The organism is Providencia sp. M-27, from assembly GCF_011077905.1.
Taxonomy (GTDB): Bacteria; Pseudomonadota; Gammaproteobacteria; order Enterobacterales; family Enterobacteriaceae; genus Providencia; species Providencia huaxiensis.
The window spans coordinates 173014-230684 of record NZ_JAALBT010000007.1; the positions used below are offsets into that span (position 1 = coordinate 173014).

Here is a 57671-nt window from a genome sequence, read left to right on the forward strand (position 1 = left end):
TGAACATGCAGCTATTATGAAGTTTATCATTAAGTTATTCCCAGAAATTACCATTAAAAGCCAAACTGTTAGGCTACGTTTCATTAAAATTTTGACCAGTAATATCCGTAACGTGCTTAAACCACTTGGCGAAGAAATTTCGGTTGTCCGTAATTGGGATAACATTGAAGTGCGTGTGAAGGGGGAAACAAAACACGACGAAATTTGTGACATGCTAGGGCGTATCCCAGGTATTCACCATATTCTCGAAGTGGAAGAAAAACCATTTACCAGTCTACATCATATTTACGAAATGACACACGAAGCCTATGGTGAGTCATTAGAAAATAAAACATTCTGTGTGCGGGTAAAACGTCGCGGTAAACATGAGTTTTCATCCATCGATGCCGAACGCTATATTGGTGGTGGGCTGAACCAGCACATTGCGTCTGCAAAAGTTAAGCTTAAGGATCCTGATACCACGATCCACTTAGAAATCGAAGATGATAAACTTATCTTAGTTAAAGCACGTATTGAAGGTATCGGTGGTTTCCCTATCGGGACCCAAGAGGATGTGTTATCACTCATTTCTGGTGGTTTTGATTCAGGTGTCTCGAGCTATATGTTGATGCGTCGTGGTTGTCGTGTTCACTATTGCTTCTTTAATTTAGGCGGCGCTGCACATGAAATTGGTGTGAAACAAATTGCACATTATCTGTGGAACCGTTTTGGTAGCTCCCATAAAGTTCGTTTTATTGCTGTCAACTTTGAGCCAGTTGTGGCTGAAATTTTAGAAAAAGTGGATGATGGCCAAATGGGTGTTGTGCTCAAACGTATGATGGTAAGAGCCGCATCTAAAGTTGCAGAACGTTATGGCGTTCAGGCGATTGTTACGGGTGAAGCACTGGGGCAGGTATCAAGCCAGACTCTAACAAACCTGCGCTTAATTGATAATGCTTCTGATACCCTCGTATTAAGGCCGCTAATTTCTCATGATAAAGAACACATTATCAAGCTAGCTCGCCAAATTGGTACTGAAGATTTTGCTAAAACCATGCCTGAATATTGTGGTGTGATTTCAAAAAGCCCAACAGTGAAAGCGGTGAAAGCGCGTATTGAAGCGGAAGAGGGCAACTTTGATTTCGGTATTTTAGAGTCTGTTGTTGAACAAGCGCAAAATATTGATATTCGCCAAATTGCACAAGAAAGCCTTGAAAAAGTCCCTGAAATTGAAATGGTGAGTGAGATTTCAATTGAAAATGAAGTGATTTTAGATATTCGTTCAATTGATGAATTTGAAGATAAACCATTAAACGTGGATGGAATGGAAGTTAAGCATATTCCATTCTATAAGTTGAGCACGCAATTTGGTGACTTACCAAAAGATAAAACCTACTTATTATATTGTGACCGTGGGGTAATGAGCCGCTTGCAAGCGCTATACCTAAAGGAACAAGGTTATGAAAATATAAAGGTTTATCGGCCGTAGCTTAAAACAGGGTGCTTGCATCACCAACTCATCATCAGAGAGAAATGTGGGGGAAAACTCCCCCACAAGACTAGTTATCGCAGGATAACGTAGCTTGAACCAGCGTGCTTCCACTGCTGATACTGAAAGAGCATAGTCTTTCTTGCATCAATAACGAAAAACACAATACCGTAAGGCACACGGTAACTAGCCCCAGAAGGGCAATTTTGGCCATTCCTCTTGACTCCTTTTTTAAAAGGAGACAGAATCCAATTGTGAGTTTGGAGACTGCCTCGGATTAAGATTAACATCTAATTCGGGGCTTTCGTCTTTTTGGCTCTCACAATGCTTGAACCAAAATGATCCAAGCACCCACCGCAATAGTAGCAAAAATTCACTCTAAACAAATCTTTTTGTCGTTCATTTTGTGAATAAAAATATTTAAATTCAGTTGGTTATGATTATTTTGATATCATTGATATTAATATGATTGCTGGTGCAATCGAAATAGAAATGGCAAAGTGAGCTGAATAAAAATAAGTAGAGAATAAAAACAGGTGCTTGTATCACCAACTCATCATCAGAGAGAAATGTGGGGGAAAACTCCCCCACAAGACTAGTTATCGCAGGATAACGTAGCTTGAACCAGCGTGCTTTCACTGCTGATACTGAAAGAGCATAGTCTTTCTTGCATCAACAACGAAAAACACAATACCGTAAGGCACACGGTAACTAGCCCCAGAAGGGCAATTTTGGCCATTCCTCTTGACTCCTTTTCTAAAAGGAGACAGAATCAAATTGTTGAGTGTTTGAGACTGCCTCGGATTAAGATTAACATCTAATTCGGGGCTTTCGTCTTTTTGGCTCTCGCAAGGCTTGAACCAAAATGATCCAAGCACCCGCCGCAATAGTAGCAAAAAAGTACTCTAAACACAGATTTTTTTGCTACTTAATTTTTATTATTCAATTGGTTAACTTGTTTTCTAATTCATTTCTTATAATGAGTTTTATGTCTAATCTTCTAAATAATCATTAATACCATTAGGTAAAACGAGTTGAGCGGCAACTTGGGCTGCAGTCTTCCTGCCTACCAATAATTCAATTAACTTTAATGCAAAGTCAAAAGAAGTGGCGGGCCCTTGGCTAGTTAATAGATTGACACGTTCATCAAAGTAAACTCGGCGATCGACCCATTTATGGGCTGGGATTTTATCTTTCATTGATGGAAAACAGGTCATATTACCTAGCTGAAACAATTGGTGGTATTCAAGTACAAGCGCTGGTGCAGCACAAATAGCGGCTACAATTTTACCATCTAGATGCATACGGCGAACTTTTTCAACAACCAGTGGGCTATCGCGGAATGTTTCTGCGCCAGTCATACCACCGGGTAGCACAATAGCATCAAAAGGCTCATCAGCGACTTGAATCAACGGGGTATCGGCAATAATTTTTAGACCTCGTGAAGCGGTAATGGTTAAAGAGCCATCTTCAGTCACACTCGCTAAGGTCACATTAATGCCTGCTCTAACTAATAAATCAGCGGTAATGGTAAATTCGATTTCTTCACTACCATGAGCGATGCAGATTAGAACGGAAGTCGTCATATTGTTGTTCTCTATTTTTGACTAAATGGTATAGGCGATCGTTTTCAGGTGTACTAATCCCATGAGCTCGTGCTTGTTTAATTAAAAAACCGGTTATGTAGTCAATTTCAGTGCGGCGATTATTGCGGATATCTTGTAACATCGATGAATAGTTATCTGCAGTATTATTGATAATGCTATAGATATATTCTGTTAGTTCAGTTTTATCTGTATGTAACCCTTCAGCTGCCATAACATGGCATATTTCATCAATGATCCGAGATATTTGGGTGGAATGTTGAATTAATTCACCATTCTTACAATTATACTCGACGGTGAGGGGGTTAATGACACAGTTGACGATCAATTTACGCCAACAGGTAGTTAGAATTTGATTATGCCAAGCCACATCAGGTAGAGCTTCATGCAAAATATCCGCAATAGGGTAATAAGCCTGTGCTTGGGAATTAATCGCGCCAATATGTGTGATACCATTGGCAACATGAAAGACTTGGTTATTTTCTTGCCACGCCGCATGTGTTGTCACGCCAGCTAAAATAGGATGACGCAACGGAGTAAGTTCCTCAACCGTACCCATGCCATTATGCAGTAATAAAATGGGGGTATTTTCTGGGATAGTTTTAATCAGAGGCAATAAAGCATCAGAAACTTGCCATGCTTTTAAACAGACAATGATTAACTCGCTACTTTGCAAGTGATTAATATTATTACAAGGAACGAGTTCTCGGAAAGTACGTCCATCGGGTTCATTAACATCGACGAATAAATCAGACTGTGCAACACGTAGCCAACCTTGTACGTCATGCCCTTGCATTGCAAGTGAAGCAAGCCACAGTTTACCTATCGCACCACAACCAATCAGAGTTATTTTCATTGTTTCCCCTTTGAAAATGGGAGTTTAACGTCTTATAAGGTAAGGCGGAAGTGATCTCTTGCCAGTATAACCTTTTACTATACTAAGTTGTAGTTAACGAAACATCATAGGCCCTGATAACTTGAAGTGATGTGAGTAAAAACGTTATCATGCGCACAATCTAAAAATTATCAGTGAGGTTCTGGCTATGCCATCATTTGACATTGTATCTGAAGTGGAAATGAATGAAGTACGTAATGCGGTGGAAAATGCACAGCGTGAGTTAACTAGCCGTTGGGATTTTAAAAATGTCGAAGCCAGTTTTGAGCTAAATGACAAAAATGAATCAGTTAAAATTACTAGCGAATCTGATTTCCAAGTGCTTCAGTTAGTTGATATTTTAAGAGAAAAAATGGCAAAGCGCGGTATTGATGGTGCGGTATTGAATGTGCCTGAAGATATCGTTCATAGTGGAAAAACCTATAGTGTTGAAGTTACGTTCAAGCAAGGTATTGATGCTGCGATTGCTAAAAAAATCGTTAAATTAATCAAAGACAGTAAACTGAAAGTTCAAGCACAAGTTCAAGGCGACCAAGTGCGTGTGACTGGTAAAGCCCGCGATGACTTACAATCGGTTATGGCGCTGGTGCGCGGTGGGAATTTAGGCCAACCTTTCCAATTTAACAACTTCCGCGATTAGTTGTTTATCAAGTAAGCCCGCAATGGCGGGCTAATTTTTACTGATTTATTAATGCTTCGAGTTGATCTCGATTGATGATTTTTCTATCAACTTTAACATAAGCGCTAAATTCCTCATCAACGACAAGCGCTTCCATCACCCCTTCTTGAGCTTGTAATTTTTTCTCAAGAGCTCTTGTATCTCCAATATGGTTGGGTAATTCAATACGAATACTGCTGACATAAGGAGGCTGCTGCATGGTCAGGCTAATGACAAACCAGATAATGGTTAAAATTAAACCGCCAATAAAAACGGTACCAGCCCCTTCAAAACTGTACAACCACCCACCGACAATACCACCAATGGCAACACCTAAAAACTGGCTGGTGGAGTAAACTCCCATGGCCGTTCCTTTATAGCCCGCAGGTGCCTCTTTACTGATTAGTGACGGTAAAATGGCTTCCATAATATTGAAAGCGATAAAAAAGAGTTGAATACCGAGGAAAATCACCCATAAGTGACTACCAGAAAGCCATAAGGTAATTTCAGCTAATGCTAAAACGATAATGCAAAATAAGAAAACCTGTTTCATCTTGCGGTATTTTTCCGCATAAATAATAAAGGGAAGTACTGTTACAAAGGCGATTAACATCGTAACCAAATAGGCTTTCCAATGGTCTTTCGCTAAAAATCCCGAATCGGTCATGATAAGAGGTAGAGCAACAAAACTGGACATCAGTAGGGTATGTAAGCTGAGGATCCCTATATTTAATTTGAGTAACTGTGGGTGCATTAAAACGGCTTTTAAATTACTTTGCACAAATGCAGACTCACGATTTAAGACATGAGTATTAGTATTAGGAACAACAAAAACAGTCACTGCAATAGCACCTACTGCAAGCAGTGCTATTCCCCAAAATAGACCACTTAAACCAATCAAGTTGGTGAGAATTGGACCCAGTACTAGCGCTATAGCAAAAGTTAAACCGAAACTAATACCTAGAAATGCCATGGCTTTAGTCCGATTTTGCTCTCGAGTTAGATCAGAAAGTAGTGCCATGACGGCAGCTGAAATGGCGCCGGCACCTTGTAAAGCACGCCCAATAATAATTCCCCAAATTGAATCGCTTAATGCCGCGACGATACTTCCGATAATGAAAATGAATAACCCAATAATAATTAAAGGCTTTCTACCAATTTTGTCTGACATCAAACCAAAAGGAATTTGGAAAATAGCTTGGCTAAGACCATAGATACCAATAGCGACACCCACTAAGAACTCGCTAGCTCCCTGTAAATGCATTCCATAGCTGGTCAAAATAGGTAATACCATAAACATTCCAAGCATTCGCAAGGAGAAAACAGAACCTAATCCCCAAGTGGATTTAAGCTCTGCGGATGTCATTTTGTTATCATTCATTTTTATTCTTCATATTTCGTGCTGTCGTGGTGTTAGCTCTCTCGGCTACTTAGGTCGCATACGGGTAGCACAACAAATTTGAGTTACGTCGTGGTGACATGTTTGTACTATCAATCTATTAGCATTTTTAATAGTGCATTCAATATCTAGCTTATAAATAGCAAGGGGCTATTTAACCATAAAATAGATTCATAAGGATAGGCAGAATAAGTAAAAGTGAGTTGTAAAAGCAGTTAGAGACAAATAAAAACGGCGGGGAAGACCCGCCGTTTAGACATTGTCATCATCAGTGAACAGATAAGTTATCTGACGAGAGCTATAACAGTATCGCTTGAAACGATAGGATCAACTGACATCATTACACTCAATGAAGTAATCGCTACGATTGAGAAAATGAACAGTTTTCTAGCCCAGACTCGGTCGTCATTTTCGGTTTTGAAACCCGAAATTGCCATACCTAGCCACCATAAGCTGACTGCTGCACCTACGATGAGGTACTTATAGCCCGCGTATCCACTGATAGCTAACATCAATGTTGCAACCATAAACGCTAGGATATACAGGAAGATATGTGTCTTCGCGACTGAAATTCCTTTAATAACCGGTAACACTGGAATGTTTGCGGCTTTATAATCCTTAAAACGGAAGATAGCAATGGCATAAGAATGAGGCATCTGCCACAAACTGAATATCAACAATAGGATAAGTGCACCCATATCGAATTCATTTGTAACAGCGCAGTAACCGATAACCGGTGGTGCTGCGCCTGAAAGGCTGCCAATCAGCGTGCCATAAACGGATTTACGTTTCATATATAGGCTATAAATACCTACATAAACAATGAAACCGATAACTGCAAGCAGCATTGCCAGCGCATTGGCTGCTACAAGTAGCAGCACCATACCAGCAATACCTAATGCAGCAGCGTAAATCAGGCTAACTTTCGGATCAATCAGCCCTTTAACTAAAGGGCGATTCTTCGTTCTTTCCATGATACGGTCGATATCACGGTCGATGTAGTTGTTAAAAACACAACCAGAAGCCACGACCAGTGATACACCTAGCAAAGTCGCAACGAACAGTGGGTAATCAATTGACCCTTTTGAAGCCAATAAAAAACCACCGATCACAGAAATCAAGTTTCCGAATATAATTCCTGGTTTGGTCACTTGCAGGTATTGCTTAAACATATCGGCAACTCTTTAGTCGAGCATCATATTGATGTTCAGGTTGTACATAATCCACAGTGAGCCTACGACCACAATGCCAACAATAAGCATGGTGAACAGGAAGGCAACTAAATTCCAACGCTCATCTGATGATGTATTCATATGTAAGAAACAAACCAAATGAACCAGAATTTGCACAACCGCCATGCCCACAACAGTCCAAAGGATTGCTGAAGTTGACGCTGTACCTTCCATCACCATCCAGAAAGGGATCACTGTCAGGATAACTGATAGGATAAAGCCAATCAGGTATGTTTTAACGCTACCGTGGCTTGCTCCAGTGTGAGCATCTTTTGCATGACTCATTTAAATAGCCCCCAGAAGATAAACAACGGTAAATACACAAATCCACACAACGTCTAAGAAGTGCCAGAACAAACTTAGGCAGTTTAAACGCGTTTTGTTGACATCAGTCAGGCCACGGCGAGTGACTTGGATCATCATGATAATAATCCAGATCAGGCCCGCAGTTACGTGTAGACCGTGAGTCGCAACGAGTGCGAAGAAGCCAGATAAGAAACCGCTACGGTCAGGACCAAAGCCTTCTGCAATCAATTCATGGAACTCATAGATTTCCATGATGACGAAGCCAAGGCCTAACAGGAACGTTGCAAACAGCCATAAGTTAACAGCAGCTATCTTACCTTTGTGCATCGCTATCATTGCGAAGCCGTAGGTGATACTACTCACTAACAGTAAGAAGGTTTCGCCTAATACGAACTTCAGACTGAAGATATCTTTACCAGCAGGACCGCCGGCAGTTCCATCGGCCAAAACAACATAGGTAGCAAACAAACAAGCAAACAGAATCAAGTCGCTCATAATATAGAGCCAGAAACCGAATACTTTTGTTCCACCTGCATCGTGGTGCCCATGCTCAGCATGGGCGATATTTTGGTTAGTCATTGTATTAGTTGACATCGTTCACACCTGCCTTACGCAATTCTTCAAAGTGCTTATTCTCGATTTCTTCGATTTCAGCCACAGGTACGTAGTAATCAACATCTTCGTCGAAGCTTTTTGCAATCCAAGTTACGATCATTCCACCGAAACCAATGATTGCGAGCCACCAGATGTGCCAGATCATTGCGAAACCTAAAACTAAGCTAAATGCAGCGATAATAACGCCTGCGCCTGTGTTTTTCGGCATATGAATTTCTTCATATGAAGTTGGTTTCTTATGAGCAAGGCCTTTCTCTTTCAGATCCCACCATGCATCGCGGGTTTGAACGTGTGGTTCAATCGCAAAGTTATAGAAAGGTGGTGGAGAAGATGTCGCCCACTCAAGTGTACGTCCACCCCATGGGTCACCGGTTAAATCACGGTTTTCATGACGGTCACGGATACTTACAATGATTTGGATAACTTGGCATGCAATACCGATGGCGATTAACGCAGCACCGCCTGCAGCAACAACTAACATTGTGTGGTAAGTCGGGTCAATATTCTGACTTAAACGACGGGTCATACCCATAAAGCCAAGAATATACAGTGGCATAAAGGCTAAGAAGAAACCGATGATCCAGAACCAGAAGGCACGAACACCCCATTTCTCATTTAGCGTGAAGCCATATGCTTTCGGGAACCAGTAAGTCATACCCGCGAAGCACCCGAATACAACACCACCAATGATAACGTTATGGAAGTGAGCAATCAGGAATAGACTGTTATGCAGAACGAAGTTTGCACCTGGAACAGCAAGCAGAACACCAGTCATACCACCAACAGAGAAGGTGATGATGAAACCGATAGTCCACAGCATAGGTGATTTAAACTCGATACGGCCTTGGTACATGGTAAACAACCAGTTGAAGATCTTAACCCCTGTAGGGATTGCGATAATCATTGTGGCGATACCAAAGAAGGCGTTAACGTTCGCGCCTGAACCCATCGTAAAGAAGTGGTGCAACCAAACGATGAAGGACATAACGGTAATAACGATTGTCGCCCAAACTAATGAGGTATAACCGAATAAACGTTTTTTCGAGAAGGTTGCTGCAACTTCAGAGAACACACCGAATACTGGGAGAACAAGGATATACACCTCAGGGTGACCCCAAGCCCAAATCAGGTTGATGTACATCATCATGTTGCCGCCCATATCATTAGTAAAGAAATGGGTGCCTAAATAACGGTCTAACGTCAGAAGTGTTAATGTGACGGTTAAGATAGGGAAAGCAGCAACAATCAATACGTTAGTACATAACGCAGCCCAGCTGAATACAGGCATTTTCATCATCGACATACCCGGTGTACGCATACGGATAATAGTCGCGATGAAGTTAACCCCTGTTAATAGAGTACCGATACCGGATATCTGGAGACTCCAGAGCCAGTAATCGACCCCGACCCCAGGGTTGTACTCCAAGCCGGATAATGGCGGATAAGCCAACCAACCGGTCTGTGCGAATTCACCTACCCCTAGAGAGATGTTGATTAACACAACACCCACAACAAAGAACCAGAAGCTCAATGAGTTAAGGAATGGGAACGCAACATCACGTGCACCAATTTGCAGAGGTACAACGAGGTTCATCAGACCAACAACGAATGGAGTTGCCATGAAGAAAATCATGATAACGCCGTGCGCAGTAAAGATTTGGTCATAGTGATGAGGATTTAAGAAACCCTCTTGGCCAGCAGATGCAAGAACTTGCTGCCCACGCATCATGATAGCATCAGCGAAGCCACGGAATAACATGACCATCGCTACAATGATGTACATGACACCAATTTTTTTATGGTCAACAGAGGTTAACCATTCTTTCCACAACCACTTCCATTTACCAAAGTAAGAAATCACACCAACTAAGCCAAGTCCACCTAGGACAATAGCAATCAGGGTGACTACGATAATTGGCTCATGGAGCGGAATTGCATCTAGTGTTAATTTTCCGAACATGCCCTTATTCCTCAGCGCCAGCTGCATGAGCGCTATGGCTCATTTGCATTGAATTACCTGTAGCATCGTTATGGTCAGTCATTGAATGACTTTGATTTTCTACAGGAGCGTGACCTTTATGGTGCTCATGACCAAACTTCAGAACGATATCTTCATAAAGTTTAGGCTTCACGCTAGAGAAGTAGGTAACAGGAACGTTCATGCTTGGCTTAGCGACTTCGTCAAATGCCTGCATGGTGTCCATTGTTTTAGGAGAAGCTTTTACCTTTTGTACCCACTCATCAAAACCTTGACGGTCAGGAGTTGCAATAGCATTGAACTTCATATCAGAGAAGCCGTGGCCACTGTAGCTTGCAGAGAAGCCCTTATAAGTGCCTGGTTCGTTAGCGATTAAGTGAAGTTTTGTTTGCATACCCGCCATCGCGTAGATTTGGCCACCTAAAGATGGAATGAAGAATGAATTCATCACCGAGTCTGACGTGATTTTGAAGTTAACTGGCACACCGGTAGGGAATGCGATTTCATTAACTGTTGCAATGCCTTGCTCTGGATAAATAAATATCCATTTCCAGTCAGCAGAAATAACTTCAATCGTGACGGGTTCCTGATCACTCACTAATGGCTGATACGGGTCCAGCTCATGTGTCGTCTTCCAAGTGATAGCACCCAGAATAATGATAATGATGATAGGAACAGTCCAGCAGACTAACTCAATTTTATTTGAGTGAGCCCAATGAGGACGGTAGGTTGCTGACGTGTTGGATTCACGGTATTTTCTTGCGAAGATAATCGTCATGAAAATAACAGGAATAACAACAAGTAGCATTAAGCCAATTGCAATAAGAATTAGCTCTTTTTGTTTAACGCCAACGGCGCCTTTTGGATCCATCAACACCATATCGCAACCACCTAATAGTAAGGTAGCTACAACGAGTGAGATTGCTCCGATGCTTTTTTTGTAGTTCATAAGTCTCATCCACGACCCCAAATGACAAGAATCTAATTGTCGTTTCATCAGTGCGGGCATTTTACGGTAAGGTTATGCGAGTGTAAATGATTGTAAGGCAAAGAAACGGAATTGTTAGCTCTTTATGTTAATATGATCACATGTAAAGAACTTATAAAGAAAACGTTAAAATTGATGCGATTTATAAGTATGCATTGATAAAACTCAATTAATAGTAAATTATCTTAGTAATTTTTCAAAGAAAAATATATACAAAAGAAATGAAAAAAGAGTGAAACTGATATAAATGATTAGCAATTTGCTAAGGGAAATTACAGTTTTTATTGCCGATAAAGCTATTTTGGTTGCTTTATCGGCTAAATCATAAAGAAAAATTCTTATTTTACTGAAAAAAATAAGAAAATAGTTAACTCCTGATACAATATTCTATAGTGCGCTAAAAGGTATACTTTAATGTGTAAATGATTGCATCTTGATAGAAGGTATCTCCTAATTTATTGTCGGCATAGCGGTATTGTACCCCTGCAGAAACATGGTTTGTCGCATTCCACCAAAAAGCGAGAGCGCCATTTATGCCATTACTCTTGCCGCCGTTATAGCGTTTGTTCCTGGCAAACTCCATTTCATGCCAGTTTGTTATCATGAAATTTTCTTCGAATGCGCTGAAATTATAACCAGCTACCCAACCTGCTACATATCCATTATTACCTGAATAGAATGTCTGGTCGGTGTAATTTAGAGCAATAAAAGGTTTAAACCATAAATCACCGAATGCAGTGTTATAACCAATACCATATAAAGTATTCACATCGTGGAAATTACCACCATACTTGGCTCCCGGTAATGACCAAGTGCCATAAACGTGGCCATATAGATTGAAACCAGTATCACCTAAATAAAAGCGGCCTGTTGTTTTAATGGTATAGCGTTTATTTCGTCCTGAATCGGTGTGTTGGCTATGGAATGGGTTTTCGAGATCAAAAAAGCCATATAACTCACCCCAATTAAAATTGGCACCGCCTTCAAGCTCAATATAGGCAAAATCTTTCTTACGTGTCGTATTTTCTGTTTTGGTTTCAGTACGATGTGACCAATCTAAATAGTTTACATTGACATCAGCAAAGCCATTTTTATAGCCAATAATATCGTCAGAGTATGCCGTACCCGCTAGAGAAATTAAGGTAGCCATGTAAATGATTTTTTTCATAGATAGATTATCTTCGCTTAATAATTGATGAGGTTTAGCAGTTTGCTAGTTATTAACACTTTAATTAACTGATTTGCAACATGTGACATATTAGGCTTATAAATTGCAATTAAGAAATATTTTACACAGGTAAAGTGATCTAAGTCACGATATTTTGACGATATTAATTCGTTTTGCTATTTAGGTCTGGTTTATAGAAAAGATCAAATCCCCTAAACAAATAAACTTTGCTTAGGGAATTATGAAATGAATAAGAAAGAGTATTGAGAGGGTTATTGCTGTACTGTTTTGCGAACGGCGAGGAAATCTAAACTACCACCAATAACTAAGCTGATAGCACCAATGCTAATACCAGTATTAAAAATAAGGTTTTGGTAGTGGGGTAAACTTAGCCAAAATTCAATTTGTGTCGTAAATAGATAAACTTTCATATCACTAAATGAAAATACAAGTAATGAAAGTAACCAAATAGCAAGGCAGCTTACGGCAGTAATAAGTGCATATACGGCAATACGGTAGCCTCTAGCATATAGTTGACGTCGTTGGAATAGCCCTGTTGTTTGAGTGTAAATTAAGGATGTTCGGCAAGCTAATAAAAGTAAAACGCCAGGAACTGCAACCGCGATTGAAATTAGGTAGAAAAGTGGCCAGCCATAGTTACTGACAAAAATACTTGCGACTGGGCCAATGTAAACACGCCCAACAGCAGAAAGAGCAGAAAGAAGGGCAAATTGCGTTGCAGATAACGACTTATTACATAATGTCATTAAGAGGGCGACAAAAGCAGCAGTTCCCATGCCAGAGAAGATATTTTCTAGAAATATAATCGACCCCATGGTTAAGATATTAGGGGGGGTTATCGCTAAGAACCAATATCCGATATTAGAGCCGCCTTGTAGAAGTCCAAAAATAAATAGAGCTTTAAATAAGCTCATGTTTTTCATTAGGTAACCACCAAGTAATGCCCCAACTATGGTTGCCGCCATACCGACAGTTTTATTGACGGTACCCACTTCACTTAAACTAAAACCAAGCGCGTTTAACAGAAAGTTGGTATTGAGCGCCATGACAAAGGCGTCACCGAGTTTGTAAAAAACTAACAGGAGTAAGATTAGCCATGCATTGTTCCTGCTAAAGAATTCAGCGAGTGGCTCGTAAATTGCTTTTTTTAATGAGGTTGGCGCAGCACCGCTTTCTTCAGGTTCTTTGGCGAGTAATGTCGCGATAACACCGATAACCATCAGCCCAGCCATGACTAAGTACAGTTGTTTCCAGGTTAAAAACTTGTCTGCTAACCAAAGTGCAAGGCCACCTGAAACTAGCATGCTGATCCGGTACCCCATAACGGAGGTTGCCGCTCCAATTCCGCGTTCTTCAGCACTCAGTAAATCGGTTTTATAAGCATCAAAAACAATATCTTGTGAGGCTGAACAAAATGCAACAGTAACGGCTAGCGCAGCCAGATACCACAAATGTTCTGAGGGGTTCACAAAGCCCATCGCGGCAATACTGATAATCAACAGAATTTGCGTGGTTAATAGCCATCCTCTTCGGCGGCCAAGAAAGGGCGGGGTGTAGCGATCCATCATTGGGGACCAAAGAAATTTCAGCACATAAGCCTGTCCGACTAATGAAAAGAAACCAATGGTTTTAATATCGACATTTTCAACAGTTAGCCAAGCTTGTAATGTACCTGCAGTCAAAGCTAAAGGTAGACCAGAAACAAAGCCTAAAAGGATTAAAGTAATGTTATTTGGTAGAGTAAAACGAGGCATTATTCCCTCTAAGCCAGTGTGATATTGCTGCAATACATTGCGCCGCAGAGGTATTGGCTGCGCTATGCTACCCAAGCTCAATCAATGAGAGCTTAGGTAGCTTAATACTTAATGATAATGATTGCTCAGTTAATAGCGTGAATTTTGTCTGATAAAATCGGTGATTTCTTGGTCTGTTGCCATATCTGCAATTAAATCAGTGAGTGCGCTATTGATAGCTGTTGCTATCTTGTCATTATTGGCAGCTAATAACTCTTGTGTATTAAAATTGCGGGTAAATGAGCGTGTTTTTGTTGAACCATTTGGAGCCGTTGCAATAATGCTCACACTAGAGTTGACGGTAATATTATGGCGTAGACTGCCTTCACTTACTTTGGTATCGAGCTTATTCAATTGAACAACTAGATTCACGTTTGCCGGTGATGTCACCATAAACCCACGTGCAGCCATCTGTTTTTCGACAGCTTCTTGCATTAGATAGCGAGGATCGCGAGAAGGGTTTAGTACGACTAGACTACTATTACGATTGACCTCTGCTAAGGATTTGTTCGCACGATTATCTACACTGCTAACACTGATTGAAGTCGCATTCAATGTCGGGTTTTTTGCAGGTAAAGCTATCTTAGGCTCAAGTGATAGTGTATTGCTGCTGGTTGCACAGCCCGCAAGAAGAAATAGCCCTAAAAGTGGAAAACACAGTTTTCTTAACATAATTTTTTCCAGTTCATCTTTCCTAATTGAAAATGTTTCGTTATGGTGCGGGTAGCCGTCGTTCAATATAAAGCTTAGCGGCTTATTTATCCTAAACTGTTAGACAACAATTTTTGAAAAAATTCGCATCAACGTGCCGCTATCATAACATTGGCAAGTTATTATCGGATATAGAAGATAGCAATAATCAACGCGTACAATAAAAGATAATTGCCTCTGAGCATAATTTTTAATTAAGGAGCATTTTATGGGCGCTAATGCAGCTCAAAGTATGCAATCTCTTGTGATCCAAAAATTACAAGCTGCTTTTGAACCTACACATTTGGAGGTGATTAATGAAAGCCATCAACACAATGTGTTACCTGGGTCTGAAAGCCATTTCAAAGTTATTTTAGTGAGTGATAAATTTGAAAATAAACGAATGCTTGCCCGTCATCGTGAAATTTATGCTATTTTAGCGGACGAATTATCAGGAGGGATCCATGCCCTTGCTTTGCATACATATACACAACAAGAGTGGAATGAGCTTGCTGATACAGCATTAAAATCACCAGCTTGTCGTGGTGTAGGTGGTGTTAATCGATAATTCTTCGTTTCAGGTAATGCACTGAGACTATTCTTTACATAATCAGCCATGCTTAATAATGAGTTTGGTGAATGTTTTTTCTTCAATTTAGGTGAAAAAACAAAAAATTTAGTCAGAAAAGTCACAAATAAAGAGGAAAAAACGCTTCTTTTCTCAGCTTTTCTCGACTCAGGGCGCATGCATCGGTATAATGCTGCGTCTAATTTTCAGTAAGGTTTCGGGACGCTTCTGATATCAGGGATTGACCGTTACGAAAGTAACGCCCCCGGTTCTGGAAGGGAGACAGCCGTTATGATTTAATGGCATAACTCTGGAGTAGACCGATCACTAAGATTTATTTTGAGGTAAGAAGATGCAAGTTTCTGTTGAAACGACTCAAGGCCTTGGGCGTCGTGTAACAATCACCGTTCCTGCCACTGATATTGAAAAAGCAGTTAATAGCGAATTAGTTAGTGTTGCTAAAAAAGTACGTGTTGATGGTTTCCGTAAAGGAAAAGTACCAATGAACATCGTTAAACAGCGTTACGGTGCGTCTGTTATGCAAGACGTTCTGGGCGATGTAATGCAACGTAACTTCATCAATGCAATTATTGAGCAAAAAATCAATCCAGCGGGTGCACCTAGCTACAAGCCAGAGCAACTCGAAGATGGTAAAGATTTTGTGTATTCAGTTGAATTCGAAGTTTACCCAGAAATCGAATTAGCAGGTTTAGAAACTATCGAAGTTGAAAAACCAGCAGTTTCTGTAAAAGACGAAGATCTGGAAAACATGTTAGAAACTCTGCGTAAGCAACAAGCGCAGTGGAAAGAAGTTGAAGCGGCAGCAGAAGCTGACTCTCGCATCACTATCAACTTTACCGGTTCTATCGATGGTGAAGAATTCGAAGGCGGCAAAGCAGAAGATTTCGCTCTGGTTATGGGCGAAGGTCGTATGATCCCAGGTTTCGAAGAAGGTGTTGTGGGTCATAAAGCGGGTGAAGAATTCGATATCGAAGTTAACTTCCCAGAAGACTACCATGCTGAAAACCTGAAAGGTAAAGCAGCGAAATTTGCTATCGTTCTGAAGAAAGTAGAACAGCGTGAACTGCCTGAGTTCACTGAAGAATTCATCAAGCGTTTTGGTATCGCTGATGGCTCTTTAGATGGCCTGCGTGCAGAAGTACGTAAAAACATGGAGCGTGAGCTGAAAAATGCTGTGCGTAACCGTGTTAAAGCCCAAGTTCTGGATGGCTTAATCAAAGCTAACGACATCGAAGTACCAGCAGCAGTTGTTGATGGTGAAATTGATGTTCTGCGTCGTCAAGCGGCACAACGCTTTGGTGGTGACGAAAAACAAGCGATGGAATTACCTCGTGAATTGTTTGAAGAACAAGCAAAACGTCGCGTAGTGATCGGTCTGCTGTTAGGTGAAGTGATCAACAAAAACGAACTGAAAGCTGATGAAGATCGTGTTAAAGCACTGATCGAAGAAATGGCTTCTGCGTATGAAGATCCATCTGAAGTTATCGAATACTACAGCAAAAACGAAGAGCTGATGAACAGTGTTCGTAACTTAGCTTTAGAAGAACAAGCTGTTGAAACAGTATTAGCTGTTGCTAAAGTGACAGAAAAAGAAACTAACTTCACTGAACTGATGAACCAAGTTCAAGCAGGTTAATTTTTTCTTGCTGTGCAAAATAATGAAACCCGTGGTGTGCTACTACGGGTTTTTTGTCAATTAAAGCCTTTAAATTATCACTTTAGCGAATTTAATTAGGAAACCCTTGAAAAACACATTTAAACCCTAATTATATTATCTATACTTCAGTAGTCTAAGTGGGGCCTTAATTGCGATTCAAACTATTTTGAATAGCTTAATATTGTCTTTTTACCGCTTAATATTGCCGAAAACGATGATATTAACCAATTGAGTTATTTCGTCACCCTTGAAAATCAAGTATGGTTTTCTAATGGTATAATTCCGTGTAACCCAATAGACTTGTGTTAAACTCTTTTAAAGAGCGTCTTGTTTACTGCAGCATACTTAGCTGCATTTTCTTCTTATTTTGTCAGTAATTTGGTTAAATATTAGCTAAACTAGAAAAATAAGAGGATTGAAAGAGCTTGCAGACACAGGAATTTTTTAAAACCGTTGTTTGTGGCATGAACTCGGCTCAAAATAGCAGGCAGACAGCAAATTAGGCGCAAGCACCAGAACGTTTTAATAGGAGATTTCGATGTCACATTTTGGCAGTCAGGAACAATTAGCATCTCAAATGGCCCTTGTGCCTATGGTCATAGAGCAGACTTCTCGTGGTGAGCGCTCGTATGATATTTACTCACGTCTATTAAAAGAACGTATTATCTTCCTGACAGGTCAAGTGGAAGACCATATGGCGAATTTAATCGTCGCTCAGATGTTATTTCTTGAAGCAGAAAACCCTGAAAAAGATATTCATTTGTATATTAATTCACCGGGTGGTGTAATTACCGCAGGTATGTCAATTTACGATACGATGCAGTTTATCAAGCCTGATGTAAGTACTATTTGTATGGGACAAGCTTGTTCCATGGGGGCTTTTTTATTGACAGCGGGTACAAAAGGTAAACGTTTCTGCTTACCAAATTCACGCGTGATGATCCACCAACCGTTAGGGGGTTATCAAGGCCAAGCGTCAGATATCGAAATCCACGCCCAAGAAATTCTTAAAGTGAAATCTCGAATGAACGAGTTAATGGCTCTGCATACTGGTAAATCCATTGAAGAAATTACCCGAGACACAGAGCGTGACCGTTTCTTATCTGCAAATGAAGCAAAAGAATATGGTTTAGTCGACCAAATTTATAGTAGCCGTTAATGGGTTAACTTTTGGTATAATTAGTTCATACCATAAACTATTTTAAAGAAAATCGTTGTTTTGTTTTTAAATGAACGAAAACAAAACAATATGGATAAAAGTGAGGTCAACTGATGACAGATAAACGCAAAGAGGGGACAGGAAAACTGCTTTACTGCTCTTTCTGCGGAAAAAGTCAGCATGAAGTGCGCAAGCTGATTGCCGGTCCGTCAGTCTATATTTGTGATGAATGTGTAGATTTATGTCTCGATATCATCCGCGAAGAAATAAAAGAACTTACGCCGCATCGTGAGCGTAGTGAACTGCCTACGCCACATGAAATTCGACAGCATCTTGACGACTATGTTATCGGTCAGGAAAAAGCGAAGAAAGTTTTAGCTGTTGCGGTATATAACCACTACAAACGCTTACGTAATGGTGATAAAACCAGTGATGGTGTTGAATTAGGTAAAAGTAATATTTTGCTAATTGGCCCAACAGGTAGTGGTAAAACGCTTTTAGCTGAAACGCTAGCGCGTTATTTGGATGTGCCATTTACAATGGCTGATGCAACGACATTAACTGAAGCAGGTTATGTCGGTGAAGACGTTGAAAATATCATTCAAAAATTACTACAAAAATGCGATTATGATGTTGAAAAAGCTCAACGTGGTATCGTATATATTGATGAAATCGATAAAATTTCACGTAAATCAGATAACCCATCAATTACCCGTGACGTTTCTGGGGAAGGTGTGCAACAAGCACTTCTTAAACTTATTGAAGGAACTGTTGCGGCAGTGCCACCACAAGGAGGGCGTAAGCACCCTCAGCAAGAATTTTTGCAGGTTGATACCTCAAAGATCCTCTTCATTTGTGGCGGGGCATTTGCAGGGCTAGACAAAGTTATCGGTCAGCGTTTGAATACCCGCTCAGGTATTGGTTTTGCTGCAGAAGTGAAAGGTGAGTCAGATAAAGCAACAGAAGGCGAATTATTAACTCAGGCGGAGCCAGAAGATCTAATCAAATTTGGTTTAATTCCTGAATTTATTGGCCGTTTACCTGTTGTTGCAACATTAACTGAACTAAGTGAAGAAGCTCTGATTCAGATTCTGCAAGAACCTAAAAATGCATTAACGAAACAATATCAAGCTTTATTTAGTCTTGAAAACACTGAGCTTGAATTCCGTGAGGAAGCATTAAAAGCCATCGCTAAGAAAGCAATGGCACGTAAAACTGGAGCTCGTGGTTTACGTTCTATCGTTGAAGCTGCATTGTTGAATACGATGTATGATCTCCCTTCAATGAGTGATGTTGAAAAAGTTGTCGTTGATGAAAACGTCATTAATGAACAATCAGAACCGCTTTTAATCTATAGCAAACCTGATGCTCAAGCTTCTGGCGATAACTAATCCCATATAAAATGTTCAATAATTAATCAAACGAAATGAGGGGTTTCCCTCATTTTGTTTTTTATGTTCAACTAACCATTGAATGCTAAAATCTTGTCCCCATATAGTTTATATTCTGAGGTGTGGTTTCCTTGTTTTAGACAGCAATTTTAGAACAAGAGAGAGAAACCCTTAAACTAGCGTGAGCTAAACGAAGAGAGAGCTTTATGAATCCTGAGCGTTCCGAACGCATTGAAATACCAGTATTGCCTCTGCGTGATGTAGTGGTATACCCACATATGGTGATCCCACTGTTTGTTGGACGTGAAAAATCCATTCACAGTCTGGAAGCAGCGATGGATCATGACAAGCAGGTAATGCTGGTTGCGCAAAAAGAAGCCTCGACTGATGAGCCAGGGGTGAATGATTTATTTGCTGTCGGTACAGTCGCGTCTGTTATTCAGATGTTAAAACTGCCTGATGGCACCGTTAAAGTCCTTGTTGAAGGTCTACGACGCGCACGTATTACCAGTTTGACAGATAATGGCGAATATTTCTTAGCGCAAGCGGAATATTTGGCAACAGAACAAAATAATGAGTCTGAACACGCTGCGTATGATGAAGCGACAGCGGGTTCTCAATCATCAGACGCACTTGATGAAAAAGAAAACGAAGTATTGTATCGCACTATCGTTAGTCAGTTTGAAAGCTATATAAAGCTGAATAAAAAGATCCCACCTGAAGTATTAACCGCATTACATGCAATAGAGCAAGATCAGCTAGATAAACTGGCGGATACCATTGCTTCTCATATGCCACTAAAATTAGCGGATAAACAACGCGTTTTAGAAATGGCGAATATCGCTGAGCGTGTTGAGTTTTTGATGGCCATGATGGAGTCAGAAACTGAGTTGCTGCAAGTCGAAAAACGCATCCGTAATCGTGTTAAAAAACAGATGGAAAAAAGCCAGCGCGAGTATTATCTGAATGAGCAAATGAAAGCTATTCAGAAAGAGCTAGGCGAAATGGATGATGCGCCAGATGAATATGAATCGCTAAAACGTAAAATCGAAGAAGCGAAAATGCCAAAAGAGGCACAAGAAAAAGCAGAAGCAGAATTGCAGAAGCTGAAAATGATGTCTCCAATGTCAGCGGAAGCTACCGTAGTCCGTAGTTATATCGATTGGATGGTGCAGGTTCCATGGCATAAACGTAGCAAAGTCAAAAAAGACTTAGTGAAAGCCCAAGAAGTGTTAGATACCGATCACTACGGTTTAGAGCGTGTGAAAGACCGTATTTTAGAGTATCTGGCAGTGCAAAGCCGTGTAAGTAAAATTAAAGGGCCGATTCTTTGTTTAGTTGGGCCTCCTGGTGTGGGTAAAACCTCTTTGGGGCAATCTATTGCTAAGGCTACGGGTCGCCAATATACCCGTATGGCATTAGGTGGGGTACGTGATGAAGCTGAAATTCGCGGTCACCGTCGTACCTATATTGGCTCAATGCCTGGTAAGTTGATCCAGAAAATGGCAAAAGTAGGGGTCAAAAACCCACTATTTTTACTGGATGAAATTGACAAAATGTCATCTGACATGCGTGGTGATCCTGCCTCTGCACTATTAGAAGTACTTGATCCAGAACAAAATATTGCATTTAACGATCACTACTTAGAAGTGGATTATGATTTGTCTGATGTGATGTTTGTTGCAACATCGAACTCGATGAACATTCCTGCGCCATTGTTAGATCGTATGGAAGTTATCCGTCTTTCTGGTTATACAGAAGATGAAAAACTGAATATTGCGAAGAAACATTTGTTATCTAAGCAGATTGAACGTAATGCGTTGAAAAAGAATGAGTTAACTATCGACGATAGTGCTCTAATGAGCATCATTCGTTATTACACTCGCGAGGCTGGCGTCCGTGGTTTAGAGCGTGAAATCTCTAAATTGTGCCGTAAAGCAGTTAAAGCGCTACTGATGGACAAAAAGCTTAAGCACATTGAAATCAACGCTGATAACCTGAAAGATTATCTGGGTGTTCGCCGTTTTGATTATGGCCAAGCAGATACAGAAAACCGTGTTGGGCAAGTTACAGGCCTAGCTTGGACAGAAGTTGGTGGTGACTTACTTACTATTGAAACTGCATGTGTACCTGGTAAAGGTAAACTAACTTACACCGGTTCTTTAGGTGAAGTCATGCAGGAGTCTATCCAAACGGCATTAACGGTTGTTAGAGCTCGAGCAGAAAAACTGGGTATCAATAGCGATTTCTATGAAAAGCGTGATATTCACGTTCACGTGCCGGAAGGGGCGACGCCAAAAGATGGCCCGAGTGCGGGTATTGCGATGTCAACTGCTTTAGTTTCTTGCTTAACCGGTAACCCAGTTAGAGCCGACGTGGCAATGACAGGTGAAATTACGTTAAGAGGTTTAGTTTTCCCGATAGGCGGTCTGAAAGAGAAATTATTAGCTGCACATCGTGGTGGGATTAAAACAGTATTAATCCCTAAAGAAAACGAACGTGATTTAGAGGAAATTCCTCAAAATGTGATCGCGGATCTCGAAATTCATCCGGTGAAAACAATTGAAGAAGTTCTTTCTTTGGCTTTAGTTAACCCTCCTTTTGGCGCTGAAGTAGTTAAAAAGAAAGCTAAAAGAGTGAGCTGAATCAAGAAGTTTGTATAAAATTAAGGCTGACAGCTAATTTAGAGCTTGTCAGCCTTTTTTTTCATCGCTAATTTAACGATGATTCTGATAATTGTTTGTATGCAATCTGTTCTCTTGCCATTGGTAATCAGGATTGATATAACGGCTGCATATTAATTAACTATACTAATAACTGCTATAGTTAATTATAGTTAATTAAGAGATTTATAGTCCAACTAATATGGGGATGATAAGAGTGAATAAAGCTCAACTGATTGATCAAATCGCTTCTGATGCGAATATTTCTAAAGCTGCAGCAGGTCGTGTTGTTGACGCGTTCGTTGCTACTGTAACGGGTTCTTTGAGTAAAGGGGACGATGTTGCTCTAGTTGGCTTTGGGACTTTCTCTGTTCGTGAGCGTGCAGCACGTACAGGCCGTAACCCTCAAACGGGTAAAGAAATTAAAATAGCTGCGGCGAAAGTTCCTGCTTTCCGTCCAGGCAAGGGTCTTAAAGACGCTGTAAATAGCTAATTAGGTATTTAAGTTTGTCTTTCTCGTATTTTTGCGAAAACTCAAACTGACGGAATGTCTTTAATCAGCTAATATATAAGCGCACCATTGAAATGGTGCGCTTTTTTTTCTTTCTGAGTTAAGATTAGCGTATTATCAGGAAATTGAATTCAACAAAGCGGAGTTAAGCCTTTTTATGATGGAAAATTTACGCACAAAGGCGAATAGTCCTTTGCTCAAAATAATACTGGCGCTGATTATCCTTTCATTCGTGTTGGGTGGCGTTATGATGGGTGGCCTTGGTGGCAACAGTGCAAATAATGCAGCTGAAGTTAACGGGCAGTCAATAAGCCGAGAACAGCTACAGCAGGCTTTTCAACAAGAGCGCCAATCATTACAAGAGTATCTGGGAGATAAATTTTCAGAAGTCGCTAGTAATGAAGAAAGTATGAATTTACTGCGCCGCCAAGCTCTCGATAACTTGATTAACAATGAACTGATTAATCAGTATGCTAATGAACTACAACTTTCAGCAAGTGATCAGCAAATTGAGCAATATATTTTCTCAATGCCTGTTTTCCAGACAGATGGCCGGTTTGATAGCGAAAAATATCGTGAGATTTTAAGCCGCAACAACATTAACGCGGATAGCCTCGCAGCTCAAATTCGCCAAGACCTTACACGAGCTCAGTTAGGAAAAACCTTTACTGGAACGGATTTCGCTTTACCATCAGAAGTTAAAGCATATGCTGAATTATTTATGCAAGAACGTGAAATTCGTACTGCAATCTTAGATTTAGCAGAAGTTCAAGCGAAGCAAACAGCTTCTGAAGAAGAATTAAAAGCCTACTATGATGCTAACCAAAATAGCTTTATCTCACCTGAGAAAGTACAAGTAAGCTATGTTGAGATGGATGCTGCATCAATGCCTCCAGCCACAGTGTCTGATGAAGAAGTAAAAGCGTATTATGAGCAAAACCTGAAAAATTATACTCAGGCAGAGCAAAAACAGTACAGTATGATTCAGGCGGATTCTGAAAAGGATGCGAATGATATCCTGAATGAATTAAAACAAGGCGCGGACTTTGCAACATTAGCAACTGAAAAATCAACGGATAAATTCAGTGCAGGGCAAAAGGGCCTGATTGGTTGGATGGAAGCTGCATCAACGCCAATCGAAATTGTAGATGCAAAATTAACAGAAAAAGGGCAACTTTCAGCACCTGTTAAATCACAAAATAGCTATGTTATCTTCCGTTTAGATGATATTAAACCTGAATCTATTAAACCGTTTGAGCAAGTTGAAGAAAGTATTAAAACTAGCTTACTTCAAGATAAAAACATTAAACAATTCTATGATTTACAGCAAAAAGTCAGTGAAGCGGCTACGAGTGATATGGAATCATTAGTATCAGTTGAATCTGTATCTGGTTTGAAAGCGGTGACAACGGATTGGTTTGATAGAACAAATCCACCTGCTGCACTTAATTTCCCTAAAGTGGTCAGTGAAGTGTTTAGCGACCGTTTAGTGGATAAAAATGGTTCTAAAGGGATTAACTCTGACGTGATTAACGTGGAAGGTGACCGTGCATTTGTTGTACGTGTAACAGAGTATAAACCTGAAAGTGTTGAACCTTTTGAACAGGTTAAGTCAGAAATTGAAACACTGGTTAAACGTCAAAAAGCCGATGCAGAGTTGAAAACGACGGGCGATAAACTACTTGCTGAGTTAAAAGCAGGTAAAGGGGCTGAAGCTTTAAATGCTGCTGGTGTTAAACTTTCTGAAGTTCAGACTGTTTCTCGATTAATGCCACAAACAGCGGTTATCAATGCGACAATGGAAATGTCACAACCTGTTGATGGTAAACCAAGTTATGCACTTGCGCGTGATGAGTCCGATAACTATGTGGTTATTCAGTTAGATAAAGTCACATTAGGCCAACCAACGGATGAAGAGTTAAAACAACTGACCCGTGAATACCAAGGTGCAATGAGTTCTGCAGTTAACGAAGCTCTGATGCTTAACTTGCGTGAGAATGCAAAAATTGAAGTGCTGAATATTGAATAATTGCGAACAGCTTCGCAAATAAAATTGTAACTTCATGATTAGAAGGCCACCTTTGGGTGGCCTTTCGTATTTTTAATATTATTGAAAAGTGTTCCGTATTTTTCTATGGCATCGTTGTATCTCAACATACACAGGAGAACAAATATGTTATGGAATTCAGTCAATAAATGCAGATTAGGTATTGTTCTGCTCCTTTCTTTATTATGCTCATTCTCTTTTTTTTCTTTGGCTAAGAAAATTGAGCCAGAAAAAGCCACTGCGGCTGTCATTCAAGAGAAACAAGTAAGTAATAACTCACCATCGACGAGCCATGGCCAGTCTGACAAAGTCAATATCAACTTAGCGGGTGAAGAAGAACTCGCAGAAAAATTGACGGGTATCGGTAGGCAAAAAGCGAAAGCAATTGTTGAATATAGGCAAAAATATGGTGCTTTTAATTCCATTGAAAACATTTTAGAGGTTCAGGGGATTGGTCCTGCATTTTTAGAAAAGAATAAAGGTAAGTTAACTTTGTAACTAAAATCCCCCATACAAAGTATGGGGGGAATATAGTATGGGTGAATTATATTAAAGGTTAATAATTGAGCAGAAAACTAAACCTCTTATAAATAATTTGAGAGCTAAGTCTTATTATTGATAATCATTCAGCATATTTTCCGTACATTTGTTATTTTTATGTTATCGGAAAATAAACTGGTCGGAGTAGTTATGACAACACATATTAAAGTTCATGGTTATCATATAGATGTTTTTCAACATGTTAATAATGCACGATATTTAGAATTTTACGAAGCGGACCGATGGGAATGGATGAATAAACGTAATTTCATTAACTGGGCTATAAAAAATAATTTAACAATGGCTGCAGTGAACATTAATGTAAATTATATCCAAGGCGTATTACTTGGTGATGAGCTGACGGTAGTGACTCGTATGGATAAAATAGGAAGTAAAAGCGCAGTATGTTATCAACAAATTATTCGTAATAAAGCAGGCGTTCAAGAGGTTGTTTCAGATGCCTATGTGACGTTTGTTTTTATCGATAATATAGAGAATAAAGCGATTGTTATCGATGAACAGCTGCGTGAGAAGTTAGAGTCATTCAAGGTGGGTTCTGAAGATTTCATTCAAAATTAGCCTACCTAGCTTGAATAGTTATGAATAGGGCATGGTAGGCCACGTGTTTGATTAACTTATTAGTGCTTTTATTTTAATGATAGCATGATGGTTTCTTTATCATTTAGATATTCAGCTAAGCCCCTGCTTCTTAAATGACAGGCTGCACATTCACCACAACCGTCACCCTGGATGCCATTATAACAAGTCAGTGTTTGCTGCCTAATGGTCTCAAGGTGACCATAACTGTCGGCAAGAGCCCATGTTTGGGCTTTATTCAGCCACATTAACGGTGTTTCAAAGCGAATATTTTTGGCAAGGCCGAGGTCTACAGCATGGTTGAGTGCTTTGACAAACTCATCACGGCAATCGGGATAGCCTGAAAAATCGGTTTCACATACACCGGTTATCACCGCTTCTGCTTGGACTTGATAGGCGTATATTGCTGCGAGAGTGAGAAATAAAATATTACGTCCAGGTACGAAAGTGCTAGGCAGGCCGCTCGACTCGCTTTCTGTGAAATCAGGGACTGGGATGTTATCTCGAGTTAAGCTGCTGATTGCTAATTCATTGAGTAATGTAACATCTAAGACTTTATGCGCTGTAGCACCTAGAGATACGCTTAACTTCTGTGCGACTTCGATTTCAAAACGGTGGCGCTGGCCATAATCGAAAGTCACACAATGAACTTCATCATAGTTTTGCAAAGCTTGAATAAGACAGGTTGTTGAGTCTTGGCCTCCGCTGAAAACCACAACTGCGCGTTTCATAGGTACTCCTTGGTGATATATCATTTTAAAATGTGATGGGAAGAGAGTGAAGCATGTTAACGATACTAAGGTGTAATTAATAGTTCTATTTTTACAAAGTGAGTTTGATTGAAGTACTATTCATATGCGAATTTGGTTATTCATATAAAAATATTCTATAATCACGACATTTGGTAACATCTTTATTGTTTTTAAATTATTCAATTTTGCATAATATGGTTATGTAGCTAATACAATAACGACAAAAGTACTTACACCTAAGTCAAGAGAGCAATCATGCTAGATAAAATAGACAAAAAGCTGCTTTGTTTATTGCAAAATGACAGTAGCCTATCCCTAAACACCCTTGCTGAAGCTGTTAATTTAACATCTACGCCGTGCTGGAAAAGATTAAAAAGGCTTGAAGATGAGGGCTATATTCGAGGGCGAGTGACTTTACTCGACGGTGAGAAGCTAGGTTTAGGTTTAACGGTAATTGTGACAATTAAAACACAGCATCATAATAGTGAGTGGTATGAGCAATTTGTTTCTTTTGTCAGTCAACTTCCTGAAGTTCTGATGTTTTATCGTATGGCTGGGGAGTATGATTACCTTATGCAAGTAGAAGTGCATGACATGAAATCATATGACTTATTTTATAAAAAACTCGTCAATGGTGTTCATGGTTTAATCGATGTGACTTCAAGTTTTGCAATGGAAAAAATCAAGTATACGACAGTATTGCCTATTCCTGATTAACTCCGTAATAACGTAGATGATTACGGCTTCTCATTTTTAGGCATCATTAAATCAATATATTCAAGGCAGTATTACGTGCGATTATTTTCACAACTAGGTTGGTATTTTTTGAGTGAGTGGCGGCGCTATCTCGGTGCTGTTTGTTTTCTCATTATTATTGCTATCTTACAATTAGTCCCTCCACGCATCGTTGGTGTGGTTGTTGATGGAATAAGTAAAGGGGCAATGCCAACAAAGCAGTTGATTACTTATGTTTCAGTCATGCTGTTGATTGCACTGGTTGTGTATGGTTTGCGGTATGTTTGGCGTTTATGGTTATTTGGTGCTTCTTATAAGTTAGCCGTACAGCTACGACAAAAATTTTATCGGCAATTAAGTCTGCAAAATCAAGAGTTTTACCTTAAGTACCGAACAGGGGATTTAATTGCACGCACGACGAATGATGTTGACCGAGTTGTGTTTGCAGCTGGTGAAGGTGTTTTAACATTAGTTGACTCATTGGTGATGGGGTGTGCGGTGCTCATCATGATGAGTGTTGAAATTAGTTGGCAACTGACTTTACTAGCACTTATTCCAATGCCAATTATGGCACTAGTCATTAAGCGTTATGGTGACCAGCTTCATCAGCGTTTTAAGCATGCTCAAGGGGCATTTTCGTCTTTAAATAATCATGCGCAAGAAAGTTTAACAAGTATCCGTATGATTAAAGCTTTTGGCCTTGAAGATCATCAATCGAATCAATTTGAACAGGTAGCCACTGAGGCTGGACGTCGCAATATGCATGTTGCTAAAGTTGATGCGCGTTTTGATCCCACCATTTTTATGGCGATTGGTATGGCCAATTTACTCGCTATTGCAGGTGGCAGCTGGATGGTGTTAAACGACACATTGACGTTAGGTGAATTAACGAGCTTTGTGATGTATTTAGGATTAATGATTTGGCCAATGCTAGCGCTCGCATGGATGTTTAATATCGTTGAACGAGGTAGTGCAGCTTATAGTCGTATTCTAAGTTTACTCAATGAACCGTTAGTTATTCAGGATGGCTCGCATTCATTACAGCCTGAAAAGGGAAACTTGAATGTGAATATCATCAATTTTAGTTATCCAGAAACCACACGAATAGCATTACATGATATTCGGTTTGACCTAAAACCTGGGCAATTTTTGGGGATCTGTGGGCCAACAGGGGCTGGGAAATCAACATTGTTGACGTTATTGCAGCGCCAATTTGATGTTACGGAAGGGGAAATCCTCTATCAAGGTTTACCACTATCTGAGGTCCGTTTAAATGAATGGCGTGCTCGGTTATCTATCGTAAATCAATCTCCATTTTTATTTTCAGATACAGTTGCAGGCAATATCGCACTTGGGCGACCTAATGCCACTCAGGAAGAAATTGAGCAGGCAGCGCGTGTCGCTTGTGTACATGATGATATTTTACGTTTACCGGAAGGCTATTCTACTCAGGTTGGTGAACGTGGAGTTATGTTGTCTGGTGGGCAGAAACAACGAATTTCTATTGCAAGGGCAATCTTACAAAATGCAGAAATTTTGGTGTTAGATGATGCACTTTCTGCCGTTGACGGGCAGACCGAGTTTACGATTTTACAAAACTTAAGTCATTGGCGGCAGGGTAGAACCATGATAATTAGCGCTCATCGTCTATCTGCATTGGTAGAAGCAGACAATATTATTGTGCTATCTCAAGGTGCGATTATTAGCCGAGGTAGGCATGAAGCGCTTATTGCGCAGTCGGGTTGGTATAAAGATATGTATCAGTACCAACAGATTGAAGCGGCGTTGGATGGTGAGCTATGAGCCAAAAGAAACCACTATGGCCAGCACTTAAGCGTTTACTTTCTTACGGAAAAGCACACCGAGGCACCATGGGGATTGCTATTGCAATGCTATGGTTGGCCGCTATTGCGGAGGTCAGCGGGCCTCTGCTGATCAGTTATTTTATTGATAACATGATTGCGAAAAAGCAAATCATCATGCCACTGGCTTTATATATGGCCGTTGGTTTTATATTGCTTCAAGTTATTGCTGCATTATTACATTACTATCAAATTATTTTATTTAATAAAGCTTCTGTGGGAGTCGTGCAAACATTACGAACAGATGTGATGAATGCCGCCCTTAGGCAGCCTTTGAGTGCCTTTGATAAACAACCTGTTGGCCAATTGATTTCACGAGTTACAAATGATACTGAAGTGATTAAAGATCTATTTGTGATGGTTGTGCCGACGGTGTTTCGGAGTTTAGCCCTGATTTGTGCCATGTTAGTTGCTATGTTTTCATTGGAATGGCGTATGGCATCAATTGCAGTGATGATTTTTCCTGCTGTATTTGTGGTGATGCTTGTTTATCAGCGCTTAAGTACACCGATTGTACGTCGTGTCAGATCTTATCTTGCGGATATTAACAACGGTTTTAACGAAGTCATTAATGGAATGACGGTTATTCAGCAATTTATCCAACAGGCTAGGTTTGGCGAAAAAATGCAAAGTATTAGTCAAGACCATTATTTTGCAAGAATGAAAGCATTAAAACTTGATGGTTTACTATTAAGGCCATTACTAAGTTTACTTTCAGCTTCAGTATTGTGTGGCTTGCTATTGCTATTTGGGTTTGAAGGAACGACTACCATTGGTGTTGGTGTCTTATATGCATTTATTAACTATTTGGGTCGTTTGAATGAACCGCTTATCGAATTAACTTCTCAGCAATCGATGCTTCAGCAAGCGGTTGTTTCAGGTGAGCGTGTTTTTGAACTCATGGATAGCCCGCAACAAGGCTATGGGGAAAGTATTGAGCCATTACAAGGTGGCTCAATCTCAATTAACCATTTATCTTTTGCTTACCGTGATAACAAAATGGTACTTAAAGATATTAATTTACACGTACCTGATAATAATTTTGTTGCATTGGTCGGTCATACTGGGAGCGGTAAAAGTACCATTGCAAATTTAATTATGGGGTATTACCCATGGCAGGAAGGGGATATTTTATTAGATGGACGTGACTTGAGTTCACTATCTCACCAAGTTTTACGTCATGGTATTGCGATGGTGCAACAAGACCCTGTTGTCCTTGCGGCTTCTTTTTTTGATAACGTCGCACTAGGGCGTGAGATTAGCCAAGATAAAGTTTGGGAAGTTCTTGAAACTGTTCAGCTTGCTGAGTTAGTTCGTGGGTTACCTGATGGGCTAGATACCGTACTTGGTGAACAAGGAAACACCTTGTCTGTTGGGCAAAGACAATTACTAGCGATGGCTCGAGTACTTGTGGTCACACCTAAAATTTTAATTTTGGATGAAGCAACGGCGAATATTGACTCAGGGACTGAGCAAGCGATACAAAAAGCATTACGAATGATCCGTCAACATACTACGCTCGTCGTGATAGCTCATCGTTTATCGACAATCGTCGATGCTGATCAAGTCGTTGTGTTACATCGTGGTGCAATTGTTGAGCAAGGTAAACATTTGCAGCTTTTACAGCAAAAAGGACGTTATTATCAAATGTACCAGTTGCAACAAGTTGGGGAATCATTGAATGCCCGTTGTGATGCTGAAATTGAGAGTATAACTAGTTAATTATTCTGCACTCTTATAATGCAAGACCTAAAGCCACTCATTCGAGTGGTTTTTTATTTTGTTCTTTCCTATTGAATAATATGGATAAATATATTTTGGCACACGATTTGCTATAACGTTAGTGCTGTTCAAGATATTGAGCGGCTTATTCACCTGACTTATAGGAGTGAGCATGAAATATATCATCGCAATCATTAAGCCATTTAAATTAGATGAAGTCCGAGAAGCACTATCAGATATTGGTGTTCAAGGGCTTACTATTACTGAAGTTCGAGGGTTTGGACGACAGAAAGGACATGCCGAATTATATAGAGGAGCTGAATATACTGTCGATTTTTTACCTAAAGTACGTATGGAAATAGCGGTTTCTGATGAGTTAGTAGAACAGGTAATTGAAACAATCGAAAAAAAAGCTTATACGGGCCAAGTCGGGGATGGAAAAATATTTATTTTGTCATTAGAGCAAGCTGTACGTATTCGTACAGGTGAAAAACAAGACGAAGCACTGTAGGAGAGCAATTATGCGCAAAGGGTTCCAATACTTATGTCTATTGATATCAATGGGGAGTTTTCCAATGACGGTGCTTGCAGCAGAGGAAACCCTAGATAAAGCGGATAACGCATTTATGATGATAGCGACTGCTTTAGTTATTTTCATGATACTTCCAGGTATCGCATTATTCTATGGTGGGCTACTAAGAAGCAAAAATGTTCTTTCCTTAATGGCTCAAACTGCGGTCATTTTTGCTTTAGTGTCTGTTATTTGGATTGTTTATGGGTACAGTTTAGCTTTTAGTGAGGGAAATGATTTTATCGGTGGTTTTAGTCAGATTATGTTAAAAAATATCACTGTTGAAAGCTTATCTGGACCGATCCCTCAATTTATTCACGTTGTTTTTCAAGGGGCATTTGCATGCTTAACGGTTGCATTGGTGGTTGGTGCACTAGGGGAGCGAATTAAATTTTCTGCAATTTTAATTTTTACGATTATTTGGACGACATTTGCTTATTTACCAATGGCACACATGGTATGGGGCGGCGGTATTTTATCGCAAGATGGCGCACTAGATTTTGCTGGGGGTACGGTTGTTCATATTAATGCGGCTGTTGCCGGTTTAGTTGGTGCTTACTTACTTGGGCATCGTACTGGGTTAGGAAAAGAGGCTATTAAACCACATAACTTACCTATGGTGTTTATGGGAACATCCATACTATTCATTGGCTGGTTTGGTTTCAATGCAGGTTCGGCCGGAAGTGCTAATAGTATCGCTGCATTAGCGTTTGTGAACACTATCGCAGCTGCAGCTGGTGCTATTTTATCATGGACTTTAGCTGAGTGGCTTTTCAGGGAAAAACCTTCATTATTAGGTGCTTGCTCTGGTTGCTTAGCTGGGTTAGTTGGGGTTACGCCAGCGGCAGGAACGGTTGGGGTCGGTGGGGCATTAATTATAGGGGTATTGTCTGGGCTGGCGGGTTTATGGGGTGTTGTGATTTTAAAGCGTCGATTAAAAGTTGATGATGTTTGCGATGTTTTTGGGGTTCATGGTGTCTGCGGGATTTTAGGTTGTTTACTAACGGGGGTATTTACTTCAACGGCATTAGGCGGAAGTGGTTTTGCGGAGGGTATTACGATGATGAAGCAAGTCGGAATTCAAGCTGTTAGCATACTAGTTTGTGTTGTTTGGACCGCAATCGTTGCTTATATTGCATTTAAAGTGGCAGCGAAAACTTCAGGTTTACGCATTAATGTTGAAAAAGAAAGGGAAGGTTTAGATATTACTTCTCATGGTGAAAGTGCCTACAATTAATCTTAATGTAATGATAATTACAGGATAATACTGTGCTTTGTGTAAATTGATAATGGCAGCTTATTGCTGGCTGCCATTACCTTTTTAAACCGACTGATCTACCTTTCTAAGTAAGTAATCACTTACTCGAAACTCCGCTTTATTTATGGGGTTGCCTATGCCGAATTACACCTTCTTGGACTGCGGTTGCAACAAGATCACCTTGTAAATTATAGATTTGTCCTTTAACAAAACCCCTTCCACCAGATGCCGAGGGACTTTCTACGGCATACAGTAACCAATCATCAATTTTGAATGGACGATGGAACCACATTGAATGATCAATCGTTGCGACTTGTAGGTCTCGTTCCATAAAGCCTCTACCATGCGGTTGCAATGCGGCTGGAAGGAAATTGTAATCAGATGCATAACCTAACAAATAGTGATGCAGCGAAGGTAGATCCGGTAACTGTCCTTTCGCTTTAAACCAAATATAACGAAACGGCTCTTGAGGTGCGGAATCGAATGGGCTGTAAAACTCAACAGGACGAAATTCAAAGGGAGTTGGCCTAAGAGCATATTTTTTAACTGATTCTGGCAATTTATCAGCCAAACTTTGCACAATATCATCTTGAGAAATTAACGAAGTCGGTGGTGGTACATCCGGCATCAAGTTTTGATGATTATAACCTTCTTCTTGAGATTGAAATGATGCGGTCATAAAGAAGATAGGCTTGCCGTTTTGAATGGCGCTCACTCGACGTGCGCTAAAACTTCCGCCATCGCGTAAAATTTCAACGTCATAAACAATAGGACGTGAGCTATCGCCTGGACGTAAAAAATAACTATGAAAAGAATTAATCGCTCGCTCTTCAGGTATGGTTTGTTTCGCTGCATACATGGCTTGTCCAACAACTTGTCCGCCAAAAACTTGAGGCAAACCAAGGTCTTCACTTTGTCCCCGAAAAATACCTTCTTCAATTTTTTCGAGTTCGATTAGGCTAATTAAATTCTGTAATTCTGGGCTCATAGTCATCTTAGTTCTGTTATATGTGAATGAGATACTCGTATTTTCCCATTATTTATCCTGAATAGGTAGGTTAATTGTTATCGAATAAATTCAGGTTACGCATTGTTACATTTGGAAATATAAATGTATTATTCTACCAATATTAGCTATACTTTTTATTATTCACCAATCAGAAAATGATTTGTCTATTCCGATTATTTAAAAATGTTTTAGTAAACATTGTATTATAGGTAATAACTATGAAGTTTTTTCGCTACATTGTTAGCTTATTAGTACTTTTAATATTGGTTAGTTGTGAAGGGAATAGCACAAAGCCCAACGAAAAAGCACTTAATGCTAAAAATAGTAATAATAATCAGACGGTAGATTCAGGGAAAATCGAGGGCCGTGTTGTCATTTTACAGAATACTGCTTTACCTGAAGGTGCGGTTGTTACAATTACTCTGGCGGATACAACGGTGGCGGACTTGCCAGCCCTAATATTATCTCAAAAATATTATAATTCAGTGAACAATCGCCCGACAATTCCCTTTGAGCTCACTTACCAAAAAAATGAAGTTAGGCAGGAAGGTACACTCGTTGTTAATGCAACCGTGAACGCTGATGGAAAATTATTATATATTAGTGATAGTGTTGTAGAGGTTATCAATAACGGCATCACAAAAAATGTTGAATTATTGATGGTATCTGCAAACTAGCGAATAAGCGATTTCTTAGTTGAGTCGCTATTTTCAAAGGTTCTTTGTGTAATAAATCGTCACTTAATCATGGGTTTCTTGCTATTTCAACGACTATCAAGCATAATGCCCCTGCTTTGAAAGAAGCAATCAATGGGGGCTCTGTTGGTTCTCCCGCAACACTAACTTGTTAACTTGGTCAGGTCTGGAAGGAAGCAGCCATAGCAGGGGTCGTGTGTGCCGGGATGTCGCTGGCAGGGCTCCCACCCAATTCTACGTACTCTTCTCTGCATATCAATCCATATATTCTAATTTGTTATGAATATAATCTTTAATTGTTCTTTTCTTATTTTTATAAATGTAAATTAAGTTCATTAACTTAAATAAATTCAAAAGTTAAAAAAGAAAGGTTAAGAATACAACATTAATTATTATGATAAGAAAAAAGTAGATTGAAATGAAAAGCAGTAAAGGTTTTTATTAGCATAATTATAATGCTAACAATAATTACATCGCGTCCAGCCGATAAGTGGGTTTACCGGCCATAACCATTCACTATCTGTGCGTGTTAATGAGGTATTATCTAACAAACTTCCAAACAGAAGCTGGGATTTTATCATAAAGCTTATTCATTGTGAGTTCAGCTAAGCGGTGATCTGCTGCGGAGTAGAATAGCTCTAGCTCATCATCAGATAATTCATACTTGTTTTTTTCAATGACACGCTCAAGAGTTTCAATTGTTGTGCATTTTCTTAAACGCATCAGATAATCAAATTTGGTCATAATACCCTTTCTTTTGTGCAAAATTACTTATTAATATATGGTTTTATAGTTTGAACTAAAGATAAATAATATCTTTAGGTTTTGCTGGTTAGACATTTTAGGTCATCATCCAGCACAGCGACAAGACTCTGGTTCATTGCTTCCCAGTCTATAACTTCACTGAGCGTGATGACCGGGCTACCGAATAAGTCATAGGTCTCATCGAGGTACTCTTCGATAAGTGATATAACAAGATTCTCTTTTGGATATTTGATTTTAAACCGCCATACAAATGCAGCGATATGTTCAATAAGCTCATTCAAGGCTGCGCTTTGAGGGGAGCTTAAGTCATTAATCCAGTGTGTATTTGTTTTTTGTAAGCTTAAAATAGCATCTCTATTGAGGCTATTACATAAGTATTTTAGCTCTGCTATATCATGTTTTTTGGGTGAGTATTCATCCATAATCACCTCCGTAGGCGAATCTGACTTTTGCTGTGTGTATTTTTTATCAATAATAATATCATGTTAACTAATTAAAGCACCTATGTTCAATATAAAAGTTGTTCATTAATATATTGAAAAATATAAGATTATTGCTAGTTCGTTAAACTTTTCGAAGATTATTAATATAATACATAAGCGATGTTCGAATACGGACTGGCAGCTCGGACTAAACTAGCCGCGATATAATAATAGCATTATTATCACATATGTCACCACCAATAAACTACTTTTTTCTAATTTATTAGTGGGTGGTTGAAGTTTGAGTTGTGTATGTTCTGCTTAAACTCAATTTCATGAAGCATTTATATTATAGTTTACCCATCAGTTATTTTAGTGCGGTGAATATGAAGTGTTTATACAAAAGATGTTATAAAAATTATTATCCCATTTAATTCATTCAAATAATTTATTTTTACTAATAACAGAATTAAAAAATAAAAAAGCTTCTGCCTGAAATAGACAAAAGCTTTTTTTGTTAAGCATAACTTAAAGGTAGAGGTTCAAGGTTACCCCGGGTTTCAGGTCGGCCATTTTAACACCGGAATTCCACGTCATTAGGTCATTGAGTTTTATGCCATGACGTTTCGCAATGCTATAGTAGGAATCGCCTTTCCTTACTTTATAAGTTTTTGCCTTACGATTGCTCACCGTAGACGCTGTATTTGAAACTTTTAATACTTGCCCAGGCTTGATAACGCTTGCGGTTTTTAACCCATTTAGCTTTTGAATATTCTTCGCGGTAGTATTGAATTTTTTTGCAATACTTGCGACGGACTCACCTTTGCGCACCTTATATGTGGCTATTTTAGCCCTATTTTGACGCGCACTCGAAATTGCGGTGGGTTGTACTGTTTTTATCTGCTGATTTTGTTGCGCAGCTAAACGGATCGTGTTTAAAACATCTTGGTCTGACAGTGATATTTTGAATTGTTCAGCTTTCGCGGTAGGCAACATAATATAATGAGGGCCATTTGGCGATGTTATGCCACGTATATAGCCAGAATTATATGTTTTTACCGATTCAACTGTTAGCCCAGCCAGCTCTGCTGCTTGAGATAACGTGATTTGTTGGCCGACATCAATTTGAGTGAGTGCTCTATTTTTATTACTTGTCGGTAAATTAACTTGATACTTTTCAGGGTTTTTCAATACTTGGCTAAGCGCTAAGATTTTAGGTACGTACTGTTTAGTTTCTTTTGGTAAAGAGAGTGACCAAAAATCAGTAGGTAACCCGGCAGCTTCATTTTTCTTGATAGCATTTTGTACGCAACCTTCTCCACAGTTATAGGCCGCAAGAGTGAGCTCCCAATCATGGCCGAACATAACATTTAAGTTTTCGAGAAGGTCAAAGGCTGCTTTAGTTGAAGAAACCACATCTCTGCGTTCATCAACCCATTGTGTCTGTTTTAGACCATATGAGCGTGCCGTGATAGGAACGATTTGCCATAGACCAGCAGCTTGTGCTGGGGAGGTCGCTTTAGGATTAAATGAGCTTTCAACAATAGGAATTAAAGCTAATTCCATAGGTAAATTTCGCTCATTAATTTCGTCTACGATGAGGTACATGTATGGCTCAGCTCTTAATGCCACATCGTAGACAAAACGTTGTTTATCTAAATAACTGTTTGCGAGTTCCCTAACTTGAGGTTTATCAGGGATATCCATTTTTAGTTCATCGCTAATATAGCCCCATAAGTCATAATCGGCTTTGGGTAATTGTCGACTGGCTGCTTGGTTATGTGGTGCAACAGTTTCAATTGTATGGTTAGTTGGAGTTTTGTTCTGCTTAATTTTTTTCGGGGCAGTTTGGCATCCGGCCAACAGAACAACGGCGATAAGCGTCGCGATTATCTTCATTCTTTTCTATTGTTCTTCATTTTGATGTTTAAAAGTCGAACAATAATACTTATCCCACCCCGATATGACAATCATTAAACTTTAATATTGGTCTTTTAATTGACGCAACAGGGTGAAAACAGCCCTTAAAGGTGGATTTTGTACGTTAATATTGAGTTTTTTCTGTAATTGAACGTTATCGCATTGCAGAAAGATATTAATTTTTTTCTCTGTTTTCAATGAAGTGGGTACTGTTGGTTGATGTTTGTCACGTATTTGCGTTATTTTTTGTAAATATTGAGTGATGGCTTCATTTTCAGGCCATACATGGTGTGCAAATTTAAGATTAGATAAAGTATATTCATGAGCACAGCAAATTAAGGTTTCATCAGGAAGCTCGGCAATTTTTTGGATAGATTCGAACATTTGCTCGGGGGTTCCTTCAAATATCCGTCCGCAACCCGCGGAAAATAGGGTGTCACCACAGAATAGATAAGGTGCTTGGTAAAAGCCGATATGCTCAGAGGTATGGCCTGATAATGAAATAACCTGTAGATTGAACTCGTTAATTATAACCTTATCACCGTTTTCGACTATTTCTGTTGCCCCTTTAGATTGGGTTTCTTGTGGGCCAAAAACCGGAAGTGTTGTAAATTTGCTTAAAATCCCTTTTACACCGCCAGTATGGTCATTATGGTGGTGAGTTAGCAGGATGGCGACAGGAGCTAGTTGCTTGGCTGTCATTATTTCAAGCACGGGCTCTGCCTCTGCTGGGTCAACGATGATACACTGTTGGTGGCTATCGACTAAAACCCAAATGTAGTTATCGTTTAAAGCGGGTACTCGAATTAACTCCATAATGACCTCGATACTTGCTAATAGTTAATAGGGGAATTTCATGAAGCCTGCGCGTATTGATAAAAAAATTCAAATGCCTGTTAGTTGGTCTGATATTCCTTTTGGGGAACAATACCGTCAAGCTATAGAAAATCAACTTAGCCCTTGGTGGCCGAAGATATTCGGCTTTCATTTGCTTAAGTTAGGCCATTTAAGTACTGAAATCCATACCGACGATTGCCTAATTTCCCATCAGTTTAATGTTGGCACTGGTGACCCTCGTTTTAATCTTGTCGCCAAGCCCGAAGCATTGCCATTAACCCAAAAATCTATAGATGCCTGCCTAATGACTCACTGCTTGGCCTATAGCCATGACCCTCATTGGCTTTTACGGGAAGTTGACCGGGTACTAATTGATGATGGCTGGTTAATCATTTCAGGTTTTAACCCTTTTAGTCTTGCCGGAATGGCGAAACTCGTACCTGTTTTGCGTAAACGGCAGCCTTATTGTAGCCGTTTTTTTCCATCTGTCAGGGTATTTGATTGGCTAAGTTTATTAAACTATGAAGTTTTATATCATCGTAATTGCCAAGTAATCCCTTGGTTGAGCGCACAAAGGCGAGTGAATAAAAGCTGTGGGGGGATTGGTGCTCTAAGTGTGATTGTGGCGCGGAAACGGACTTGTCCATTAACTCCGACACCACTAAAATTCAAACAACCAAAGGTTAAGATTGGAACCGCGCTTGGCGCTGCGAAGGAGATCAGTAAATCAATGAAGATAAACGACCCTTCTTAATTTTGTGCGGGTTGGTAACCGGTATCTTCCTTGGTCGGTGCTGAAGCCGCAGCACGAGCCAGCTCATCACATTTTTCATTTTCAGGGTGACCGGCATGGCCTTTGACCCAGCGCCAATCAATAGTATGTCTTTGAATTGCTTCATCGAGGCGTTTCCATAAATCCACATTCACCACGGGTGATTTATCGGCTTTGCGCCATTGTTTGCGCTTCCAACTGTGGATCCACTGGGTGATCCCTTGGCGTACATATTGGCTATCTGTGGTTAAAATAATATCACAAGGCCGCTTTAGGGATTCAAGAGCGACAATGGCTGCAAGTAGTTCCATACGATTGTTTGTGGTCATAAAATAACCATCGCTTAAGGTTTTTTCGTGTTGTTGATAACGAAGAACCACCCCGTATCCTCCAGGGCCTGGATTGCCCAAACAGGAACCATCCGTGAAAATTTCTACCTGCTTTGTCATTTCTGGTACACTCTATATTATTCATTCACCTCTAGTTTGACACAAAAAAACATTATGAGCACGGTGATAACCAGACAAATTGTCCTTGATACTGAAACCACGGGTATGAATAAGCTTGGGGTTCATTATGAAGGCCACAACATTATTGAGATTGGTGCGGTTGAAGTTATTAACCGTCGTTTAACAGGGCGTAACTTTCACGTCTATATTAAGCCTGATCGCTTAGTTGACCCTGAAGCATTTGAAGTTCATGGGATCAGTGACGAATTTTTACAAGATAAACCCGTTTTTGCAGAAATTGCAGATGAATTCCTTGAATTTATTCGAGGAGCTGAACTTGTTATTCATAATGCTCCCTTTGATATCGGGTTTATGGATTATGAATTCCGTAAACTCAATAAAGGTATTCCGCCTACACAAGAGTTTTGCACTATCACTGATAGCCTAGTATTGGCTCGTAAACTTTTTCCAGGTAAACGGAATAACTTGGATGCGCTATGTGACCGTTATTTAATTGATAACGCTAAACGAACACTGCACGGGGCGTTACTTGATGCCGAGATCCTGTCAGATGTCTATTTGGCAATGACGGGTGGGCAAACTTCATTATCATTTTCGATGGATTCAGAATCTGCTAATAATGAGCAAGAGTATGAAATTCAAAGGATTGAGCGTCCTCAGAGTGGTCTTAGAGTCATTTTTGCTTCTGATGAGGAGCTCATTGCTCATGAAGCTCGGTTGGATATTGTTGATAAGAAGGGCGGAAAACCCTGTCTTTGGCGGCAATCTTCTGATGAAGCTGAAAATTTACATTAATAATTGAATTTATTATTAATGCATGCGAATGGATTTACATTATGAGCCCTTTTAAAGGCTAAAAACTGCTCAACTGCGCGATTTTACAAGAAAAAGTGTTGACGAGTTCTTCAAGTCTTCGTAATATGCATGGCGTTCCCAACAGGGAACATCAGGAGCGGTAGTTCAGTTGGTTAGAATACCTGCCTGTCACGCAGGGGGTCGCGGGTTCGAGTCCCGTCCGTTCCGCCAAATTATAACGCCACGCTAATAAATTAGCGTGGCGTTTTTTTTTAGCATGACAGTATTTAGCTGCATGAGAGTTCCTTTCTTTTTCGTATCACTTTTTTGTTGAATTTATAAACAATACATTTTTTGCTTCTAATGACTTCTTTGAGTTAATTTTTGATATAAGGAGATTTATAATTAATAGATTTATGAGAATAATTTATATTCTTTTTAATCACATTAACTATTTTTAGGTTCTATCACGATTTTATCGAAATTATAAGTTTGAATTCTGTATGACTGTATTAATAATAATTCGCATGAACTCTAACTAAGATAACAGATCTGAAATAATCTAACCAATCTTTACCTAATGCTTTAAGGTATATATGAAGGCTATCAATAGAAATAGCAGATTGGCCATTCTCATACCTTGATATTTGTTGTTGGCTTAAATTTAATAATTTTCCTAATTCTGTTCCTGTTAATGATTTTTCAATACGTGCGGATTTCAAGTATTTTGCGGTAGCCATAACAATATCTAGGTCATTACCTTTATTCAATTCTTTAGTATTGATATATTTCATTTTATACTCTCTCTATTAGGAACTTATTATTTTAAAGTTAGCTATTAAAGATGGCATTACTTTAAATTTTTTGATTTTCTCTATGAGTAATAGATTATATTTTTTAGTTACCAATGTGAAATTGTTTTAATGAATCAAAAATAGTTGATTTGATAGTTTTTGCCTATTGATATTAATGTTAATAATGAGTATAGGCTATTAAATCAAAATATAGGTTTTTATAGTTCAATAAAAACAATGCATTACATCAATCTTATAAATTGACTTAAAAGTGAGAATATAATAAACAATAAATGAAAAAAATGGATTTATAGTCATCTAAAAATAATTATTTATATTTTTACATAAAATTACAAAAAAATATTTATAGATTAAGTTGAAAGAGTGATTTATTAGGGATTGATTTGGTACTTATCGGTAGGTAGCATATAAATTTAATTATAGGCAAAGCATAATTAAATCTGCTTAGTTGGATAAAAATGAAAAGGGCAACACGAGTAAGAGATACAATATTGATTATTACCTGAACTACTTTGTAAGTAGAACGCTATGTGTTAAATTTTATTTAATTTATCTTTCCTGTTACAGACAAAATATGGGCCAAATGAACTAGAGAAAAGGTACCAATCAGAAGTTATCTCATCAATTTCTACATATGCAATTGAATTTAGATTGAATACCTTGAAATATTTTTCAAATATATCATCAGGAACATTGTCATTTAAAGATTTTTTATCATAATTTATTGTTAATTTTAAATCCTTCACATACTTTCTTGATGATTGATTGAAATGAACAACTCGATTAACAGTATATGTCTTATCAGTTGTAATTGTTCCTAATAATTTAATATACCACTGTTATCATTGTTTTTTACTAATTTCATATTTAGTGTATATGATGATTTGTTATTGGCTAATATGAAATTAGAGGAAACAGTTGCTTCACAATATTGTGTTTTACTTTTTTCTAAATTTAAGTAAAATAACAAGGAAACGATAATTAATGAAAAAAGTAGTATCAATGAATATAGTGTTTTATTAGTCATTTTTATCCTGCCAATTCACTCTTGTTGAAATGCAATCTTTATTTTTTTTGCATTTTACTAATAAGCTATGTTTGTTTTTCCCTAAGCTTTGTATGTTGTTATAATAATAAAAAATATCAGAATCTTCACAGGTTAAGTTAAAATCAATTACTTGTTTGCTTATTGTGTCACTTATGTTTTTTTCATAATTATCTTTGAACCCATAAACAGGGCAATCTCCAATTGTGCTAATTTTGTATGATTGTATTGATGTATATGGAAATTTTACTGCATGAATTTGATTTATAAGGTAAATGATCACCAAAATTAAAAAAATACTAATTATCAATAATGTTTTTTTAACAATATGATTTTTATCACTAAGTAATAGTGATTTGTTAGATTTATTGCTTGAAGTGGGAGGGGGATCTAGGCTTTTCTCTATTTTATTATTGAATTTGGTAATCGATTCTTCAATTTGAATTTCAGAAGAGATCACAAGGCCTTTTTTTGATATGCTTAGGATCGCATTTTCAACTAAAAGCTGTTGATGTAATACCTTTCTTAATGTACTAATGTATTGGTTAAGGGTGTTTATCGAAACTTTTAAGTCATATTTATTTAATATTTTTTCTAGTATCTCTTCACGAGTGATAGTCGTTTTATTATTCTGAATTAGTATTATGAAAATATAATTCAACACGGGTGTTAATTTCATTACACTGAGTTCTGTTTCTACCCTAAATATTTCACCTAAGTCAGAGTTATATTTTATTATGTTGTTCAGTATATATATCATACATGACTCTTATTTAGTTATTAAAATATGTGCTTAGTTTGGTCACTTTTAGCTAACATGATAGTCATTGATTTTAAAGTAATTATATCAGTGTAATATACTACTCTCTTCTTGAGAAGAAAATATGAAAATAAATTTTTGTTTATAACGATTGGTTATATATGTAATGGCAAAAATTTCAGTGTATTGTATTAATGAAGCTGATATTTTTGTTTTGATGTCTCGCACATAGATAAAAAGCAGTATTAACCACTATTTTAAATCATAGAGACCTAAATTAATTTGCTATTTTTATTTTTTAATTTATTGATATAATTGAATTTTAGGTGCAATTGCCAATTGGGTAATATTTATCAAATATTACAATATATTTACGACTTTTCTTTTTAAGACGCTCATCTTTAGACTCTTGGCCGGGTAATAAGTAAAATACATAAGGCTCAGAATCATCATTAGCATCACAGCTTTCATGTAAGAGTACTCTAAAATAGGTATTACCCGTATTTTTTAGAGTGTTAGTACTTGGATTAAGCTCATATTTAAAATCTGGTTTTTGAGGTCTCACAACGAAATAGGTTTCTAGGCTAACCGTTGGGTAAAATAAAGGTCGCTTTTTTTGTTCATCATCATTACGCATATCAAGAGGGGTTTCGCTAATGATGATCTTATAATAGCGCTCGGTCTCATCGGCTTCTCCTCGATAAAAAATCTTAAAAAACTCTTGTTCCCCAGGTAATAAAATTTTCTTCAATGGAGTAAAAATAATCTCGCCATTATGGAGAGGTGCCCCATATTCTTGGTTACCTGGTTTATCAATTTTGTAGGCACTAAAACTATATAAATTAGTCTTATCTGTGTCGTTGATGTATGGCTTAGAAAAAAACTCTTGCCCTGACTCCATCGAAGAAATATCTGCATTGATATATAAAGCAATAGCATTATTGTAAAATACTGATAGCACAACTAATAATAGGATTTTAAGTAAATAAAATAGTTTCATATTAAAAAATCCAAACCAAAATTTAAGTGTATATGGGGTTCAATAAAAGGGGGACTTGAATTTTTACAAGTCGCCCTAAAAGTAGCCATTAGATATTATTGAATATCGGGCCCTGTCCAAATAGCTTTGACAGTTATTGTGCCACTTGCAGAAACGGTGCCTAGCCAATCAATACCATCCAATGTAAAAAATGATTCAGAGTCATTCATTGGAAATGATAAATCTAAGTTAGTTCGATAAAAAGACCCTAAATCCTCATTAGGCCTATCCCATGGTGTTTCAGACCATAATGCATTTTTTAATGAAATTTCATTATTATCACAACTTGCTCGGTGTGATTCTTTAGTGCCATTTTCATTTTTAAATGAAAGATAAGCGGAAAAAGGAACATTAAGTTTATTATCGCTTGAGGTAAATAAACAGTATGACTGTCCTTTTAATGTTGTGTTTGGTCCTTCAACTTTTGCTGTAATAGAGTCCGCTTGCCTTGGCCCGCTAGTCGTGACGATATAATTAAATTCTATCGGTGGCTCATCATTGCCGACTTTTCCTGTTTTGGATTGGTTTGGGTTAAAATCTGCAGGAATAATACTAATTCCATAATCTCTCGGCTTAATTATTAAGAAATTTGAAGGTGTAAATTCGTAAAATCCAGATTGAGGAAGTGGTGATTGAAAACCAAAAGTATATACACTATCAGCAAGTGTGACTGTTGAATTAGGTGAAGCGTCAACAATTGATTTTAAATATTCATTTGAGAGAAAAACTTCAATATTTTGTGAACCATTATTAAAGATCTCTGACATGTTTGTTGTTGATGACCAATTTGTCCAGCGTGTGCTGTTACTCCCTTTATATTGAATAAGTGCAGCACGGGGATCTCTAGCTAAACCTAACTTTGCACTATCAATATACATACGTACTGTAAATGTACCGCCGATAGATTGTCCTTGGGTTTCTAATTCAACCAACTTACAAATAATTCCAGAAGTATTTCCAACAATCCCTGTCGAGCAAAAATTAGAACCGAGCCCAATAGTTGGATTGCCATTGCTATCCACAAAGACTTCTTGTAAGGCGCCCGTTCTTTTTAGAATAATATTGCCTTTTTTATTGGTTGGAATGTAATGTTGTTGTGTTGTTGTTCTTCCTCCACTCGTCATACAGGTCGAGTTACTTAAATCATAATCGTCGCGGCTTGTGCAGGTTCTTAAATCAAAAGTGTACTCTGTTCCCGGTGGGATTTCGGCTAACCAGCGATAAAAAGATTCAGAAAATATTGGTCTTGAATATCCAGACTCACCCGGTGTTCCTGTTTGTTGGATTTTATATGCACCATTATCTCGTAATTGCTGAGCTGACCAATAAGACGTTGCCGGACAATTTCGGTTATTTGTCATGCAACGATTCCCGATAAAAGGTTGGCTTACGGGAGAATTTTCTAACCAGATATCACCTGTATTATAAGTTGAGCTAAAAGGTGTTCCTGTATATCCCATATAGCCTAAACTATATTGTCTATTGCGCTGGTATTTTGTGAATACATTTGAGCCCGAGAAGCGTGGGTCAACTCTATTGGCAACAATAAAGAATTCGTTATCAACTTGGTTTTCAACAATGACATACTCTTGTAATGGCGCTGTCGCAGAAAACGAATTCGGTATCAGAACCGAAAATGAAATAAAAAATGCTGTTATCGATAATAATCGCATATTAAATTAGCCTTAAAGTGATAATTAACGTTTAGCCAATGCTTCTTGAGGTTGACATGTCACCTCACCGACCCACAATGCACCACGTGCACCTTGAAGGTTTAAATCTGCTTCGCAAATTGTTTGCTGATCATCTTGTAATAAAGATATCACTGGATATCGGACGTCAACGTCCATGGAAAACTCACCATTTTGGTCCGTTTTTGTGCGACCAATATGATTTCGAATTGAGGCATATTTTATATATTCACCATTTGGTGATTTCAGACGACCAAATACCGTGACTAATTGTCTTACCTCAGGTTGATAAAGAGCAATGTTCCCTGGGTATAATGTGACGGATTTATTTCGCCCTGAAACAATATCAAAACTGTCTTTTGATTTTCCGTCATTCATTAATTGAATGTCATAATCCGAATAAGGGGATAATGGAATAAAGGTATTCTTTCCGCTAATTGGGTAATTCTGCCCATTTACTTTTGCGACCATGCTGCCGCTACCTTTTATATCGGAATTGATAATGACGCCCGATTTGCCTTGTTGCCCACTTGGCATGATCATGCCGTTGCTATATGCCACAGAGCCACGAGAGGTTAAATTACCATTAAGCCTGTTATTATCAGGGCGATTAATAGTCACGGTACCTGAGTTATATTTAGTATCATAAGAAGCATAGCCTAATGTTGAAAAATTGGATTCACCATTATCTTTATCTCGGACTAATTTGGAGACAGAAACTCCTGCATTGGTAATCACTGAATTTTCAAAATTCTTATTCGCATAAATATTTGCTTTCACATTACCATTTGTTGAGGAAACACCCGTGCTCAACCATGTTGATAAAGGTAAGGAAAAATCGAGGTTAATATATTTCTCGTTGGTGCTATTTTGATTATCATAATGATAACGCTGTACACCCGCCCTTAACCCAACCGTTCCATAACGGCCAGAGAATAATGTATTCGCATATTCATAGTTAATTGAATCACTGCCAATACGGCGATCTTTAGTATTACTAATAGTCAGTGACCCTGTTCTATCAACTATTTTGTCAAAATTAATGGTCCCGCCATAAGAATAACTGTCAGCATCATAAAGTGGTAAGTCACCGCTCACTACAGTTTTTTCTTTAGATGCCCACAAAGAACCGTAACCTTCAGGTATATTGACCGAAAGAGTCGCAATGTTCCGATAACTACCATGGTTTTCTAGCATCCCTTGCCAGTTAACTGAGATATAGTTATTTAAAGCCGCATTGATACTTGTTTCTTGTACAACAAATTTATCAAATCCATAATTTGACATTTGAAAACGCACGCCAGACAACACTGGGAAGTTATAAGCGAAAGAGGCTCCGATTAAATGGCTTTTACCAGGAGTTTGACTCGTTGAGCCTTCATCTCTTACATAATGACGCTTATCAAAGTCAATATAACCACCATAAACTTCCCAATTGAGTTTATCAAAACCGCCTGTTATCGCACCGAAGGATTTATTAATTGTTTGGTGCTGTGTTGTGACAATTTTGCCATCGATAACCGTCTCAATAGTGACGTCGTAAATGCCATAGGGCAGTATACTTGTATCAATTTCAAAATTACCCATGGGAAAATTTTGAATATTTAATAATTTACCTTGTCGATAAATACGTACTTCACCAGGACTATTTAAAAAAGCATAAATCGGCGTGAGTGATTGCTGCTTATTTGTCACCATACTTGAGGAGTTGTTCCCTATTGATGCCGCATAAATTTTACTGCTGCTAAGGGCAGTTAAGCTGGCAATAGATTGCAAATTCCACGTACTCATTAGCCCAAGAGCAAAACGGAATCCGTTGAAGTCACGCTCATACATTGCACGATACAATTCAACATTAGAATTAGATTTTCCAATGCTATATGCTGATGCATTTATATTAAAGTGATGTTCCGCAGCTGCGAATAATGTATCTAAATTGAAATAGCTACTGGATGTATCTTTTGAATCTTTAACACGGCTCTGAAATACCCCTAAATCATAGTTAGCTACTGCTGAAAATGAATTAACTGAAGAATTTCCTAGTACAGATTGCCGCGCATGTTCTTTTGGCGAAAAAGCAGCTTTATCAACATCTAATGATAAATTAAATGAAGAAATATTTAATTGAAGGGTTGCATTATTATCAATAACAATGCCATTACTTTCATTAAAAATGGCATCCTTTTTTTCTTCAAGTTTATCGATTAGTAAATTATTTAGTTTCGCACCGTGCTCATTTTCAATGAGATGAATACTTGATAATTTAATATTACCATGATCGACTACAATAACTGCATCTGCAATTTTGCTTTCGCTCTGATTGGTTACCGTATCATCATTTAGTCGTAAAAAAACAGGTACAGACATTCCTTCTTCCAATGCACTAACAAATGCAGGAGGAATAATATATCCACCGATCTTAACGCTTTTCATTTCATTGGCATTAATCGTATTCGAAAAAATAATACTTAATATTGATAAAGCAATAGAACTTTTACGCATAATTTAAGTCCATTCTTAATTATTTGACAACAATGAACTCTCCTTTGTGCCAAATACCTACGCTTGATTTTTTATTTGTGACATCGACAAATTGTAATTTGACGGCTAAATTTGGCATGAGGTAATAACGCTCGCGGCAAATACCATCCACTCCGTGTTTTTGTTTTTCTGCTAAACAAGGGCCTGAAGCCACTACACGGAAGGTGCTGTTTCCAGTATTCGAAACTTGAGAACTAGTGTATTTATAATTAAATTTTTCAATTCTTGGTGCGACTACGAGAATTGTACTAATTGTTGCTGATGTTGTTGCTGATGCCGATTTTGCACTTTGTGTAACACCACTCTCGCCAATAGGATCATCTTTCCAATTTAATCTATAGTAACGTTCTTTATTATCTTTTGGGCCTTGATAAATTATCTTAAATATATCTTTTGCATTCCCTGGGAGAATTAAGTTAGCGGGCGTTGATAATATTTCATTAGGGTCATTAACTGGAATTACTTTTCCAGTATCAAGTGGTGAATCTATTTTTTCTATCGTTAAATTTACCAATCTTGCGGTATCTACTGTATTTTCAATTTCTTTAGAGAAGGTGTCTTCATTCGATGATATTATTTCAGTAATGTTTCCCACGTTGACAGCAAAACTGTTTTTTAATGGTAACCATGATAATAAAATTAATGCTAATGTTATCTTTTTCATAATCGTAAATTTCAAAAATGAATGACGATAAAGATATTATTTCCCTATAGTATCTTTATCGTAATATTTAATTATCTAATAAGGGGATATTGAATTAAGGCGCTGGCGTGAAATCACCGTCCCAAGTTGCAGTAAATTGAACTTTCACATCACCATCCCATGTACCATCAGTCAGTGCTTTAAAGTCAGTCGCTGCACCATCAGCTTCAGCGCCAGCAATAACAAAGGTGAATTCACCGCGATCTGCTGCACGCTCAGAGCCATTATAGATACCATCAGCCGCTAAATTGTCTAAACCAGAAGTTAAACCGGTTGATGTATCAATTAATACTAAATCATTATTTTTAGTCAGATCTTCGCCATTCCATTTAACCCCAACAGTTAATTTAGAATCGTCAGTTGTTCTTGCTAATGTATTAGCAATAATTTTTGATGCTAATTTAAAATCTGTTGCACCAGCTTGGCCTTGAATAGCGATATCAAATGCTCCATTTTGTTGGTTAAAGCTTTTTTGGCCTTCGGCATAATTAAAAGTTAAACTTCTTAATGGAGTCACAACTAACATACTTGTCGTGTCTTTAATTGCAGTCGCTTGCCATGTTGCTGTTGCTTGAGCGGTGCGTGTATCTGCATTTGCAGCTGTAGCAAAAGAAGCTGCGATAATTGTTGATAACAATACAGAAGCCATTTTTTTATTTAACATACTAATCTCTCTTTTTATATTGATAGAAAACAATAGTAAAATTAGTTATTTAATTTTTACATATTGATATGGTTTTATTGAATTTAAAATGGAATATTTAAATATCTTTCATGCTGTTTATTAATATTTGGATTGTTTTTTTACTTAAAATTATATCGTTTCTTTTATTTTCTTCAGAGAAACAATCAATATAGTAAATCATTTCAATCCATCTTTTATCTAAAACGGTTAAGATTTCATTTAATTGGTCTAGCGATAATGAACTGCTACCAGTTTCATAGCGAGATACCTGTTGTTGGCTAATGTTAATTAATTCTGCCAACTGTTTTCCTGTCATGTTTTTTTCTTTGCGTGATTTTCGTAAATAATTTCCTACATGACTACTAATTATATTAGCTTTCATTTTTTCAGCCTCTAATATTAATAGATCTATTTATATGATATTCGTTAACTCACTCGCTTGCTTAATTGAGTGTTATAATAAATACATTAAAAAAAGAGTAAATGGCTGGATTTCTATTAAAAAGTTATTATTAATAGGTTTTTTCTATTGATATTGTTTTTTTTGGCATTATCTAATTGAAAAATACACTCCCACCAGTTTAATTGGTTAAAAATACACTTAATAGTGTTGAAATCAGGGGATTTAATAAAAAAATACACTAAATAAGTGTAAAATTATTATAATTGTTAACAAATGTATATTTAATTAAGAAGCATAAAGAATCCACATTGAAAGTTACAATTTATTACAATTAAAAGGGGGGATAATTTAGAATAAAGGCGGGATACTAATTATATTAGTAAAATTATAATTTTTGATGTGTTTTTAGCCCTATTATTTATTAATAACTCAACTAACTAGTTTAATGTGTATGATGTTAAAATTCCGCTTCGTTAACTAGATATATGATATAACATCAATGTTTAGTAGATTGATACTATAGTATCAACTTTTTCATATCTTGACTCTATTGTGATACATGGGGTTTAGGCCTAAGATTTCGCCTTACAGGCCAATTTATTTTCTATAACCTCATCAGGTTTTTACCAGTGAAAATAGAATCTGCGATAGGTTACTACGCTCTCTAGTGTCCCTTATTTTAATTTCAGCAATATCGATTATGATGTCTTTATCTGTGGATGCAGCGTGCTATAGAAATAATAATGGGTAAGGCTTTCTCTTTGTAATTAGGTCACTAAATGCATATAGGTTTTGCAGTGCCTAATACTATACACGTTTGTTCTAAAAGCAATTCTTCAGTTAGGGATTCACTAATTATTACTTAATAAGTTAGATATACGGATCCACCTAACCGCTAATTAAGATTGCACTGTTGTCTTTTGAAAGTCACTTTCATTCAAAACTATACATATAAGAACTGTGAACTGTATAGGAATTTCTGTTGTAAAAACGTTGGTTGTTAGAAGTGCACGCACTATCTATTTCTGATCATTAGAAGTGGTGGGTATTTCAGCATAAACAAAAATACTCGGGTATATTGAGTTTTTTTGCCTAAAACTTTGCCAATTATCACTAATGTGGCAGCTAAATGTGCTAGATACATAAATCATCTTGATCCCAGACACCGAACTCAGGTTTAATAAGGTTAGTCACTTGCGCAAAAATGTAAGCCTTAAGGGATATTTTGCGCAATAGAATGGATTCAGCTTTGCGGCAGTTCAATTTATTTGCGATCTGCTGCCATGAACATAGCAAATATTGCGGTATAGGTAGAATTGGGTTACTTTCAATCGCTCTATTCGTGAAATGCTCAGTTTGTTGGCGATGTGTTGTAGTTCCTTAGGGAAAGGAGCATATGGCGATACATCGGTAAATTGACATTTTCATGTTACAGCGAAATTAAAGTAGCACTATCTGTATTGCGTTGAAAAAATTGGTTTAAGTACGTTTTTATCCTACCTGGAGTATACTGATGACGACTCGTAAAACCCTTGCTAATGCTATCCGCTTTCTAAGTATGGATGCGGTTCAAAAAGCAAAATCAGGGCATCCTGGCGCGCCAATGGGCATGGCTGATATTGCTGAAGTACTGTGGCGTGACCATATGAATCATAACCCAGCAAACCCACACTGGGCAGATCGTGACCGTTTTGTTCTATCAAATGGCCATGGTTCTATGTTGATCTATAGCTTGCTGCATCTTGCAGGTTATGACTTACCTATCGAAGAGTTAAAAAACTTCCGCCAACTACACTCTAAAACACCAGGCCACCCAGAATATGGTTATACTCCAGGCGTTGAAACAACAACCGGTCCTTTAGGTCAAGGTATTGCAAACGCAGTGGGCTTTGCGGTTGCAGAACGCACATTAGCAGCGCAATTCAACCGTCCTGGTCATGATGTTGTAGACCACCACACTTATGTGTTCATGGGTGATGGTTGTATGATGGAAGGTATCTCGCATGAAGCGTGTTCTTTAGCGGGTACACTGAAATTAAATAAACTGATCGCATTCTATGATGACAACGGCATCTCTATTGATGGTGAAGTTGAAGGTTGGTTTACTGACGACACAGCAGCACGCTTTGAGTCTTATGGCTGGCATGTTATTCGTGATATCGACGGCCATGATGCATCACAGATCAACGCAGCAATCAATGAAGCGAAGAAACAAGCTGATAAACCAACACTGATTATGTGTAAAACGATCATTGGTTTTGGTTCACCAAATAAAGCCGGTTCTGAATCTGTTCATGGTGCACCTTTAGGTGATGCTGAAATTGCAGCAACTCGTGAAGCTCTAGGTTGGAACTACGGTCCATTTGAAATTCCTAAAGATATCTACGAAGCTTGGGATGCTCGCACCGCAGGTAAAGAAAAAGAAAGCGCATGGGATAAAAAATTCGCCGCTTATGCAGCACAATTCCCTGAATTAGCTGCGGAGTTTACTCGTCGTATGAATGGTGAATTACCGGCTAGTTTTGACGCAGATGCGAAACAATTCGTTGAAAACTTGCAGCAAAACCCAGCGAATATTGCCAGCCGTAAAGCATCACAAAATGCATTAGAAGCGTTCGGTAAAGTTTTACCTGAATTTATGGGCGGTTCTGCAGACTTGGCGCCAAGTAACTTAACTATGTGGTCAGGCTCCAAAGCACTGAATGTTGACCCAGCGGGTAACTACATTCACTACGGTGTTCGCGAATTTGGTATGTCAGCTATCATGAACGGTATCGCGTTACATGGTGGTTTCATTCCTTACGGCGCGACATTCCTGATGTTCGTTGAGTACGCACGTAATGCGGTTCGTATGGCTGCACTGATGAAAGTGCGTAGCATCTTTGTTTATACCCACGATTCTATTGGTCTGGGTGAAGATGGCCCGACTCACCAACCAGTTGAGCAACTGGCGAGCCTGCGTGTGACACCAAATCTCAGCACATGGCGTCCTTGTGACCAAGTTGAATCTGCGGTGGCATGGAAATATGCTATTGAACGTAAAGATGGCCCAAGCGCTTTAATCTTCTCTCGTCAGAATTTAGAGCAACAACCTCGTACTGCTGAGCAATTAGCCAATATCGAGAAAGGGGCTTATGTCCTGAAAGATTGTGCAGGTACGCCTGAATTAATCTTTATTGCGACAGGTTCTGAAGTGGAGCTGGCAGTTAAAGCAGCTGACCAACTGACAGTGGAAGGCCGTAAAGTTCGCGTTGTATCAATGCCTTCTACTGATGCATTCGATAAACAAGATGCGGCATACCGTGAAGCAGTATTACCTGCCAATGTGACAGCGCGTGTTGCTATCGAAGCAGGTATTGCAGATTACTGGTTCAAGTACACTGGCTTAAACGGTGCCATCATCGGTATGCATACCTTTGGTGAATCTGCACCAGCGGAAGAACTGTATAAAGAGTTCGGCATCACTGCAGAAAAAGCAGTTGAAGCTGCGAAATCTCTTCTGAAATAAGTGATTGCATTTTGGGGTATCCATGTGCGGATGCCCCTCGTAATCATGTTTTGCTGAACAACGCCTAATGATAAGTTAGGCGTTGTTTTTTTGTGCACCGATTAACGATTTTCTATTGCGTTCTGTAAATATATCCCTTACTCTAACCTTAGATAAGCTGAACCGTTTCAGTTACATGCTACTGAATGAAAATATTTTTTAAAAATGTCGGTTGAAGCACACTTTTGATGTTTGACAGCTAAAATGAGCAGTAGAGTTGGTGTGAGTCAGTTATCCTTAGCAACCGTGTGATTTTGCTCAGATACAAGGTGTAGAATGGCAATCAGGGTAGCAATAAACGGCTTTGGCCGCATTGGTCGAAGTGTTTTAAGAGCGTTGTATGAATCAGGCCGTCGGGCAGAGATTGTCGTGGTGGCGATTAATGAACTGGCTGAACCTGAAGGTATTGCGCATTTGCTGAAGTATGATTCCAGTCATGGGCGTTTTGCTTGGGATGTGCGGCTTAACGGTACACTTTTGCAAGTTGGTGATGACAATATTCGCTTGTTTCATCAGCCGGCTATTCATGAATTACCTTGGAAAGAGTTAGGCATTGATGTTGTGTTGGATTGCAGTGGGGCCTACGGCTCAAGGGATGACGGTTTACAACATTTAGCCGCAGGTGCTAAAAAAGTGCTATTTTCTCATCCCGGAACCGATGACCTTGATGCGACGATTGTTTATGGGGTTAACCATGAGGCTTTAACCGCTCAAGACAAAATTGTTTCCAATGCCTCTTGTACCACCAATTGTATTATTCCAATTATTAAATTACTTGATGAGGCATTTTCGATTGAGTCGGGAACGGTGACGACGATCCATGCGTCAATGAATGACCAGCCTGTTATCGATGCCTATCATAAAGATTTACGCAGAACTCGCGCGGCGAGTCAGTCTATCATTCCTGTTGATACCAAGTTAGCAGCAGGAATTACGCGAATTTTTCCGAAATTTAAAGACCATTTTGAAGCTATTTCTGTTCGTGTACCGACGACGAATGTGACAGCAATTGATTTGAGTGTTACCGTACATGACGATGTCTGTGTTGAAAAAGTCAATCAGCTACTGCGAGGCGCTGCACAAGGGTATTTTCGTGGTATAGTGGACTACACAGAATTACCGCTGGTCTCGATGGATTTCAATCATGATCCACACAGTGTTATTATTGATGGTACACAAACGCGAGTTAGTGGTAAGCATTTAATTAAAACCCTAGTTTGGTGTGATAACGAATGGGGGTTTGCTAACCGGATGCTAGATACAACATTAGCAATGGCAGCGACAGGTTTAAACTAATTGGCGACTGACAGACAGCAGGGCATGATAACATTATTGCTTTGCACAGCCGCTGATGGAAACTTTATAGAGAATCAACGAGAGGATTCACCATGTCTGTAATTAAGATGACCGATTTAGACTTAGCGGGTAAACGCGTATTCATCCGTTCTGACTTAAACGTTCCTGTAAAAGATGGCAAAGTTACTTCTGATGCACGTATCCGTGCTTCATTACCAACAATTGAAGCTGCTCTGAAACAAGGCGCTAAAGTCATGGTCACTTCTCACCTTGGTCGTCCGACCGAAGGCGAGTACAACGAAGAGTTTTCACTGCAACCTGTTGTTGACTATCTGGCCGACAAAATGGATTACCCAGTTCGTTTAGTGAAAGACTACTTGAATGGTGTTGAAATCAACGCTGGCGAGTTAGTTGTGCTAGAAAACGTTCGCTTTAATAAAGGTGAGAAAAAAGACGACGAAACGCTGTCAAAACAATATGCGGCATTATGTGATGTTTACGTCATGGACGCATTTGGTACGGCTCACCGTGCGCAGGCATCTACACATGGTGTGGCAAAATTCTCTCCAGTGGCTTGTGCTGGTCCATTATTGAGCGGCGAATTAGAAGCTCTGGGGAAAGCATTAGGTAACCCAGCTCGCCCAATGGTTGCGATTGTTGGTGGTTCTAAAGTATCAACTAAACTGACTGTTTTAGATTCACTGTCTAAAATTGCAGACCAACTGATTGTTGGTGGTGGTATTGCAAACACCTTTATCGCAGCAGAAGGCAACAATGTTGGCCGTTCATTATATGAAGCGGACTTAATCCCTGAAGCGAAAAAATTACTGGCTAACTGCCAAATTCCAGTACCAACCGATGTTCGTGTTGCTACCGAGTTCTCTGAAACTGCGCCAGCAACCTTGAAAGCAAGTACTGAAATTAAAGACGACGAACAAATTCTGGATTTAGGTGACGAATCTGCACAACGTTTGGCTGAGATCCTGAAAAATGCCAAAACCATTCTTTGGAATGGCCCAGTAGGCGTGTTTGAGTTCCCTAACTTCCGTAAAGGTACGGAGATCGTTGCAAAAGCAATCGCAGACAGCGACGCATTCTCTATTGCTGGTGGTGGTGACACACTAGCAGCTATCGATTTATTCGATATTGCTGACAAAATTTCATATATCTCTACTGGTGGCGGTGCTTTCCTTGAGTTCGTTGAAGGCAAAAAGCTCCCTGCCGTTGTGATGCTAGAAGAACGTGCTAAAGCGTAATTAATTGTTCATACACAACAGGCAGCGTAGGCTGCCTGTTTACCACAGGACCTTTTCACATGTCTAAAATTTTTGATTTTGTTAAACCGGGTGTTCTTACTGGTGATGATGTACAGAAAGTTTTCGCAGTTGCTAAAGAAAATAACTTTGCATTGCCAGCAGTGAACTGTGTTGGTACGGATTCAATTAACGCCGTACTTGAAACGGCTGCTAAAGTGCGTGCGCCAGTTATTGTGCAGTTTTCTAATGGCGGAGCTGCATTTATCGCAGGTAAAGGTCTGAAAGCTGAAGGCCAACAAGCGGCAATTTTAGGTGCTATCTCTGGTGCCCATCATGTACACCAAATGGCTGAGCACTACGGTGTTCCTGTTATTCTGCATACCGACCACTGTGCGAAGAAATTACTGCCATGGATCGACGGTCTGTTAGATGCGGGTGAAAAGCACTACGCGAAAACAGGTAAACCACTGTTCTCTTCTCACATGATTGACCTGTCTGAAGAATCACTGGAAGAAAACATCGAAATCTGTGCTAAATATTTAGCGCGTATGGCTAAAATCGATATGACACTCGAAATCGAATTAGGCTGTACCGGTGGCGAAGAAGACGGTGTTGATAACACGGGTATGGACAGCTCTGAGCTGTACACTCAACCAGAAGACGTTGCATACGCATACGAAAAACTGAATGCAGTAAGCCCTCGTTTCACTATCGCGGCTTCTTTCGGTAACGTTCACGGTGTTTATAAACCAGGTAACGTCCAGCTAACGCCAAAAATTCTGCGTAATTCACAAGACTACGTTTCAGAAAAATATAACCTGCCACACAACAGCTTAGACTTCGTATTCCACGGTGGTTCTGGCTCAAGTGCTGCTGAAATCAAAGAAGCAGTGAGCTACGGTGTTATCAAAATGAACATCGATACTGATACCCAGTGGGCAACTTGGGATGGTATTTTACAGTACTACAAAAAGAACGAAGGCTATCTGCAAGGTCAGTTAGGTAACCCAGAAGGTGCGGATAAACCTAACAAAAAATACTATGACCCACGTGTATGGCTGCGTAAAGCACAAGAGTCAATGGTTGTTCGTTTAGAGCAAGCATTTAAAGAACTGAACTGTGTTGATGTACTGTAATTAACATTCGTTAAGTTTTTACTTTTAAAATCCCCCAGTGAGGTGACTTGCTGGGGGATTTTTTGATCATGTAGATACTGGTGCTTTACTTAATTGTGAAAGTAGTTTTAAAAACAGTGCTTCACTTTGTGTTAGCGGTTTACTAGCCTCGGTGATTGCACATATGCGGTTATGAAAGACAGGGGAGTCGCTCATTTCTA

The 57671-nt window shown here is 38.8% G+C and carries 52 protein-coding genes, 1 tRNA gene and 1 other RNA gene (1 of these 54 running past the window's edge); 25 read left to right on the forward strand and 29 right to left on the reverse strand.

The annotated features are described in order from the left end of the window. The first annotated feature begins 16 nt into the window (after positions 1-16). Positions 17-1468 (forward strand): tRNA uracil 4-sulfurtransferase ThiI, encoded by a 1452-nt coding sequence (gene thiI / locus G6Q48_RS12180; RefSeq protein ID WP_166266707.1) that lies wholly within the window; start codon positions 17-19, stop codon positions 1466-1468. 70 nt (positions 1469-1538) lie between these two features. Here the strand turns inward: thiI and G6Q48_RS12185 are convergent, their stop codons facing one another. The 3 genes from G6Q48_RS12185 to panE form a co-directional block, all read right to left on the reverse strand. Continuing rightward, the gene (locus G6Q48_RS12185) at positions 1539-1682 is read right to left on the reverse strand and encodes a Hok/Gef family protein (RefSeq protein WP_004914564.1); all 144 of its coding nucleotides are present in this window, start codon (positions 1680-1682) and stop codon (positions 1539-1541) included. A gap of 778 nt (positions 1683-2460) precedes the next feature. After that, a complete protein-coding gene (gene yajL, locus G6Q48_RS12195; RefSeq protein WP_166266711.1) occupies positions 2461-3054 on the reverse strand; it encodes a protein deglycase YajL in 594 nt (197 codons plus the stop codon). Next, positions 3017-3928, reverse strand: coding sequence for a 2-dehydropantoate 2-reductase (gene panE, locus G6Q48_RS12200; RefSeq protein WP_102139035.1), 912 nt, complete (start codon positions 3926-3928; stop codon positions 3017-3019). The genes yajL and panE overlap by 38 nt, the downstream gene beginning before the upstream one ends. Positions 3929-4115: 187 nt before the next feature. On the opposite strand from panE, the gene G6Q48_RS12205 reads away from it, so the two are divergent. Beyond that, positions 4116-4607, forward strand: a complete 492-nt coding sequence (locus G6Q48_RS12205) for a YajQ family cyclic di-GMP-binding protein (RefSeq protein WP_004914551.1) — start codon at positions 4116-4118, stop codon at positions 4605-4607. 37 nt (positions 4608-4644) lie between these two features. Here the strand turns inward: G6Q48_RS12205 and G6Q48_RS12210 are convergent, their stop codons facing one another. The 9 genes from G6Q48_RS12210 to G6Q48_RS12250 all read right to left on the reverse strand — a co-directional run bounded on the left by G6Q48_RS12210 (position 4645) and on the right by G6Q48_RS12250 (position 14797). Beyond that, positions 4645-6006, reverse strand: coding sequence for an MFS transporter (locus G6Q48_RS12210; protein WP_166266713.1), 1362 nt, complete (start codon positions 6004-6006; stop codon positions 4645-4647). A gap of 302 nt (positions 6007-6308) precedes the next feature. Further along, entirely contained in the window at positions 6309-7196 is an 888-nt protein-coding gene (gene cyoE, locus G6Q48_RS12215) for a heme o synthase (protein WP_004905461.1), read from the reverse strand. Between the two features lie 12 nt (positions 7197-7208). Next, positions 7209-7541: a cytochrome o ubiquinol oxidase subunit IV gene (locus G6Q48_RS12220; RefSeq protein ID WP_102139037.1), complete on the reverse strand. Its 333-nt coding sequence runs from the start codon at positions 7539-7541 to the stop codon at positions 7209-7211. Further along, complete coding sequence (locus G6Q48_RS12225) at positions 7542-8156, reverse strand: cytochrome o ubiquinol oxidase subunit III (protein WP_004905456.1); 615 nt, start codon at positions 8154-8156, stop codon at positions 7542-7544. Further along, positions 8146-10137 carry a cytochrome o ubiquinol oxidase subunit I gene (gene cyoB / locus G6Q48_RS12230; RefSeq protein ID WP_036958554.1) on the reverse strand — a complete coding sequence of 664 codons (1992 nt, stop codon included), beginning with the start codon at positions 10135-10137 and terminating at the stop codon, positions 8146-8148. The genes G6Q48_RS12225 and cyoB overlap by 11 nt, the downstream gene beginning before the upstream one ends. 4 nt (positions 10138-10141) lie before the next feature. Next, positions 10142-11113 carry a cytochrome o ubiquinol oxidase subunit II gene (gene cyoA / locus G6Q48_RS12235; protein WP_166266715.1) on the reverse strand — a complete coding sequence of 324 codons (972 nt, stop codon included), beginning with the start codon at positions 11111-11113 and terminating at the stop codon, positions 10142-10144. A gap of 427 nt (positions 11114-11540) precedes the next feature. Further along, positions 11541-12311 carry a nucleoside-specific channel-forming Tsx family protein gene (locus G6Q48_RS12240; protein WP_102139038.1) on the reverse strand — a complete coding sequence of 257 codons (771 nt, stop codon included), beginning with the start codon at positions 12309-12311 and terminating at the stop codon, positions 11541-11543. A 272-nt stretch (positions 12312-12583) separates the two neighbouring features. Then, on the reverse strand, positions 12584-14086 hold the full coding sequence (gene ampG / locus G6Q48_RS12245) for a muropeptide MFS transporter AmpG (RefSeq protein WP_102139039.1): 1503 nt from the start codon (positions 14084-14086) through the stop codon (positions 12584-12586). Positions 14087-14215: 129 nt separating this feature from the next. Further along, a complete protein-coding gene (locus G6Q48_RS12250; RefSeq protein ID WP_166266717.1) occupies positions 14216-14797 on the reverse strand; it encodes a YajG family lipoprotein in 582 nt (193 codons plus the stop codon). 247 nt (positions 14798-15044) lie between these two features. Between G6Q48_RS12250 and bolA the strand changes: the two genes are divergently transcribed. The 9 genes from bolA to G6Q48_RS12295 all read left to right on the forward strand — a co-directional run bounded on the left by bolA (position 15045) and on the right by G6Q48_RS12295 (position 25951). Further along, the gene (bolA, locus tag G6Q48_RS12255) at positions 15045-15383 is read left to right on the forward strand and encodes a transcriptional regulator BolA (RefSeq protein ID WP_102139040.1); all 339 of its coding nucleotides are present in this window, start codon (positions 15045-15047) and stop codon (positions 15381-15383) included. Positions 15384-15735: 352 nt separating this feature from the next. Next, positions 15736-17040: a trigger factor gene (gene tig, locus G6Q48_RS12260; protein WP_102139041.1), complete on the forward strand. Its 1305-nt coding sequence runs from the start codon at positions 15736-15738 to the stop codon at positions 17038-17040. Positions 17041-17599: 559 nt separating this feature from the next. Further along, positions 17600-18220 (forward strand): ATP-dependent Clp endopeptidase proteolytic subunit ClpP, encoded by a 621-nt coding sequence (gene clpP, locus G6Q48_RS12265; RefSeq protein ID WP_004905443.1) that lies wholly within the window; start codon positions 17600-17602, stop codon positions 18218-18220. Between the two features lie 113 nt (positions 18221-18333). Continuing rightward, positions 18334-19611: an ATP-dependent protease ATP-binding subunit ClpX gene (gene clpX / locus G6Q48_RS12270; RefSeq protein ID WP_094962144.1), complete on the forward strand. Its 1278-nt coding sequence runs from the start codon at positions 18334-18336 to the stop codon at positions 19609-19611. Positions 19612-19817: 206 nt separating this feature from the next. Then, a complete protein-coding gene (gene lon, locus G6Q48_RS12275; RefSeq protein ID WP_166266719.1) occupies positions 19818-22256 on the forward strand; it encodes an endopeptidase La in 2439 nt (812 codons plus the stop codon). A 235-nt stretch (positions 22257-22491) separates the two neighbouring features. After that, a complete protein-coding gene (hupB, locus tag G6Q48_RS12280; protein WP_004914513.1) occupies positions 22492-22767 on the forward strand; it encodes a nucleoid-associated protein HU-beta in 276 nt (91 codons plus the stop codon). A 175-nt stretch (positions 22768-22942) separates the two neighbouring features. Then, the gene (gene ppiD, locus G6Q48_RS12285) at positions 22943-24814 is read left to right on the forward strand and encodes a peptidylprolyl isomerase (RefSeq protein WP_102139043.1); all 1872 of its coding nucleotides are present in this window, start codon (positions 22943-22945) and stop codon (positions 24812-24814) included. A gap of 144 nt (positions 24815-24958) precedes the next feature. After that, positions 24959-25330 carry a ComEA family DNA-binding protein gene (locus G6Q48_RS12290; RefSeq protein ID WP_166266721.1) on the forward strand — a complete coding sequence of 124 codons (372 nt, stop codon included), beginning with the start codon at positions 24959-24961 and terminating at the stop codon, positions 25328-25330. A 192-nt stretch (positions 25331-25522) separates the two neighbouring features. Further along, positions 25523-25951, forward strand: coding sequence for an acyl-CoA thioesterase (locus G6Q48_RS12295; protein ID WP_102139045.1), 429 nt, complete (start codon positions 25523-25525; stop codon positions 25949-25951). Between the two features lie 68 nt (positions 25952-26019). Here the strand turns inward: G6Q48_RS12295 and queC are convergent, their stop codons facing one another. Next, the gene (gene queC, locus G6Q48_RS12300; protein WP_102139046.1) at positions 26020-26700 is read right to left on the reverse strand and encodes a 7-cyano-7-deazaguanine synthase QueC; all 681 of its coding nucleotides are present in this window, start codon (positions 26698-26700) and stop codon (positions 26020-26022) included. A 276-nt stretch (positions 26701-26976) separates the two neighbouring features. On the opposite strand from queC, the gene G6Q48_RS12305 reads away from it, so the two are divergent. The 5 genes from G6Q48_RS12305 to amtB all read left to right on the forward strand — a co-directional run bounded on the left by G6Q48_RS12305 (position 26977) and on the right by amtB (position 32848). Then, positions 26977-27438, forward strand: coding sequence for an Lrp/AsnC family transcriptional regulator (locus tag G6Q48_RS12305; RefSeq protein WP_004905429.1), 462 nt, complete (start codon positions 26977-26979; stop codon positions 27436-27438). A gap of 75 nt (positions 27439-27513) precedes the next feature. Continuing rightward, a complete protein-coding gene (locus tag G6Q48_RS12310) occupies positions 27514-29259 on the forward strand; it encodes a SmdA family multidrug ABC transporter permease/ATP-binding protein (protein WP_102139047.1) in 1746 nt (581 codons plus the stop codon). After that, positions 29256-31040 (forward strand): SmdB family multidrug efflux ABC transporter permease/ATP-binding protein, encoded by a 1785-nt coding sequence (locus tag G6Q48_RS12315; protein ID WP_166266723.1) that lies wholly within the window; start codon positions 29256-29258, stop codon positions 31038-31040. The genes G6Q48_RS12310 and G6Q48_RS12315 overlap by 4 nt, the downstream gene beginning before the upstream one ends. A gap of 172 nt (positions 31041-31212) precedes the next feature. After that, positions 31213-31551, forward strand: a complete 339-nt coding sequence (glnK, locus tag G6Q48_RS12320; protein WP_004905421.1) for a P-II family nitrogen regulator — start codon at positions 31213-31215, stop codon at positions 31549-31551. Positions 31552-31600: 49 nt separating this feature from the next. Then, positions 31601-32848 (forward strand): ammonium transporter AmtB, encoded by a 1248-nt coding sequence (amtB, locus tag G6Q48_RS12325; protein ID WP_207393034.1) that lies wholly within the window; start codon positions 31601-31603, stop codon positions 32846-32848. A gap of 139 nt (positions 32849-32987) precedes the next feature. On the opposite strand, the gene tesB is transcribed toward amtB, so the two are convergent. Beyond that, the gene (tesB, locus tag G6Q48_RS12330) at positions 32988-33857 is read right to left on the reverse strand and encodes an acyl-CoA thioesterase II (protein ID WP_166266727.1); all 870 of its coding nucleotides are present in this window, start codon (positions 33855-33857) and stop codon (positions 32988-32990) included. Positions 33858-34096: 239 nt separating this feature from the next. Here tesB and G6Q48_RS12335 point away from each other — a divergent pair, with 239 nt between their 5' ends. Together G6Q48_RS12335 and ffs are read left to right on the forward strand one after the other, a co-directional pair. Next, complete coding sequence (locus G6Q48_RS12335) at positions 34097-34555, forward strand: YbaY family lipoprotein (protein WP_166266729.1); 459 nt, start codon at positions 34097-34099, stop codon at positions 34553-34555. 142 nt (positions 34556-34697) lie between these two features. Continuing rightward, positions 34698-34794, forward strand: an RNA gene (gene ffs, locus G6Q48_RS12340) — signal recognition particle sRNA small type. A gap of 319 nt (positions 34795-35113) precedes the next feature. Here ffs and G6Q48_RS12345 read toward each other — a convergent pair. The 4 genes from G6Q48_RS12345 to gloB form a co-directional block, all read right to left on the reverse strand. Next, positions 35114-35317 (reverse strand): HHA domain-containing protein, encoded by a 204-nt coding sequence (locus G6Q48_RS12345; RefSeq protein ID WP_102139052.1) that lies wholly within the window; start codon positions 35315-35317, stop codon positions 35114-35116. 74 nt (positions 35318-35391) lie between these two features. Next, on the reverse strand, positions 35392-35760 hold the full coding sequence (gene tomB, locus G6Q48_RS12350) for an Hha toxicity modulator TomB (protein WP_102139053.1): 369 nt from the start codon (positions 35758-35760) through the stop codon (positions 35392-35394). 528 nt (positions 35761-36288) lie between these two features. Next, positions 36289-37659, reverse strand: coding sequence for a murein transglycosylase D (gene mltD, locus G6Q48_RS12355; RefSeq protein ID WP_166266731.1), 1371 nt, complete (start codon positions 37657-37659; stop codon positions 36289-36291). A gap of 81 nt (positions 37660-37740) precedes the next feature. Then, complete coding sequence (gloB, locus tag G6Q48_RS12360) at positions 37741-38496, reverse strand: hydroxyacylglutathione hydrolase (RefSeq protein ID WP_102139055.1); 756 nt, start codon at positions 38494-38496, stop codon at positions 37741-37743. A 40-nt stretch (positions 38497-38536) separates the two neighbouring features. Here gloB and G6Q48_RS12365 point away from each other — a divergent pair, with 40 nt between their 5' ends. Then, positions 38537-39271, forward strand: coding sequence for a class I SAM-dependent methyltransferase (locus tag G6Q48_RS12365; protein WP_166266733.1), 735 nt, complete (start codon positions 38537-38539; stop codon positions 39269-39271). Here the strand turns inward: G6Q48_RS12365 and rnhA are convergent. Then, on the reverse strand, positions 39268-39738 hold the full coding sequence (gene rnhA, locus G6Q48_RS12370) for a ribonuclease HI (protein WP_102139057.1): 471 nt from the start codon (positions 39736-39738) through the stop codon (positions 39268-39270). The two genes, G6Q48_RS12365 and rnhA, sit on opposite strands and share 4 nt — an antisense overlap. Before the next feature lie 54 nt (positions 39739-39792). On the opposite strand from rnhA, the gene dnaQ reads away from it, so the two are divergent. Both dnaQ and G6Q48_RS12380 read left to right on the forward strand, forming a co-directional pair. Further along, the gene (gene dnaQ, locus G6Q48_RS12375; protein WP_102139069.1) at positions 39793-40554 is read left to right on the forward strand and encodes a DNA polymerase III subunit epsilon; all 762 of its coding nucleotides are present in this window, start codon (positions 39793-39795) and stop codon (positions 40552-40554) included. Positions 40555-40708: 154 nt separating this feature from the next. Then, positions 40709-40785 (forward strand) — tRNA-Asp (locus G6Q48_RS12380). Positions 40786-41066: 281 nt separating this feature from the next. Here G6Q48_RS12380 and G6Q48_RS12385 read toward each other — a convergent pair. The 9 genes from G6Q48_RS12385 to G6Q48_RS12425 all read right to left on the reverse strand — a co-directional run bounded on the left by G6Q48_RS12385 (position 41067) and on the right by G6Q48_RS12425 (position 50215). Next, on the reverse strand, positions 41067-41348 hold the full coding sequence (locus G6Q48_RS12385; RefSeq protein WP_181490049.1) for a helix-turn-helix domain-containing protein: 282 nt from the start codon (positions 41346-41348) through the stop codon (positions 41067-41069). A 554-nt stretch (positions 41349-41902) separates the two neighbouring features. Then, positions 41903-42199 carry a FidL-like protein gene (locus tag G6Q48_RS12390; RefSeq protein WP_166266796.1) on the reverse strand — a complete coding sequence of 99 codons (297 nt, stop codon included), beginning with the start codon at positions 42197-42199 and terminating at the stop codon, positions 41903-41905. A gap of 189 nt (positions 42200-42388) precedes the next feature. Further along, on the reverse strand, positions 42389-43174 hold the full coding sequence (locus G6Q48_RS12395) for a winged helix-turn-helix domain-containing protein (RefSeq protein WP_102139059.1): 786 nt from the start codon (positions 43172-43174) through the stop codon (positions 42389-42391). A gap of 322 nt (positions 43175-43496) precedes the next feature. Further along, a complete protein-coding gene (locus tag G6Q48_RS12400) occupies positions 43497-44174 on the reverse strand; it encodes a fimbrial protein (RefSeq protein ID WP_102139060.1) in 678 nt (225 codons plus the stop codon). Between the two features lie 95 nt (positions 44175-44269). Beyond that, positions 44270-45886: a fimbrial protein gene (locus G6Q48_RS12405; RefSeq protein WP_166266735.1), complete on the reverse strand. Its 1617-nt coding sequence runs from the start codon at positions 45884-45886 to the stop codon at positions 44270-44272. Positions 45887-45910: 24 nt separating this feature from the next. Then, a complete protein-coding gene (locus tag G6Q48_RS12410; protein WP_166266737.1) occupies positions 45911-48406 on the reverse strand; it encodes a TcfC E-set like domain-containing protein in 2496 nt (831 codons plus the stop codon). 19 nt (positions 48407-48425) lie between these two features. Then, entirely contained in the window at positions 48426-49109 is a 684-nt protein-coding gene (locus G6Q48_RS12415; protein WP_166266739.1) for a hypothetical protein, read from the reverse strand. 94 nt (positions 49110-49203) lie between these two features. Continuing rightward, the gene (gene ecpA, locus G6Q48_RS12420; protein ID WP_004905392.1) at positions 49204-49812 is read right to left on the reverse strand and encodes a common pilus major fimbrillin subunit EcpA; all 609 of its coding nucleotides are present in this window, start codon (positions 49810-49812) and stop codon (positions 49204-49206) included. Between the two features lie 97 nt (positions 49813-49909). Beyond that, on the reverse strand, positions 49910-50215 hold the full coding sequence (locus tag G6Q48_RS12425; RefSeq protein WP_102139064.1) for a helix-turn-helix domain-containing protein: 306 nt from the start codon (positions 50213-50215) through the stop codon (positions 49910-49912). Positions 50216-51749: 1534 nt separating this feature from the next. Here G6Q48_RS12425 and tkt point away from each other — a divergent pair. The 4 genes from tkt (at position 51750) to fbaA (ending at position 57471) form a co-directional block, all read left to right on the forward strand. Next, positions 51750-53744, forward strand: coding sequence for a transketolase (tkt, locus tag G6Q48_RS12430; protein WP_166266741.1), 1995 nt, complete (start codon positions 51750-51752; stop codon positions 53742-53744). A gap of 315 nt (positions 53745-54059) precedes the next feature. Then, on the forward strand, positions 54060-55079 hold the full coding sequence (gene epd, locus G6Q48_RS12435) for an erythrose-4-phosphate dehydrogenase (RefSeq protein ID WP_166266743.1): 1020 nt from the start codon (positions 54060-54062) through the stop codon (positions 55077-55079). 92 nt (positions 55080-55171) lie between these two features. After that, a complete protein-coding gene (gene pgk / locus G6Q48_RS12440; protein ID WP_166266745.1) occupies positions 55172-56335 on the forward strand; it encodes a phosphoglycerate kinase in 1164 nt (387 codons plus the stop codon). Between the two features lie 59 nt (positions 56336-56394). Continuing rightward, positions 56395-57471: a class II fructose-bisphosphate aldolase gene (gene fbaA / locus G6Q48_RS12445; RefSeq protein WP_102139529.1), complete on the forward strand. Its 1077-nt coding sequence runs from the start codon at positions 56395-56397 to the stop codon at positions 57469-57471. A gap of 66 nt (positions 57472-57537) precedes the next feature. Here fbaA and G6Q48_RS12450 read toward each other — a convergent pair whose 3' ends face one another. After that, positions 57538-57671 carry the 3' end of a LysR family transcriptional regulator gene (locus G6Q48_RS12450; RefSeq protein ID WP_166266747.1) on the reverse strand. 748 nt of this gene lie beyond the right edge of the window, so 134 of the gene's 882 nt are visible here — the last part of the coding sequence; its start codon lies beyond the right edge, outside the window; the stop codon is at positions 57538-57540.

Bases quoted from the DNA above. Each gene is read 5' to 3' on its own strand.
- thiI (WP_166266707.1), top strand. From the start codon at position 17: ATGAAGTTTATCATTAAGTTATTCCCAGAAATTACCATTAAAAGCCAA.
- G6Q48_RS12185 (WP_004914564.1), bottom strand. From the start codon at position 1,682: ATGGCCAAAATTGCCCTTCTGGGGCTAGTTACCGTGTGCCTTACGGTA.
- yajL (WP_166266711.1), bottom strand. From the start codon at position 3,054: ATGACGACTTCCGTTCTAATCTGCATCGCTCATGGTAGTGAAGAAATC.
- panE (WP_102139035.1), bottom strand. From the start codon at position 3,928: ATGAAAATAACTCTGATTGGTTGTGGTGCGATAGGTAAACTGTGGCTT.
- G6Q48_RS12205 (WP_004914551.1), top strand. From the start codon at position 4,116: ATGCCATCATTTGACATTGTATCTGAAGTGGAAATGAATGAAGTACGT.
- G6Q48_RS12210 (WP_166266713.1), bottom strand. From the start codon at position 6,006: ATGAATGATAACAAAATGACATCCGCAGAGCTTAAATCCACTTGGGGA.
- cyoE (WP_004905461.1), bottom strand. From the start codon at position 7,196: ATGTTTAAGCAATACCTGCAAGTGACCAAACCAGGAATTATATTCGGA.
- G6Q48_RS12220 (WP_102139037.1), bottom strand. From the start codon at position 7,541: ATGAGTCATGCAAAAGATGCTCACACTGGAGCAAGCCACGGTAGCGTT.
- G6Q48_RS12225 (WP_004905456.1), bottom strand. From the start codon at position 8,156: ATGTCAACTAATACAATGACTAACCAAAATATCGCCCATGCTGAGCAT.
- cyoB (WP_036958554.1), bottom strand. From the start codon at position 10,137: ATGTTCGGAAAATTAACACTAGATGCAATTCCGCTCCATGAGCCAATT.
- cyoA (WP_166266715.1), bottom strand. From the start codon at position 11,113: ATGAGACTTATGAACTACAAAAAAAGCATCGGAGCAATCTCACTCGTT.
- G6Q48_RS12240 (WP_102139038.1), bottom strand. From the start codon at position 12,311: ATGAAAAAAATCATTTACATGGCTACCTTAATTTCTCTAGCGGGTACG.
- ampG (WP_102139039.1), bottom strand. From the start codon at position 14,086: ATGCCTCGTTTTACTCTACCAAATAACATTACTTTAATCCTTTTAGGC.
- G6Q48_RS12250 (WP_166266717.1), bottom strand. From the start codon at position 14,797: ATGTTAAGAAAACTGTGTTTTCCACTTTTAGGGCTATTTCTTCTTGCG.
- bolA (WP_102139040.1), top strand. From the start codon at position 15,045: ATGGGCGCTAATGCAGCTCAAAGTATGCAATCTCTTGTGATCCAAAAA.
- tig (WP_102139041.1), top strand. From the start codon at position 15,736: ATGCAAGTTTCTGTTGAAACGACTCAAGGCCTTGGGCGTCGTGTAACA.
- clpP (WP_004905443.1), top strand. From the start codon at position 17,600: ATGTCACATTTTGGCAGTCAGGAACAATTAGCATCTCAAATGGCCCTT.
- clpX (WP_094962144.1), top strand. From the start codon at position 18,334: ATGACAGATAAACGCAAAGAGGGGACAGGAAAACTGCTTTACTGCTCT.
- lon (WP_166266719.1), top strand. From the start codon at position 19,818: ATGAATCCTGAGCGTTCCGAACGCATTGAAATACCAGTATTGCCTCTG.
- ppiD (WP_102139043.1), top strand. From the start codon at position 22,943: ATGATGGAAAATTTACGCACAAAGGCGAATAGTCCTTTGCTCAAAATA.
- G6Q48_RS12290 (WP_166266721.1), top strand. From the start codon at position 24,959: ATGTTATGGAATTCAGTCAATAAATGCAGATTAGGTATTGTTCTGCTC.
- G6Q48_RS12295 (WP_102139045.1), top strand. From the start codon at position 25,523: ATGACAACACATATTAAAGTTCATGGTTATCATATAGATGTTTTTCAA.
- queC (WP_102139046.1), bottom strand. From the start codon at position 26,700: ATGAAACGCGCAGTTGTGGTTTTCAGCGGAGGCCAAGACTCAACAACC.
- G6Q48_RS12305 (WP_004905429.1), top strand. From the start codon at position 26,977: ATGCTAGATAAAATAGACAAAAAGCTGCTTTGTTTATTGCAAAATGAC.
- G6Q48_RS12315 (WP_166266723.1), top strand. From the start codon at position 29,256: ATGAGCCAAAAGAAACCACTATGGCCAGCACTTAAGCGTTTACTTTCT.
- glnK (WP_004905421.1), top strand. From the start codon at position 31,213: ATGAAATATATCATCGCAATCATTAAGCCATTTAAATTAGATGAAGTC.
- amtB (WP_207393034.1), top strand. From the start codon at position 31,601: ATGGGGAGTTTTCCAATGACGGTGCTTGCAGCAGAGGAAACCCTAGAT.
- tesB (WP_166266727.1), bottom strand. From the start codon at position 33,857: ATGAGCCCAGAATTACAGAATTTAATTAGCCTAATCGAACTCGAAAAA.
- G6Q48_RS12335 (WP_166266729.1), top strand. From the start codon at position 34,097: ATGAAGTTTTTTCGCTACATTGTTAGCTTATTAGTACTTTTAATATTG.
- G6Q48_RS12345 (WP_102139052.1), bottom strand. From the start codon at position 35,317: ATGACCAAATTTGATTATCTGATGCGTTTAAGAAAATGCACAACAATT.
- tomB (WP_102139053.1), bottom strand. From the start codon at position 35,760: ATGGATGAATACTCACCCAAAAAACATGATATAGCAGAGCTAAAATAC.
- mltD (WP_166266731.1), bottom strand. From the start codon at position 37,659: ATGAAGATAATCGCGACGCTTATCGCCGTTGTTCTGTTGGCCGGATGC.
- gloB (WP_102139055.1), bottom strand. From the start codon at position 38,496: ATGGAGTTAATTCGAGTACCCGCTTTAAACGATAACTACATTTGGGTT.
- G6Q48_RS12365 (WP_166266733.1), top strand. From the start codon at position 38,537: ATGAAGCCTGCGCGTATTGATAAAAAAATTCAAATGCCTGTTAGTTGG.
- rnhA (WP_102139057.1), bottom strand. From the start codon at position 39,738: ATGACAAAGCAGGTAGAAATTTTCACGGATGGTTCCTGTTTGGGCAAT.
- dnaQ (WP_102139069.1), top strand. From the start codon at position 39,793: ATGAGCACGGTGATAACCAGACAAATTGTCCTTGATACTGAAACCACG.
- G6Q48_RS12385 (WP_181490049.1), bottom strand. From the start codon at position 41,348: ATGAAATATATCAATACTAAAGAATTGAATAAAGGTAATGACCTAGAT.
- G6Q48_RS12395 (WP_102139059.1), bottom strand. From the start codon at position 43,174: ATGATATATATACTGAACAACATAATAAAATATAACTCTGACTTAGGT.
- G6Q48_RS12400 (WP_102139060.1), bottom strand. From the start codon at position 44,174: ATGAAACTATTTTATTTACTTAAAATCCTATTATTAGTTGTGCTATCA.
- G6Q48_RS12405 (WP_166266735.1), bottom strand. From the start codon at position 45,886: ATGCGATTATTATCGATAACAGCATTTTTTATTTCATTTTCGGTTCTG.
- G6Q48_RS12410 (WP_166266737.1), bottom strand. From the start codon at position 48,406: ATGCGTAAAAGTTCTATTGCTTTATCAATATTAAGTATTATTTTTTCG.
- G6Q48_RS12415 (WP_166266739.1), bottom strand. From the start codon at position 49,109: ATGAAAAAGATAACATTAGCATTAATTTTATTATCATGGTTACCATTA.
- ecpA (WP_004905392.1), bottom strand. From the start codon at position 49,812: ATGTTAAATAAAAAAATGGCTTCTGTATTGTTATCAACAATTATCGCA.
- G6Q48_RS12425 (WP_102139064.1), bottom strand. From the start codon at position 50,215: ATGAAAGCTAATATAATTAGTAGTCATGTAGGAAATTATTTACGAAAA.
- tkt (WP_166266741.1), top strand. From the start codon at position 51,750: ATGACGACTCGTAAAACCCTTGCTAATGCTATCCGCTTTCTAAGTATG.
- epd (WP_166266743.1), top strand. From the start codon at position 54,060: ATGGCAATCAGGGTAGCAATAAACGGCTTTGGCCGCATTGGTCGAAGT.
- pgk (WP_166266745.1), top strand. From the start codon at position 55,172: ATGTCTGTAATTAAGATGACCGATTTAGACTTAGCGGGTAAACGCGTA.
- fbaA (WP_102139529.1), top strand. From the start codon at position 56,395: ATGTCTAAAATTTTTGATTTTGTTAAACCGGGTGTTCTTACTGGTGAT.